The sequence below is a fragment of the Dehalococcoidales bacterium genome (assembly GCA_041652735.1).
Lineage (GTDB): Bacteria > Chloroflexota > Dehalococcoidia > Dehalococcoidales > RBG-16-60-22 > RBG-13-51-18.
The window spans coordinates 1-57189 of the sequence record JBAZGT010000002.1 but is presented as its reverse complement, the minus strand read 5'-3'; the positions used below and the strand labels follow the sequence as shown (position 1 = coordinate 57189).

The window sequence follows — 57189 nt, the reverse complement described above, 5'->3', positions numbered from 1 at the left end:
CCCCGCAGGCCCAGAAAATCCCCACCACCATCGCCGCCGACAGCAGTCCGCCGGTCGCCACCTGCGGCAAAGAGTGCTGTTTCAGCTGTATTCTGGCCCAGGCTACCGGCACCACCAGGACGGACGTCCAGGCCACCGCGGCGCCGTAAACCATGATTATCACCGCCACCGCCGCCGCCGTGAAAGCGGTATGCAGGCTTATCTTCCAGAAATAGTTGATTATCATGAAAACGACTATCGAGTCCAGTCCGGCGGTAAAAGTAACGGAAAGCAAATACGGGCCGTCGAAGTACCAGAGCAAGCCGCAGCCCAGCGCGCCGACGATGCTCGCCATCAGATATATGTTATTCCGCTGCTGTCGCGGATTAGAAAAAAGTCCGTCCAGCTTCTTCCGCTGCAACAGGTAAATGGCCACTACTAAAACCGGCAGTACGCTCAGTAACAGCGTAAATACAGCCCACTTGATGGCGTCACCGGTGGTACTGGTGGCCCTGAAGGAGAGCATTATCAGCACCACCACGCTCACCAGGAAAGGATTCAGGATATTGGATACCAGTCTGGCCAGTCTATCAATCATGATAAATCAAATGTTATACTAATACTAGCGTATTCATCCGGCTTTATGCAAAAAGGATGCAACAGATGTTGATAGCAGATGATAATAATATCCGCATCGAGAAACTGACTTTGGGCCCATATGAGACCAACGCCTACATCGCCGTGTGCCGCCGTACCGGGGAAAGCCTGGTCGTGGACGCGCCGGCCGGCGCCTCGGAAATCATTGCCCGGCTGGAGGGGACAAAGCCGAAGTACATCCTGCTGACCCATGACCACTACGACCATACCGGGGTTATCGTCTCGCTGCGGGCGCGGCTGAAGGTGCCGCTGGCCACCCACGCGGAGAGCGCCTGGCAGCTTAAAACACCGCCGGAAATCCTAGTCAACGACGGCGACAGCCTGCCGCTGGGCAAGCTTAAAGTTGAGGTAATATACACTCCCGGGCATACGCCGGGCAGCACCTGCTTTAAAGTGGGGGAATACATCTTCGCGGGGGATACGATTTTTCCGGGCGGGCCGGGGCATACGGAAACGCCGGACGACTTCAGATTGATAATGAGTTCCATCACGAAAAAGCTATTCCGACTACCGGATGAAGCGCGGCTACTTCCCGGCCACGGGGACGGCACCACGGTGGGTAAAGCCAAAGAAGAGTACGCCGCCTTCACCGCCCGACCCCATAACCCCGACCTCTACGGCGATGTGCTCTGGGCTGCTTCCTAATAAAAAAACTAGGGCCTTAATTCCACGCGGTGGAAAGCCTCGGCGAACTCGTAGTTTTCCCCCTTGGCGTTCAGGCGCGCAAATTCCTTCATGCGCTCCCGCATTTCCGGGGGGACATCGCCCACCTGGCTCTTATGGCATCTGAGAGCGTCCAGTTTGATGTCCACGGTGTCCGTGATGTCCTGTTTGAAGTTGGGGTCGTCCGAGCCCCAGAACCACATCTCCCGGGCTTTGTGCGGCTCCAATCCCTCTTTAATGAGCTCCGGATAAGCCAGAAAGTCGCGGGAATACGGGAAAACGGCGTCCGCGGTAACGATGCCGGCCATGCGGTGGTCGCGGTGCCACATGTACTTGCGGTAGGGGTCGGAGGTAGCCACCGCGTAGGGCTTAAAGCGCCTTATCTGCCGTACCAGGTCGCGCCGGAACTCGTGGCAGTCTTCCAGTCCCTGGTCGGGGTATTTCAGGAAAACGGTCTCCCTGACGCCCAGCACTTTAGCCGCCGCCAGCTGCTCCTTCTCCCGGATGGCCGCCAACTTTTCCGAGGTCAGGCTGCGGTCACTGGTGCCTTTGTCCCCGTTAGTGCAGATGACGTACACCACCTGCTTGCCTTCTTTAGTCAGCCTGGCCACCGTGCCGGCTATGCCGAACTCGCAATCGTCGGGGTGGGGGGATATCACCAGCAAATAGACATCATTACTCATAACCCGCAAAACTCCTCAATTATTTCCGCTAAATCAGGTTACCGGGGCCAGTTTCCGGTCCACCACCGCCCGCATTTCCGCGGCCACCTGCCCGGCGACATTAGCCCAGTCCCAGGCGCGGACCGACTCCCTGACGGCCAGGCGCGACGCCGGGTCAAGGGGCGGAAGGGACAAAACTTTCATAATGCCGGCCGCCAGTTTTACCGGCGTATTGTCCGGCACGATATACCCCGTTTCCCCCGGACGGATAATGTTCCGCAAATCGCCGACATCCGTGGCGACTACCGGCGTGCCGCAGGCCAGCGATTCTAAAGGCACCAGGCCGAAGCTTTCATAGTAAGACGGCGTCACGCAGACATCCGCGGCATTGTAGTATTCCGGGAGCCTGTCATGTTTTATCAGCCCCTGGAAAGTGACCCTTTCGCCGATACCGAGGGCGGCGGCCAGGTCTTTCAGCTTGCCCAGCTCTTCCCGGCTGTTCTCATCCCCGCCGATAACGATTAGCCGCGTTTTTTCCGCATTATCCAGCAGCGGCATGGACTGCAAAAGCCGGCCGATACCTTTCAGGGGGTCGATTCTTCCCACGTACAATATCATTTTTTCATCGTTCAAGCCCAGTTTGCTACGGACGGCGGCCTTATCCAGAGGCCGGAACAAGTCCATGTTAACGCCGCAGGGCACCACGCTTATCTTGCCCGGCCAGGCGCCGTAGCAGCGGATAATATCCTGCTTTTCCTTTTCCGTAGCTACGATAACGCGCCGGCTTTCACCTATGGTGTCCCGCTCTGAAACGATGCGCAGGGCCGGTTCTCCTTCCCCGATACCGATGGCGTTTTTCACCGCGCCGAGGGTATGGTACATGGCCATATAGGGAATTTTATATTTACACTGGAGGTACTTGCCCACCAGGGCGGACATCCAGTAATGGCTGAAAACGATATCATATTTCAGGCCGTTATCCTGCCAGTAGTTTTCCAGATTGAAGGTAAATTCCGGCAGGGAAAAGTAAATAGCCATTTTCTGGATGCCGGCTTCCCGCCCGGCGCGCAGGTGTATCAGACGCACATTCTCGCTCAGGTCTTCAACCCGCGGGTCGACGGGGTCATGGACGCGGGTGTACAGGTCCACGGTATGCCCCTTCTTCCCCAGCTCGCGGGAAAGCTCGCGGATATAGACGCTCATGCCGCCGGTATCTTTAGCCCCCAGGTCCCCCACCGGGCAGCTGTGGGCGCTGAGCATGGCGATTCTTAATTTAACATCGTTCATAGTTTTACTTTTCATTGTATATTTATCCGGCAGTGAAATAAAGGCACTTCCTGACCGCCGAGGCGGTACTTGTATATCTCCGCGCCTTTGAGAAAATCAAACTTCTTCTTGCCCTGCTCGATGCTGTCTTTGATGGCAAATACCTTGCTGAGCAGCCCCGCGCTCAGGGACACATAACCGGGGTCGTAGCCGCTGTTATAGAGATAAATACAGTCGTTATAATCAAAGCACATAATTTCCGCCACCGGCTTGCCGTCCAGCTCCAGCACGCCCAGACGCAGCAGCCCGTTCTCCGCCATTTTGGCTACCAGCAGGTTAAAAAAGGACTTCATTTGCTCCGTCAGGAAGTCCGCCTTGTCCTGCCGGCTCTCCACGAACATCCGGAAAAATGCGTCCACGGCGGGCTTCATCTCATCTCCCCGACTGATAAAGCGGTAGGCTATTGTCCCCTCCTCCGTCAGCCGCCGCATCTTGCGCCGGACCTCGTGGCGCTGCTTGGTATCCAGCTTTTCCAGATAGGCCTCAAAGGTGGACGGCAGCTCCATTTCCAGGGAGACTTCCTCTTTAGCGCTGGTTACGGGATAGCCGCGCCCTTCGGCGATGTTGACCAGGGAGGTCATTACAGCGGAGTCCGGCCGCACGTGTTTCAGGTCGAGCCCGGTGATACCCCCGCTCCGCAAATAATCCAGCAAAGCGCTGAAAAAGTCCTGCTCCCGGCCGGGAGCGGTAATAAAGTCGTTATAGTCGCAGACGTCCGTCCCGCCGATGAAAGCAGCCACCCCGTCCCGGTGCAGCAGCGGCGCTATGCCGATAACGGCATCGCCGTCCCGGACGGTCCGCAGCAGCATTTTCCGCCCCTCCCCGAACACCTGCCACCAGACCTGCATCCATTCCGGCAGTACAAACACGGATGGCCAGTCGAGGTTTTGCCGGGTATCTTTCCGGAAGGCTTCCAAATCAGCCAGACTATTTTCAGTAACGGTGTAGCTCATGGCGTTATATCGTTATATATTGAGATTGTAGCACTTCTCCCCGGCCGTAGCAATGTAACTATTGTCTCAAAAAGCGGGGAATTATTTGAAAAGCCAGGCTGAAAGCGATGCGCCGGGCTATTTTTCCCGGGGCAGGATGTCTTTGAGGTGGGGGAACTTGTCCGCGGCGTGGGGGAAGGCCAGCGCCTGGGTGAAAATGCGGTTGAAGTCCGGCTCCAGCGTCAGCTCTACGTACTCCACGCGCCGCGCCCAGTAGTCCGCTTCCGCCCGTTTGTCCTGGTTCAGCAGCGCGATGCGCGCCCCGTCACCGGCGGCGTTGCCCACCGCGTACACGTACTGTCGGTCACAGTCCGGGAACAGCCCGATAACCGCCGCCGAGGTCTTATCGATAAAGCTCCCGAAGGCGCCGGCCAGTATCACGCGATCGATTTTATCAATGCCCAGGCGATTCATCATGATTCTGGCGCCGGAATACATGGCGCCCTTGGCGAGCTGGATGGCGCGGATATCTTTCTGGCAGATAACGATATCATGCCCGATGGCGGTCTCCGCCGCCCAGGCGATGACGAACTCCGCCCCGGCGCTGCCCTCGCGCAGGCGCGGCGATTTCACACTCATGTCAAAGCGGCCGCTTTTTTCCACGATGCCGGCGAGGAAGAGCTGGGCGGCGGCGTCAAATATGCCGGAGCCGCAGATGCCCCTGGCGCCTATCTGCTTATCTTCCGTATTCCACTTATCGTTGCCGATGACCTTGAACTGCACCTCTTTGGTAGCGGGGTCGATTTTCAGCTTCTCGATAGCGCCGGCGGCCGCCCGCATGCCGTGCCTTATCTCCGCCCCCTCGAAAGCGGGGCCGGTGGCGCAGGAGGAAGAAAGCAGTCGCTTGCGGTTGCCCAATATCAATTCGCCGTTGGTGCCGATATCGATAATCAGCAGCATCTCGTCCCGGTTATAGGGCTCCTCGGCGATGAGCACGCCCACGTTGTCCGCCCCGACGAATCCCGCTTCATTGGGCAGCACGTGCACGTAAGCGCCGTCCGCAACCCTGAGACCGAGGTCGCGCGCCTTGACGTCCACGGAGTGGTGGATGGCGGGGGCAAAAGGCGCTTTACCCAGGTAGCGCGGGTCTATGTTCAGGAAAAGGTGGTGGATGCAGGTATTGCCCACCACCGCCATATCGATGATATCCGCCGGCCTGATGCCGGCCTTTTTGGTCGCCTGGACTATGATGGAGTTAAGCCCCTTGATAATAGCGCCGTTCAGCTTTTTCAGTCCGCCCTTTTCCTTGGTGGCGTAGCCGATGCGGGACATTACGTCCTCGCCGTAAGCCACCTGCGGGTTCATCATGGAATCGGTAGACAGCACCTCGCCGCTGGCAAGGTCGCAGAGATAGCCGGCCACGGTGGTAGTGCCGATGTCCACCGCCAGCCCGTAGCACCGCGCCGCGTCCCCCGGCTGGACATCCACTATTTCCTTGTTTTTCCAGACGGACACGGTGACCTTCCAGTCGCCCTTCCTGACGGCGTCCTGGAGTTTGAGCAGGACGGGATAGTCAAGAACAAGGTCGGCCAGCTTAAAGCGTTTTTCCATTTCCGCCGTTAGCCGCTCGAAGTCGCCGGTGGGGTCGTCCAGGGTAGCGGCCTTAAGCTCCACCAAGTATTTCTTCACCGCCGGGTTCAGCTTAATCTGGCGGTTGGTGGCTTCCTTGCGCACCACCTGCTGGCCTTTGCGGCTTTCCTCCGGGACGAAAACGACCACGTCCCCGTGAATGCGGGTCTGGCAGGCCAGCCGGAAGTTCTGTCTGAGCTGCTGCCGGCTGAGAAATCTGGCGTTGACCTCGTCATTACTGGTGACCGCGGTGACGGCCGACTTTATCTTATATTTAGGGTATTCGCCCTCTTCAATGCGTATTTTGCACTTGCCGCAGGTGCCCTTGCCGCCGCAGAGGCTTTCCAGTCCGGCGCCCAGTTGCCGGGCAGCTTCAAGGACGGTAACGCCCTCCGCCACTTTACCCCGCAACCCGGAAGGCTGAAATACGATATTGTGCTGCTTACTCTTCATTTTCACAATCTTACCATTTACATACAAAATAGTACAAAATAATTCGTAATTTGATGGAGTGGAAAAAGGGGGCGGCGAGTGTAACGCCGGCTATTTATATAGTGCCGCCAGTTTGGCCAGCTGAACGTCATTACCGCCGTAGCTGAACTCGCAGGCCAGCGCACGCTTGGTGTAGTAATGGAGCAGGTGGTCTTCCGTAAAGCCGATGGCGCCGTGGACCTGGTGGGCGGAGGTCATCACCCGCCGGCAGGCCCGGCTGACCCAGGCCTTGGCGGCCGCCGCTTCTTTAGCCGCGTCCAGCCCCTCGTTAAGGCGCCAGGCGGCCTGATAGGTGGCGAACCTGGAACCCTCGACATCAATGAGCATATCCGCGCAGCGGTGCTGGATAGCCTGGAAAGCGCCGATGGGGTGCCCGAAGGCTATCCTCTCCTTGGCGTAGTCCAGCGTCATGTTGAGGGACTGCTGCGCCAGGCCGACCATCTCCGCGCACCGGGCGACGTTGGCCCGCTGCAGCACTTTTTCCACGATACGCCAGCCGTGATTGACCTCTCCGAGCACGTTCCTGGCGGAGGATTTTACGTTTTCAAAGATAACCTCGTACAGCTTTTCGCCGGAGACGGTTTTAAGGGGCCTCATGGTGATGCCCGGCTCGTTCCTATCCACGATTATCAGGGTGGTGCCGTCCCCGCCGCCGTTCGATTCGCCGGTCCGGGCGGCGCAGATAATGAAATCGGCGGCCTGGGCATCGGGCACGAAAAGCTTGGTGCCGTTGATAACGAAATAGCCGCCCCGCGAAATGGTCATGGTCTGCAAGGCGTCCGCCTCATATTCCACTTTGCGCTCGGTCAGCGCCAGGGTAACATTAGCTTTGCCGGAGGCGATGTCAGGTAAATATTTTTCCCGCTGCTCCTTGTTGCCGCCCGCCATGATAGCGGCCGCGCCGACCGCCACCGTGGAGAAATATGGCCCCAGGAAGCATACCCGGCCCATTTCCTCCAGCACTACAATCAAGTCCAGGAAATCACCCACGCCGCCGTACTCTTCCGGCAGAGAAAGCCCCATCAGGTTCATCTCCGCCATCTTCTCCCAGAGCTCCGGCGCGCAGCCTTTTTCGTCCTTGACCATAGCCTTGAGGACTTTATTGGGGTACTCTCCGGCCAGAAAGTCCCGGGCCAGGGTCTGCATCATTTCCTGTTGTTCATTGAGACCGAAATCCACTAAAGGGCCTCCGTAATCCTTATGTCAAACTAACGCAGGCGCGGCAAACCGAGCCCGCGCTGGGCGATAACATCGCGGTCGATTTCCGAGGTGCCCTGCTCCAGGCTGTAGCCGAAGGAGCGCAGGTAGCAGGACGGTATCCGGCCGAACATGGGCACGCGCGGCGAGCCTTCCACCAGCTGGCTGTACTGCCCCGCCAGATCCATGCCGAACTCGGAAACGCGCTGGTGCAGCTCAAAGCTGTACAGCTTGCTCATGGCGGACTCGTAGTTGGGCACCATGCCCTTGCTCTGCATCCAGGCGACGCGGTAATGCAGCAAGCGGGACACCTCGCAGTCCGCCCGCAGCTGCGCCAGCTTGTTTTCCAGCACCGGGGTAAACAGGTTGTTCTGGCGGGCGTATTCCGCCAGGTCGTTAATATAGGTTCCGGCGATGGCGTAAACGGTATCCGTGGTGCGTTCGTAATCCAGCAGGGACATCACCACGTAAAAGCCTTTATTCAGCCCGCCGACGATATTTTCTTTAGGAATGCGGACATCCTCGAAGAAGACTTCGTTAAACTCATGGTGCCCGGCCATGTTGACGATGGGGTTGACGGTGATGCCGGGCGTCTTCATATCCAGCAGGAAAAAGGTAAGGCCGCGGTAGTTGGGGTTGGCGGCGCGGTCCGTGCGCGCTATCAGGGCGTTCCAATCGGCGAAGTGCCCGTTGGTAGTCCAGATTTTCTGGCCGTTGACCACAAAGCAGTCCGTTTCCTCTTTGGCGAAGACCTCCGCCGCCGCCAGGTCCGAACCGTGGTTGGGCTCGCTGAGGGTCTCGCACCACATGACCTTGCCGGCGGCGATGCCCGGCAGGTACTGATTTTTCTGCTCCTCGCTGCCTTTCAGGAGAATAGCCGGCGCCACGATGCCGCAGCCGATGGAGTCGTACCCCGGGGAATGATAGCGGGCCAGCTCTTCCCGCAGGATAAGACGATAGAAGGGAGAAAGCCCCCTGCCGCCGTATTCCTCCGGCCAGTGCAGGGAAAGCCACCCCTTTTCCCCCAGCCGCTCCGCTATGTAGCGGTGCACCTGAATCCAGTCGTGCTGGGCGGACATGTCAAAGAAGGTCATGCGCTTGCGGCGGTATTCCGCGGGTACTTCCCTTTCCAGCAGCGCGGCTACCTCTTGACGGAAGGCTTCTTCTTCAGGAGAAAACCGGAAATCCAATATAGGCTCCTATTATTCTTTTGTCGTTGCGAGGCTCCAGCTAAACTAAGCCGCGACAATCCTTACTATTTTCCCGCCCCCGGATTCCAGCCGGATTTTATTCTGTACTCTGGTACGGGGCTGGATGCCAGGTCGTTTACACTCCCTGCAATTACATTTAGTTTCTTATTTGCCGCTGAACTTGGGAGAGCGGCGGTAGTTCATGGCGGTCAGTCCCTCGTTAAGGTCTTTGGTCAGGGCGAGGTCACCGGATATAGCCGCCTCCAGGTACAGAGCGGAGCGCTGGTCAGCCTGGGCTCCATAGTACAGCAGCCCTTTAGCGAACCGCTGGGCCACCGGCGCGCCACCGGCCAGTTTCACGGCGGTATCATTGACGAGTTTCTCAAACTCTTTAGGTTCCGCCACATAGTTCACGATGCCCCAGGTTAAAGCCTTATCCGCGCTAACGGGGTCGGCCAGCAAAATCATTTCTTTGGCCCGCGCCCAACCGATGAGCCGTCCCAGCCGCTGCGTGGCGCCGGCGCCGGGCAGCAACCCGAGGGTTATCTCCGGCAAACGCACCATGGCCGTCTTGCTCATGATTCTGATATCACAGGCCAAGGCCAGCTCCAGCCCGCCGCCCATGGCGGCGCCGTTGATAGCCGCGATGACCGGCTTGGCATAGGTCTCGATACGGGTGAAGACATCGTGGGGGGCCTCGGAGAAGTTGAAAGCCTCTTCCACCTGGCCGCTGGCAAAGGCCGATACATCGGCCCCGCCGCAGAAGTTGGCGCCCGCGCCGGTAATGACGATGCACTGGACCGCCGCGTTCTTCTCCAACTCGCTCAAGGCTTTGTTCAGCTCCGCCATCATGTCCGCGTGGAAAGCGTTGGCCTTGCTGGGCCGGTTCAGCACTATTTTGGCAACTTTGGTATCTTTATTGATTTCCACGATAACGGCTTCATACTCGCCGGGGCCGTAGGAGTAAAAGCCCTCCCCGGTCTTTCTGCCCAGCTTGCCCTGCTTGACCAGCTTGGTCAGGACGGAAGAAGGCTTGTAGCGGTCTTCCTTGTTGTATTTTTCATAGAGCCGGTTCAGCTCGTTAACGATGACGTCCAGCCCCCAGCTGTCCGCCATGCGCAGGATGCCGCGCGGGTAGTTAAGCCCCAGCAGCACCGCTTTATCTATTTCATCACGGGTGGTGGCGTCCATCTCTATCAGCTTGGCGGCCTCATTGACCGACCCGGCCAGCACGCGGATGGGGTCGAAGGCGGCTCCGGCGTTCATGGGGAGTTCATTGGTCTGGCCGTTAGACCAGTCGTAATAGCCTTTGCCGGTTTTCTTGCCGTAGTTCTTCTCTTTAAATAGTTTGGCCAGGATGGGGGCGGGGCCATAGCTCTTGCCCATCATTTCCGCGAAGTATTCCATGACGTGGAACTGGGTGTCTATAGAGCCGCCGCCCAGGGTGTCCTGGAGCTCCAGCATGCCCATGGGCAGTCCCAGCTTGTACTTGATGGCGGAATCCACCTCAAAGGGAGTTTTAGCTTCGCCGTTGGCCAGCGCCCAGTCCGCCTCATTAGACATGTTGCAGAAAATGCGGTTGGCCACGAAGCCGGGCACGTCAGCCACGTTTACGACATCCCGTCCCATGGTGATGGCGACCTCATTGGCGATTTTGATGGCCTCTTTGCTGGTCTTCTTGCCCTTAACGATTTCCAGCAGGGACATACGGCTGGGCGGATTGAAATAATGCGTACCCACCACCAACTCCGGGTGTTTGGCGGCTTCTGACATCTCCGCGATGCTCAGCGACGAGGTGTTGGTAGCGAAAACAGTATCATCCGGGCAGAGCGCGGTAACCTCTTTGAGGACGCTCTTTTTCAGGTCCATGATTTCCGGAACGGCCTCGATGATAAAGTCCGCGTCCGCCACCGCTTCTTTGAGGCCGACGACGAAGGTCAGCTTGCCCATATACTGCTTCTTCGCGTCTTCGGTCAGACGGCCGCGGCTGATGCGCTTGTCATACATGTCAAGGATGGTCTTGCGGCCTCTTTCCAGGAAACGCTCCTCGATGTCCCGGATTTTGACGTTGAACCCGGCCTCAGCGGCCAGGGCGCCGATTTGCGCCCCCATGGCGCCGGCGCCGATTACCGCCACGTTTTTTATCTTTTTCATGGCTTGCAGCCCCTTTCCATTATTGATGTTCCGTCAGTAATACGCTATTTCTTTACGGGCTCGAAAGCGTAGTAAACGCGGTCACAAATCTTGGTTTCTTTCTTGACGTCAATAGGATGGGAGGGCACCTCAAAGGTAACTAATTTGACCTCATCCCCGTTTTTCACATCCGCGAGCTTACAGTTGATGAGGCGGACCAGGAGGTGCTTCAGGGGATGGGACTTATCAAAACCCAGCCAGGCCATGACCAATGGAGATTCAAACCCGGTGGGAGGGCCGGCCATCTCGGTCACGGCAGCAATCCTGGCGGTTTTGGGTAAATCCACCCACTCCAGGTCATCAGACCAGCATTTGGTGCAGGCTACGCCCGGCGGATAATCAATATTGCCGCATTTCTTGCATTTGGTGGTCGTCCAGCGTCCCTGCTTCAAATTATCATAAAACGGGTAAATGCGGTTGCATTCCGGTGCTTCCAGCGGCCACATATCCAGGATGGCGGCATATTTACCATCGATATAGGGAGTCCCCACGATTTGACTTGTTTTTAGTTCAGCCATTGTAATAATCTCCTCGTTTTTCCTTCAATCCCGGTACCCCTGATTTTACCTGGGTTCGGTGCCGTAGATGACGACAGTATGCTGGGCGCAAACACCGCTCAAGTTATGGGTCAGACCGAACTTGGCGTCCTTGACCTGGTTGAGGGCCCTTCCCTGGAGCTGTTTGCAGATTTCCACGGCCTGGCGGGCGCCGGTAGCGCCGTAAGGATGGCCTATGGCCAGCAGGCCGCCATCAGTGTTAACCGGAGTCTGGCCGTCTACCTTGATGCCGCCGGAGGCGCAAAATTCCCCGCCCTCGCCCTTCTTGCAAAAGCCTAACTCTTCTACCTCGATGATTTCAGAGATGGTAAAACAGTCGTGGGTCTGGGCCACGTCGATATCTTTTGGCGTCAGCCCAGCGGCTTTGTAGGCGATTTCGCCGGCGTGTTTCAGATGCGGCCAATCTGCCAGGGTATCCGCGGGCCAATGGGCGGACATGCCGTGAGTGGAGGTTTGACCCGTACCGCGGATATATACCAGCGGACGGTCGGTCATGGCCTTGGCTCTCTCTTCAGAGGCAACGATGACGGCTGACGCGCCGTCGGTCACCGGGCAGCAATCATTGAGGCCGAATGGTTCGCAGACGGTGCGGGCGACCAGGTATTCATCCAGATTGAGACTTTTACCGCCGAATTGCGCGTTGGGGTTATTGAAACCGTATGCATAGTTGGTTACGGATACCGCGCCCATTTGTTCTTTGGTCGTCCCGTATTTCTTCATATGGTGCTGGGCGATCATCGTGAAGAAAGGAGGCGGTACCGCCAGCCCCATGGCAGAGTCCCAGTCATGGTCATTGGTAATAAGGTTCATGTAAACGCTTTCCCAGCGCTGGGGCATGTTAAGTTTTTCCGTCCCGCAGACCAGGATGCAATCAGAGATGCCGCTCTCGATGAGGCCGGTGGCCAGAATAATCGCGGTATTAGACCCCGAACACAGGGTATCGACCCTGACACAGATAGAGGTGGGATAAATCCCCAACCGGTGGGCGACGATGGGCGCCGTATTCAAAGAGTTGGAATTGCGCCCGGCTGTGGTAGAGGCAAAAATCAGGCCGTCAACATCCTTCGGCTTCAGTCCCGGGATGTCCTTGGACAAAGCATTGGCGGCTTCCTGCAGCATATCAAATATAGTTGCCGCCCTCACCCCGAATTTGCTCGTTCCGCCGCCAACGATAACCGCATTCTTTTTTTGAGCCATTGAAAATCTCCTTTTATACCGCTACTTAATTAGTTGCTAAATTGACTTTCAGGGATAAATTCCGGGACAACCCGCCACCGCCTCCATTCTACTAACGTACCTGTCCACTAAATAATAACAGAAAATACGGATTATCGTAAAGTATCCAAAGTACTATAAAAGGTTTAAAATATTCCGTGCGTTTTTTCAATCGGTACGAATTTGACACACGAGTGAGAGAATCGTTAAGATTAGAGGTGGATTACAAGCTTTAAGGAAGGAGATTGCCATGGCAAAAGGCAAAGAAAATCCGGTTATTTCTACCCTTTGGTCCGCGGGCTGCGGCTCGCACGGCGGCTGCGGATGCGAAATATACGTCAAAGACGGTAAGGTCACCAGAATCGAGGGGGACAAGAACCACCCCTTCAACCAGGGACGGCTGTGCGCCAAGGGCCTGGCGGTATCCCAGTACATGTACCACCCGGACCGCGTCCTTTATCCCCTTAAAAGGGTGGGGGAGCGGGGCGAAGGCAAGTGGCAGCAGATAAGCTGGGACGAAGCCTACGATACCATCGAGAAAAAGTTCAAGGACATCCGCGCCAAGCACGGCGCCGAATCCGTGATATTCTGCCAGGGAACGGGGCGGGACATCGGCGGGCCGATAACCTTCCTGATGTACGCCTACGGCAGCCCCAACTGGGTGCAGGTAGGCCTGGCCGGCCATGCTTGCTATACCCCACGTCTGGGCGCCATGTTCGCCACCCACGGCAATTATTGCGTGGCGGACTGCTCCCAGTTCCTGGAAAAGCGCTATGATTCCCCGGAATGGACCCCTCCCAAGTACATCATCATCTGGGCGCAAAACCCGGCGGCCGGCTGCCATGACGGCTTTTACGGCCACTGGATTATCGACTGCATGAAGCGCGGCTCCAAGCTAATCACCATCGACCCCCGCGCCACCTGGTTCTCCACCCGTTCGGAGTTGCACCTCCAGAACCGCCCCGGGACGGACGGCATTATCGCCCTGGCCATGCTCAACGTCATCATCAATGAAGGCATTTATGACAAAGCCTTCGTGGAGAAGTGGTGCTACGGCTTCGACGAGCTGAAAGAGCGTGTCCAGGAGTACACCCCGGAAAAAGCCGAGGAAATATCCTGGGTCCCCGCCGACCTCATCCGCCAAGCCGCCCGGCTTTACGCCAACAACAAACCCTCCGCCATCCAGTGGGGCGAGCCGGTGGACGCCATGCCGGCGGGCAGCGTGGTGGCTCAGGCCATCACCCAACTATGGTCCATCACCGGCAATATCGATAACCCCGGCGGCAACGTTATCGCCATCAACTCACACGGCGTCACCACCTACCCGTTCTCTTCCGCCGAGCTTACCGATTTATACGGGGCCGACCTGGTGAAAAAACTGAACGAAAAGCGTATCGGCGCCAACGATTACCCCATGATCAAGAACTTCCGCGGCTGGGTTCAGCCGGACGTCCTCATGGAGCAAATGGAGACCGGCAAGCCCTACCCCGTGAAAGGTGCCTGGATACAGACCTCCAACATCATCGGCGGGCAGGCCGCCGACCCCAGACGGCACTATGAAGCCATGAAAAAGCTCGACTTCATCGTCTGCGTGGATATCTTCCAGACCCCGACCACGATGGCGCTGGCGGACATTTTCCTGCCGGTTTGCAGCATCTGTGAAAAAGAAAGTTTCCGCTCCTGGTGGCAGCCCCTCGGCGTTTCCGTCAAAGCCATTCCCAACATCGGCGAGTCCAAGTCCGACTGGGAAATCAACCTGGAAATGGCCAAGAGGCTGGCCACAACACCCGTAAAGTTCAATACCGTCCGTGAGCTTATCGACGACCGGCTTTCCGCCGGCAATACCAACTTCGATAAACTCAAGGCCAAGGGCGGCTGGGAATATCCCCCGGTAGGCCACCGGACGCGCCCGTATTACCGCTATGAAAAGGGACTGCTGCGCAAAGACGGCAAACCCGGCTTCGAAACGCCCACCGGCAAGGTGGAGCTTTATTCCAAGAAGTATGAAGAATGGGGACTCGACCCGCTCCCGTATTACGAGGAACCTAAAGAAAGCCCCACCGCCACCCCGGAAATGGCCGAGAAATATCCCCTCATCCTCACCACCGGCCGCCGCTCACCGGTATTCTTCCACTCCGAGCACCGCATGATACCCTGGCTCCGCGAGCTCGACCCGTTCCCGGTAGCGGAAATCAACGATAAGACCGCCGCTTCGCTCGGCATCGGCGATGGCGACTGGGTTTACGTGGAAAACACTCACGGTAAAATCAAGATGAAGGCTAAGGTTACCCCCTCATCCCATCCTAAAGTAGTCTCCGTGCCCCACGGCTGGTGGCTGCCGGAAACGGATGGCCGGGCGCCCAACTTTTTCAGCACCTGGGACCATAATGTCAACAACCTGACCAGCATGGGCAACCAGGGCAAGTCCGGCTTCGGCGGGACGAACTACCGCTCCGGCCTCTGCCGCGTTCAGAAAATATCAGGTGAAAAGGAGTAGCTATGGCTCGTAACGGCTTATTGATACAATACGATTGGTGTACCGGCTGCCACGCCTGCGAAGTGGCCTGCAAGCAGGAACATAACTACTCTGAAGGCATGTGCGGCATCAAGGTCTATGAACTGGTCAGCTCCAGCCCTGAGAAGGTCTACGTGGACTTCGTGCCCGCGCTCACCCGCTTTTGCGACCTTTGCGCGGAGAGAACCAAGACCGCCGGCGAAGAGCCGGCCTGCGTAAAGCACTGCCAGGCTACCTGCATTGCTTACGGGAATTTGACCGAACTGGGCAAAGCGATGGAGAAACAGCCGCGCTCCTCCCTCTTCGCCCCCAAGTAATATAAACGTACCCTGGCGTGACGCCAGGTAATTCCGGCACGGGCCGGAAGCAATTCACCTCACCCCCTCTCCTTAAAAGGGAGAGGGGGAAACGGGGCTAACGTCCCTCTTTACACCCCCCTTAATTACCCCTCGTTGAAAAAGGGCCTGCCCGCCGCGGTTTTGACGCGGGCAGCATATTGGTTAAAAAGGATTCTCATTAACCATTCGCCCTTCTCAAACGGCTTTCATTCTACCGTCAGCATGATTCCTTTTTGCCCCGCTCTTACTATTATTTTGCATGGTATACACACTCAAATAGAATAATGGTTGACCTGCAATAAAAGTGGTGGTTATCTATATTGTGTCAAGCAACAAATTGTCCTAATATTTATCACAATATTGATAAGGGAAGTCAATATGTCAGATAACTTAACCGCTGATGAAGAAAAAACCCTCGAACAGGTTACTACTTATATAGCCAGAGAGCTATCCGAGGGCAAGAGCAAAGAACAAATAGTCAAAGACCTTATAACCAAAGGCTGGCCCCGGGACGATGCTCTAAAATTTGTCGAACCGACCGAACTGTTACTAAAAGAATACAAAAAATCCCCGGAGGGACGTCAGACTTTGGTAACAGCCGCCAAACGCCATATCATATACGGCCTCCTGTGGCTGGCAGGAGGCATGACTGTCACCTATTTAACCTACGCCACTGCCGGTACCGATATCACATACGTATTAGCTATCGGCGCCTATTTGTGGGGCCTGATCGAATTTATCCGGGGACTGGCTGATTGGCTGAAATACAAAAACTGATTATTCCAGCCAATCGCCGTAACTAAACCCTCAGATCCTTACCCGAACGGGTTTTCCGCCGGATTGCGATAGCCGGTCAGCAGCCCCCGCGGCACCTGCTGCATCAGCTCATCCATCGTCCAGGGTTTGTTGTCAAACTTGGTCAGGTTGTTGCCCTGTACCGGCTCTGAATACAGGCTGATGGTATTGCCGCCCAGGGAAAAGACCGACCCGCTGATATTGGCGCCGGCGTCCGAGGCCAGGTAACAAACGAAGGGCGCCACGTATTCCGGCGTCGGGGTCATTTTCATCATGTCCCCGCCGAACCCGGGATTATCGAAGACGAAGGGGATATCTTCCTTGTCCACCGTGGACGGATAGGCGTCCAGTTCGTAAGCCGCCCGGGTCTTGGCAAACGGCGAGAAGCAGTTGCAGGTGATATTGTACTTGCGCATCTCGATGGCCGCGGCCTTGGTCAGGCCTACCACCCCGGCGTTGGCGGCGCAGTACTCGGCGTGCTTGATGACATCTCCCAGCCAGGCGCGGGAGGTGGCGTTGATAACGCGCCCCCATTTTTGCGCTATCATGTACGGCAGGGCATGCCGCATGGTGTTGAAATAGCCCTTGGGCTTGACCAGCGTCACCTTGTCCCAGAGCGCTTCCGTCATTTTCTCAATAGGGCTGAACCCGAAAGCCCCGGCCACGTTCACCAGGATATCTATCCGGCCGTAAGTGTCTATGGCTGTTTGAATCAGCTTCCCGGCCGCGTTAAAATCCGCTATATCCGCGAAGCAGGGAACCGCCTCGCCGCCGGCTTTTTTAATGGCCTGGGCCGTGGTTTCCGCGTCGCCGTTGACCTCGGCCATGCCCTGTTCGAACCACTCCTTTTTCTTCTTGTCCAGCTTCTTGAGCTGGCTTTCGGTTATAATCGCTTTGCCCGTGGAGCCCGGCTTGCGGTTATTGGTCACCACCTTGGCGCCTTCCGCCGCCAGACCCATGGCTATCCCCCGGCCGATGCCCTGGCCGGAACCGGTTACTACCGCTACTTTGTCTTTCAATGCTTTTGCCATGTTATCAAATCACCTTTCTATGAAGTTTTTAATTGCATGTTTCCCATATTTAGTTTACCCATCCCCCCACCCCTGTCAATTATTTTCCGTTTACTCCAAAAATTACCTTTTATTTCTTCGACTCAAAGTCGGCGATTTTTGTTTCCAGGGCCTTCTGCCGGATGGCCAGGGTAAGGTCGCTGCGGGTCTTTTCCAGCACCCCCCGCACCATATCCGTGGTGCGGCGCAGGCCGCCGGTCAGCGCGTCCGGGAAGTCCATGGTCACCAGCATACTGTAGATATCGTCCATGACCGCCAGCAGGTCCTCCCCGCGGGAAAGGTCGCCGTGGCGCATGCCGTCCAGCAGATAGCGCCTTATTTCCCCCACCGCCTCCCCCATGCCGTTTAGGTAAGCCGCGGCGTCGATATTCAAATCTTCCAGCCCCGGCAGCGGCTGGCCCGTCACCAGCGCCAGGGTGATATTGGCCTCCGCGAACTCTTTTTGCGCGTCCCGCACCGCCCCAGTGTTGGCCAGCTCGCCGTGTTTTTTGACGGCTTTTTCCGCTTCGGTCAGGACATCTTTGGCGGACTGAATCAGCCCGGCCGCCTCCGTGAACTCCTGCCGATGCACCGCCCGGATAGCGGTGCTGCAATACCGGATGGCATCGCGGCAGAGCGGGAGCATCTTCTCCCTGGCCTCGTCTTTCTCCGATAGCACCTGCCTGATTTTTTCCGCCAGCGCGTCCAGATTATCCACGGCTACACTCCCTGAAAATATTTACCAGTTGCGCGGCCGCCCGCGCCACATCTTCCGCCCCCAGGACAGCGCTGATAACGGCGGCGCTGTCAGCCCCGGCCTCGATCACTTCTTTTAGGTTATCCTTGTTAATGCCGCCGATGGCCACCAGCGGCAGGTCGATGGACTGCTTTATCTCTCTTAGCCCGTCCAGCCCGATTTCTTTAGCCGACTCCTTGGTGGCGGTGGCGTAAACCGCCCCCACCCCCAGGTAGTCAGCGCCGTCCGCCAGGGCCTGTGCGGCTTCTGCTTTAGTCCGCACGGAAACGCCTAGTATCATGTCTATAGGTATAAGTTTCCGGGTGATGCCCGCCGGCAGGTCTTCCTGCCCGATATGCAGCCCGTCCGCCCCTACCGCCAGCGCCACCCCCAGGCTGTCATTGATAATGAAAAGGGCATCTTTATCCCGGCATATTTTCTTTAAATCTTTAGCGATAGCTAAAAACTCCCTGACGACCCGCTCTTTACAGCGCAGCTGGACGGTTTTTGCCCCACCCCGGATTACCTCCTCCGTCAGCCGCCCGGGGTCTCTCCCCCTGAGCCACTCCGTATCGATGACGGCATAAAGCCCGGTAATCTTCCTGGTTTTTTCACGGCGCAGCATACCGGAAAGCAGGGTCTTTTCTATGGTGTACAGCTCGAAGCGGGATTTTCTATAAGCCTCGGAGTCCAGGCCGAGGCCGGGCATCTTGGCTATTTCTTCCATGACCCGTAAAGATTCCTGGGCGCGGCGGGCATTGGCGATAATGATGGCGGCGGCGTCCCGGCTTTTGTCCTCCCCGGCGGAGTCCATTTTACTGCCCACGTCCGCATCCGCGGCGCGTGATTGTAGTAATTGCTTTTGTAAATCGCCGCCGATGTTGACCAGCCTGTGACGCAGGTCTTTCAGCTGCTGGGTCAAAACGGTATTATTCAGGGTGAGGCGGGCAAACTCCTCAAGGACACGCAGCCCTTCACCCAGGCGGTTGATATTAGCGTCAATGATACGCAGTCGGTCGGCGGGAATATCCATCATGATTATTGCTCCGGTGGGTTTATTCTAGCACAGGCGGGGCGGCGGGTAAAAGCTTTTAGCCGGCGCCGTCAACGGCGTTTTCAATAAGCTCGATGCGGGACACCCGGCCGCTGCTGTCCAACTGGATGGCTACCACGTCTATGCGCCAGGCGGCGGGGAGGTTAGCGCGTTCCTGGCCGTAGCGTTCAGCGAGTACCTGGAGCCGCTTCTTTTTTACGCTGGTTATGGATTCTTCCGGGCTGCCGAAGGTACGGCTGCGCTTCGTTCTCACTTCCACGAATACCAGAGTGCCCGCCTGCTTTGCTATTATGTCAATCTCGCCCTCGTGACAGCGGTAGTTGGTCTCCAGGATTTCATAGCCGTTCTTCCCGAGGAATTCACCGGCAATCCTTTCCCCTAAAGCGCCCGTTTCCTTCTTTTTCATAATCGCCAGCCCAAGGCCGCCACGGCCACCGGGGAAAAAGAGCGGCGGTGCAAAGGGCAGGGGCCTTTCTCCCGCAGGCGTTTGAGGTGCTCTTCCGTGCCATAGCCCTTATGCCCGGCGAAGCCGTAGCCGGGAAAGCTTTTATCCATCTCCTGCATCAGGCGGTCGCGGGTAACTTTAGCTATAATAGAGGCGCAGGCGATGGAAAAGCACAGGCTGTCCCCGTGGACGATGCCCTTCTGCGGCAGCGCGGATTCTTTAAGTTTAACGTAGTCAATCAGGAGATATTGCGGCTGCGGCGTGAGATTCCTGACGGCGGACAGCATGGCCAGCCGGGTGGCCTTGGCGATGCCCACCGTATCGATGACCTCACTGGATGCTTCCCCCACCCCCACCGCCACGGCGGCGTCCCGGATAAAATCGAAGAGGTATTCCCTGGCTTCCGGAGTAAGCTGTTTGCTGTCCCGCACACGACTTTTCCAGCGGGCCCTGACGTTAGCCGGGAGAATCACGGCGGCGGCCATGACCGGCCCCACTAAAGCGCCCCGCCCTACCTCGTCCACACCGGCGATAAATTGGAACCCGGCATTACGCAGAGCTTTTTCTTCAGCAAACGACGGCTTTTGACGATTCACGAAAATCCGCCTTCACTTTGGGAGTAATTTACTCACTCTTTGCCAGATGATGCTAGCAATTTCCTCAATGCTTTTCGTTGCATCGATAACTAACCAGCGTTCTGGTTCATCTTTAGCCAGGTCCAAATAGCCTTTCCGGACACGGCGGTGGAAGGCCAGCTTTTCCGTTTGAAAGCGGTCGGCTTTTTCATCCTGTTTGCGCGCCAGCCCGGTTGCAACGGGCAAATCCAGCAATATGGTAAGGTCGGGCAGCAAGCCCTGCGTGCCGGTCCGGTTTACAGCCTTTACCGTGTCTAAATCCAGTCCCCGCCCATAGCCCTGGTAAGCGGTAGTGGAATCCGCAAAGCGGTCGCAGATAACAATAATTCCTTTGGCCAGCGCCGGACTGACGACCTCTTCCAGTAACTGGGCGCGGGAGGCGTTAAATAAGAGCAGTTCCGCCAGCGGCGAAATTTTAATGTCCCGCGACCATTTGAGCAGGCGCGTTATTTTTTGGCCGAGGGCGGTGACACCCGGCTCATGGGTCAAGAGAGCCGGAATAGCCAGCTTTTTCAGTCGGTTATACAGCAGCCTGGACTGGCTGCTCTTGCCGCACCCCTCGCCGCCCTCAAAGGTAATAAAAAGAGACATGATTTCCTACCAATGCTAACACAAGAGTTTTTTCCGTTATGTTATTTATCATTAATTATTGTATCTAACTTCAAAGACTTTATTCCAGAGTCTTTTTTCCCCCATATTTCAACTTTATCAATCAGTCCCCTTATATTATATCCACTATCAAATTGATGTGTGGATATAGTTTTAACCGTTAATTCACCTTCTTTGCTGATAGAATATTGCTTTTGTAATAACAATTCATCAAATGAAGGATATTTATCTATTAACTTATCAAGTTCTTCAGGCAAATTTTCATAATGCCCCTGAATAATCGACTGAATATTACCAGGGTTTTTAACAGTTTTATTAAATAAATTGAGGATGAAATCCTTTTCTAAACTCAAAATATCTCCTATACAAAATACTAAAGTCTTCTTTGCAGGTTCCACATAATATTTGATTTTTTCCATGAATTCGTTATCCAATTGCTTATAACCATGCAGTAATCCATTCCTGATTTCTTGTTTCATTTTGGAGAAATGGCCCATCTTCAATTCTTTTTCAAATATTACTTGTATTTTTTCCCATTCTTTGTTTGGCACATTATTTTCTTTTGATAATATGTGTTTGATTACTTCTAATCCATTCCAATAAGAAATAAATTCATATACACAATCTTCTTCACCCATGCCCTTCCTTAACCAAGATAAGGCTCGTTGAATTCTTGATTTATTATCGCTCTTTTCGTAAGATTCGAATACTATTTCAAATTCAGATTTATCAATCTTAACCAAAGCATATAATAAATCTTGTTCTTGAAATTGTTGGGGATAATACGTAAATGGAGAACTATCATTACTAATATTTATAATACTTACTAATATAGCTGAATTACAGGAAGCCAATGTAGAAAAGTTAAATAGATTGATAATCTGCTCAACATTTTCTTTTGATATTTCTCTTGCTTTGCTTTCTGAGTCGGTTTTTATATCGGTAATGATCCTTAACCCAGTATGTAAAAATATATTGTCTCGTTTTACTAGTTTGTCTTTTACTATTATTGTTAAATTACAATCTTGACGGTATGGATAGTTAAAAATCCATTGATTGTTTATTAAGGTTTGTTGTTCTTTCCGGTCGTTGAGTGAGATTCTTGTTTTTGAATAATACTCAATTAGGTATCTTTTCATTGGCAATACTTCATCTGGCGCGCTCTTTGAATATCCGCACCCTCCGGTTGGGGTCGCGGCCGGTGCTGTGGGAATTAAGGTCGCTCCGCTGGGCTATCAGGTGCTGCAAGCGCCGGATATAAGCCCCCTGCGGGCTCAGCTCCACCTCTTCCCCTTCCTCCTCCACCTGTTTCACCGCTTCCTCCGCTTCCACGATGGCGGACTGGAACCCGCCGGGCATTTCCCCTTCCGAGGCAGAGTAAAGCGTACTCAGGAACTGCCTTATCTGGGGCGGGGTATTGCCCCGGAGAACGTAAACGGGAATATGGGCGCTTTCCGCGTCCCTGACCTTCTGCGGGCGGCGCCGGTAGTAATTTTTAGAGGTCACCAGCATGGTGGCGTCGTGGAGGTTTTCCACTACATCCACGTTGAGATGGAGCTCGCGCCCTATCTGCAAAACACGGGAACGGTTGACCCCGTAGAGGTGCAGCTTGATAGTTTTCGTCTCCTTGGGCGCTTTCTTGCTCTTTGTCTTGACGTCTTTTTCCGCTTTAAGCTTTTCTATCCGCACCTCGCCGTTTTCATCCACCCAGCGTAATTCCGTATCGGCCGGCGCGTCCCGCAGCAAAGCGTCCACGGCGTCACCGACCTCCGGGTGGATAGCCACTCTATCGCGCTCCTGGATTTCCACCACGATATCGAAAGTAGGCGGCGACTTTCTTTCCAGGATGGACTTCTGGGTGCCGCGGCGGCGGGCTTCCTCGTCGCCTAAAGTTACCGACTGTATCCCGCCGATGAGGTCGGACAAAGTGGGGTTCATCATCAGGTTTTCCAGGGTGTTGCCATGCGCCGTGCCCACCAGCTGGACGCCGCGCTCGGCGATAGTGCGGGCGGCCATGGCTTCCAGTTCCGTGCCTATTTCGTCGATAACGATAACCTCCGGCATGTGGTTTTCCACGGCCTCTATCATGACGGCGTGCTGGAGGCTGGGGGTGGCTACCTGCATACGCCGGGCGTGCCCGATGGCGGGGTGGGGAATATCGCCGTCGCCAGCGATTTCATTGGAGGTATCCACGATGATTACCCTTTTATCTATGTCATCCGCCAGCACGCGGGCCACTTCCCGCAGCATGGTGGTCTTGCCCACGCCGGGGCGGCCTAAAAGCAGGACGCTCCTGCCGGACTGAATCAGGTCTTCAATAATTTTAATGGTGCCGAATACCGCCCTTCCCACGCGGCAGGTCAGCCCCACGACATGGCCGCGGCGGTTGCGGATGGCGGAAATACGGTGGAGGGTGCGCTCGATGCCGGCGCGGTTATCGTCCCCGAAGCTGCTGATGCGCGCCACCACATAGTCTATATCCGCTTCCCGGATTTCCTGGTCGTTGAGCTCTATCTCTCGTTTGAGGAAACGCGCTTCCGGGGTACGTCCCAGGTCCAGAATCACTTCCAGGAGGTCTCTGATATCCGGCTGCTGCAAGAGGGGTGTCTTGATATTCGGCGGGAATATTTCCAGCAGGGCATCCATGTCATCGGTAATTACCTGTTGCACCGGTGCCTCCCCGCTTTAGTAATTGTGCTTATCTTTAACTATATCCAGGAAATACCTGTGAAAACGCAGGTCGTCCGTCAGCTCCGGGTGAAAAGCCGATACCAGCATCTTAGCCTGCCGGGCGGCCACGATAGTATTATCTTCCAGCCTGGCCAGAATGTCCACACCGCCGCCGCAGCTTTCAATCAGCGGGGCGCGGATAAAGACCGCCGGAAAAGGCTCCTTACCGAGGGCGGGTATGACCACGTTAGTCTCAAAGCTGTCCACCTGCCGCCCGAAGGCGTTGCGCTTCACGCTGATGTCCATCAGCCCCAGGGTGGCTTTGCCGTTATTGGATATTTTCCGGGCCATGAGAATCATGCCGGCGCAGGTGCCGAAAAGCGGCAGCCCGTCCTTTCCCAGCGAGGCTATTTCCCGCATCAGGTCATAGGCGTTCATCAGCAGGCTGATGGTGGTGCTTTCACCGCCGGGAATAATCAGCCCGTCTAATCCCTTGAGTTCCCCGGGCAGGCGGACGGGCACAGCCTCCGTATCCAGTTTGTTCAGCGTCGTGATATGTTCGGCAAAGGCTCCCTGCGAGGCAAGGACACCGATTTTCATATATTTACCAACCTCTTTTGGCCAGCAGCTCGTTATCCGGGATTTGCTTGATTTCCAGTCCGGGCATGGCTTCCCCGAGACCCTTGGACACCTCGGCGATAATGGCGGGGTCGTTATAGTGGGTAACGGCCTTGACGATAGCCCGCGCCCGCACATCGGGGTCGGACGACTTGAAGACGCCGGAGCCGACGAACACCCCTTCCGCGCCGAGCTGCATCATTAAAGCGGCATCGGCCGGGGTGGCCACCCCGCCGGCGGCGAAGTTGACCACCGGCAGTTTGCCGGTCTTGTGGACTTCTTCCACCAGGTCTAAAGGCGCGCCCAGCTCTTTGGCTTCTTTCATCAGCTCTTCCTGCGGCATGTTCACCAGCTTGCGTATTTCGTCCATGACGGTCCTCATGTGCCGCACCGCCTCCACGATATTACCGGTGCCGGCCTCGCCCTTGGTGCGTATCATCGCCGCCCCTTCGCCAATGCGCCGCAGGGCTTCACCCAGGTCGCGGCAGCCGCAGACAAAGGGGACTTTGAAATCATGCTTCCAGACATGGTGGCTTTCATCGGCCGGGGTCAGCACTTCAGATTCGTCGATATAGTCGACGCCCATAGACTGCAATACCTGGGCTTCCACAAAATGCCCGATGCGGCATTTAGCCATCACCGGGATGGTAACCGCCTTCATAATCGCCTCGATAACGGCGGGGTCGGACATGCGGGCCACGCCGCCGTGAGCGCGGATATCCGCGGGGACCCGCTCCAGAGCCATCACAGCACACGCCCCGGCGTCTTCCGCTATCTTGGCGTGTTCCGGGGTAACCACGTCCATGATAACGCCGCCCTTGAGCATCTGGGCCAGCCCGGTTTTTACTTTCCACGTCCCTTTTTCCATATCCGCCTCCTCAAGACCAGGAATTTGATATTATAATTCTACTACGGTTGCTACGGCTTGGCAACAAAAGCAATCCGGCCACTTTTTTGACCGCAACACGATAATGTGCTATTAATTATCCAGGAATTATTTTTTATTCAGGACTTTTTTTATGGATGCCTGGGACTATATATCTTTTTTGGCCATGGTGCTGGCCCTCGGCGCTATCATCTACCTGCTGCGGCGGAGCGAGAAGAAGACCAAAATCAGACACAAGCTGAATGCTTACCGTCTCCTGGACGACCCCTCCCCCACCCGCAAGGAAATCGTGAACGCTATCAGGTTTTTACGGCTTTACGGCGGGACCTGGCGCAAGGATAAGGAGTTCGTGGAGCTGTCGGACCGCCTCAAGAGCAGGCTGAATAGTATATCCGGCTAGATAATCGGGCGTTTTTCCGGCATGCCGGGGCGGCGGGGATAAGGGGCGGGCGTGGCGGAAACTTTATCGATGATGACCAGGCAACGGCCGTCATCCAGTTCCTCCAGCGTCACCGGCTTTACCTCCCGCCAGTGGCCGCCCAGCATAATGACGGCTTTTTGAGATTTTTCCATCTCCAGAGCGATATCGCCCTTCTTCTGGGCCACGGCACAGCCGCCGACCGCGCATAAGGGCAGGGTAAGCTCTACCAGAGTAGGCAGCGGCGCCACGGCGCGCGACAGCACTACGTCGAATTTCTCCCGGTACTGAGGCTGATGGGCGACTTCCTCGGCCCGGCCGTTCAGGATGGTTACATCCTGCAACCCCAGCGTTTCAACCAGGTACCGCAGGAACCGTATTTTTTTGGCGGTGGCTTCCAGCAGCGTAAGGTTTATCCCGGGAAAAGCTATTTTCAGCGGCAGGCCGGGCAGTCCCGCCCCCGTGCCTACATCGATGATGTTCAAGGGCTTAACAGTATTAACAGGCGGTAAGGCCGCGGCTACGGTAAGGGAGTCCAGGAAATGCTTTAGCTGCACTTCAGCGCAGTCGGTAACGGCGGTAAGATTTACCCGTTCATTCCAGGCGGCCAGTTCCCGGTAATAGGTCTCAAACTGCTGAAGCTGGCTGGCGTCCAGTTCTATGCCGAGCCTGGCCGCACCGGATTTCAGCTTATCCAACGTTTTAAACTACCACCAGGAAATAGTAAAGATATACCGCCGCCCCGGCAAACAGCACGCTATCCAGCCGGTCTAGGATGCCGCCGTGCCCCGGCATGATACTGCCGGAGTCCTTGACGCCGAAGCTGCGTTTTAACAGGGATTCCACCAGGTCGCCAATCTGCCCGGAAACGCTGATGAACAGGCCGAGTATAACCGCCTGCCAGCAGGCAAGGTGCAGGTGTATCGAAGCATCCAGGGTGAACAGGAGAACCACAATCACCGCGCCCATCAGTCCGGCGATAGCGCCCTCCCAGGTCTTGCCCGGGCTGATAGCCGGGGCCATTTTATGACGGCCGATGGCCTTGCCGACAAAGTAAGCCAGCGTGTCCGAGCCGAAGGTGGCGAACAGTGCCAGGAACAGCCAATCGCGCCCGGCGTCCAGCCGCAGGATTACCAGCAGATACAGCAGAAAACCGATGTACAGCACGCCGCCCAGCATCAACGCCCAGTCCATAAAAACGTTTTCCCGGCGGCGTACAAACAAGAGCAGTGCCAGGGAACAGACCGCCGCGGTAACGAGGATAAATGACTGGTAGTCCGTATAATGGGCGGAAACCAGGATATACAGTATGGCGGCCAGCCCGAACACGGCCAGCGGCGGGTTTTTCATGACGCCGGTGATGCGGTAGAACTCCATGCCCGCCAGCACCCCGGCCGCCACCGCCAGCAGGGTGAACCAGGAGATAGGCCCGTCAAACCAGACGGCGGCGATAACCAGCGGAATGCCCCAGAGCGCGGTGATAAGTCTTTTCTTTAACATGGCTTAAGGGGATTATATACCCTGGGAACGAATAAACCAAGAGCCGGCAGCCGACTATTGACGGTTCAAGCCACCGAAGCGCCGCTGCCGCTGGCTGTACGCCTGTAAAGCCTTCTCCAGCTCCGCTTCATTCAAGTCCGGCCAGAGCACCGGGGTAAAGTACAGCTCGCTGTAAGTGGTCTGCCAGAGCAGCAGATTGCTGATGCGGAACTCGCCGCCGGTGCGGATTACCAGGTCCACATCCGGGAAATCAGCGGCGTAAAGGTGCCGGCGGAACGATTCTTCATTGATTTCTTCCGGCTTCAGGCCATCAGCGATAACCCCCCGCACCGCGTCCAGTATTTCTGCCCGACCCCCGTAGTTCAAAGCCACCCCAAGCGTCATGACGGTGTTATTGGCGGTAAGTTCGACCGCTTCCCTGATAGACTGCCGGAGCTTGGATGATAATTTTTCCAGGCTGCCCACGTGGCGGATTTTTATGCCGTTTTTATGCAGCTCGGCGGACTCTTTACCGATGATATCCTCTAAAATGTGAAAGATGCCGCTGACCTCTTTTTCCGGCCGGCGCCAGTTCTCGGTGGAAAAGGCATACAGCGTCACGTAAGGGATGTGTTTAGCGGCGAGAAACCGGACGATGGCGCCGATATTGTTAACGCCGGCACGGTGTCCTTCCAGGCGCGTCAGCCCGCGCTGTTCCGCCCAGCGGCCGTTACCATCCATGATAAAAGCGATATGACGCGGCAAAGTGGTCATGTTTTCCATACGCACGAAGATAATCCCCTGAGGGGTGCGGGTATTACGGGTGAAGCCGGGACCAACGGGGCTAAATCTCCAGGAGTTCCCGTTCTTTGTCCTTGCTCAGTTTTTCGGCTTCCAGGATATAATAGTCGGTAAGCTTCTGAAGCTGGTCCTGGGCGCGTTTTATTTCGTCCTGGGATATGGTCTTTTCCTTTTCCATCTTCTTCAGATCATTCAACGCTTCATGCCGCAGATTACGCATGGTGACGCGGCGCTCCTCGGTGCGGCGGTGCACTATCTTGATCAGCTCCTGCCTTCTCTCCTCGCTCAGCGGCGGGATGGCGATGCGGATGATATTACCGTCGTTAGAGGGATTCAAACCAAGCTCGGACTTGGAGATAGCTTTCTCGATGTCATGCAGGGTGCCCTTGTCCCAGGGCTGGATAACCAGCAGCCCGGCTTCCGGCGCGGAGATACCGGCCAGTTGATTCAGCGCCATGGGCACGCCGGCGTATTCCACCCGGACATGTTCCACCAGCGCCGGAGAGGCATGCCCGGTGCGGATGGTCGAAAGGTCCGCCCGGAACACCTTTAATGAGGTTTTCATTTTTTCTTCAATGGTTTTTAATGCTTCTGTTACCATAGCTAAACCTCACTTGTCACCAGAGTGCCGATGTCTTCTCCTAAAATCGCCCTTTGCATGCCGTCTTGCAGACCGGGGTCGAAGACGATGATGGGCAGTTTATTATCCAGGCAGAGGGAGAGAGCGGTGGTATCCATCACCTTGAGGCGCATACTCAGCGCTTTCAGGTGGGTTATCTTGTCTATCTTTTTGGCGTCGGGGTCTTTGCGCGGGTCGGAGGTATAAATGCCGTCCACGCCGTTCTTGGTCATGAGCAGGACTTCCGCGTTGATTTCTATGGCGCGCAGGGCGGCGGCGGTGTCCGCCGTCATGTATGGGTTGCCGATGCCCCCGGCGAAAATCACCACCCGTCCCTTTTCCAGGTGGCGGATAGCACGCCGGCGGATAAAAGGCTCGGCGACCTGGCGGATATCCAGGGCCGATTGCGTCCTGGTGTCCACGCCCTTTCTTTCCAGCACGTCCTGCAGGGCGAGAGCGTTAATGACCGTGGCCAGCATCCCGGCGTAGTCCGCGGTGACGCGGTCCATGCCGTCGGCTTCTGCCTGGGCGCCGCGCCAGATATTTCCCCCGCCCACCACAATGCCGATACCCACGCCCATCCCCACGGCCTTCTTTATCTGGAGCGCAATTTTTTCTAGCGTGGGGTTGTCAATGCCGTAGCTGTGGCCACCGCGCAAGGCCTCGCCGCTGATTTTGAGCAATACCCTTTTATATTTGGCTCCAGGCATATTCCTAATCCTAGCCGCCTAATTCAAACCGGGAAAAACGGCGCACCCTGACATTTTCTCCTATTTTAGCGATAGTCTCGGTAATGATGTCATTAATCGTCTTGGTGGGGTCTTTGATATAGGGCTGAAGCAGCAGGCAGGCCTCGTCGGCCACCGGCTCGCCGCCTTCCGGCGTGTTTTCTTTAGCCACGCACACCGGCGCCATGGCCGCCACCTGCATCGCCAAGGCATGGGCTAATTCCTTGAATTCATCGGTGCGGGCGACAAAGTCCGTCTCGCAGTTGACTTCCACCATTGCCCCGATGCGTCCCGCCGTATGGATATAGCATTCCACCAGCCCGGAGCCGGTGGCGCGTTCCGCTTTTTTCTGGGCCTTGAGCAGCCCTTTCTCTTTCAGGATTTCCAGCGCTTTTTCCATATCGCCGCCGCAGGTTTTCAGCGCGTTGCGGCAGTCCATAACGCCAGCCCCGCATTGCTCGCGGAGCGTCTTGACCATTTCCGCAGTGATTTCCAATTACTCCTCCTTATCCCTCATCCGGCGTGAAAACCAGAGTTTCCGTACCAGGAGCGGCCCCTATTTCAGCCTCGGCGGCTGCCTTGCCTTCGACTACCTCCGTGGGTACACTGGTAGCCATGCCGGCTTTGCCTTCCAGCACCGCATCGGCCATTTTGCTGCAAATAAGCTTGACGGCGCGGATGGCATCATCGTTGGCAGGAATGGGATGGTCGATTTCATCCGGGTTACAGTTGGTATCCACGATGCCGACCACGGGGATGCTCATGCGCTTGGCTTCCGCCAAGGCTATTTTTTCCTTGATGGGGTCGATGATGAAGAGAGCGCCGGGCAGACGCGTCATTTCCTTGAAGCCGCCCATCTGCCGATTAAGGTGGGATATTTTCTCCGTAATCTTGCCCATTTCTTTTTTAGAGAGCCGCGTCAGCTCACCGCGGGCCTGCTGGTCTTCCAGCCTTACCAGCTGGTCGACGCGCGCCTGGATAGTGGCGAAGTTGGTGAGCATGCCGCCCAGCCAGCGCTGGTTGACGAAGTACATGCCGCAGCGTTTGGCTTCCTCTTCCACGGATTCCTGCGCCTGCTTCTTGGTGCCCACAAAGAGGATGGTCTCCCCCTGTGACACGATATCCCGTACGAACTTGCAGGCTTTGTCCAGCATGACGGCGGTCTTTTCCAGGTCGATAATATGGATGCCGTTACGCTTGGTAAAGATGTAGTTTTTCATCCGCGGGTGCCAACGCCCCGTCTGATGACCGAAGTGCGCTCCCGCTTCCAGGAGCTGCTTGATTGTGGTTGTGTCTGGCAATTTACTTAACCTCCCATGGTATATTAATCGTGAGTATCAGGAGATTCATACCTTGTGACAGTATATCATAATCTGACCGGATACGGCAATAGCTTATGTTAACAAGCCGGATAGGAGAAACGGGGGATTTATTTTCTCTTTAAATTATGAGATGATGACGTTAAACCTGTGTCTCTGAAAAATTTTTCAGGGGGGGGCTAAAATGAAAAAGATTTTTACGGTTGCGGGGATAGTACTGATAGCCATGGTGGTGGCGGTGCTGGGGGTAATGCTGGGACAGGCTAACGCCAAGGTGGCGGCGATACAGGCCGACTTAAACGAGAAATCCGCCGAGGTGAACGTTGTACAGAGTGAACTGTCCCAGACGAACAGCCAACTGACACTGGCTAATAACGTATTGCTGGATACCAGGAATGACCTGGACAAGACCAATACCGAACTTTCGGAGATAACCATAAATTTGACTTCAGTCAACGCCGCGAACTCCAATCTCGAAACGCGGCTGACTCAAGCGATTTCCGATCGGGATGAGGCCATCCGGGCCGCGGACAATATGACCGGCGAGCTTAATGCGGCCATCGCCGCCAAGGAAGAGGCAATCAGCCAGGCTGAAGAAGCGCTGGCGAGTATCGCCCTGTACCGGGAGACATTCGGGGAGGTGTTCGCCGGGGTGGAGCCCATGGCGATAATTAACGATTCTATGCCGGTGACCTTTAATATGCCCATCCCCCAGACGCCCGCCCCCGTCAGGGGATTCAACCTGATAAACAACCCGGACGCGGTCGACCCCACCTACGCGGAGCTGCTGTCTTTTTTAATATCCGATATTACCGATTCCTACCGTTACGTGACGGACTATTATATGTGCGGCAACTTCGCGGAGACGGTACATAACAACGCGGAGGCGGCGGGTATCAGGGCGGCGCTGGTGCTTATAACGTTTGACGTCCCGCCGGGACACGCCATCAACGCCTTCCTGACCACCGATAGAGGCCTGGTTTACATCGACTGCACCGGCACGGACAGGCCCGGCCCTTCCAGCATGGACGGCATAGTGTACAACTTAAAAATATATTCCACCTATAACCGGGAATTTCTCTTTGAGACCGCCTACTATTTTGAAACGGATGCCAAGAGAGTAATAGATTTAAAGATTTACTGGTAGGGATATTGAAGGAATATTGGGGGAGTAACTAATGCGGAGTTTTTACAGAGTCCCGGATTACCTTGTGCTCTAACTGCATCTTTTCCTGAATATCTATTTTCCTGGCGAACGGCAACGCCGTGGTCTTTTTGGTTCTCCTAGCTCTGGATTCTTTAAACCGCATTAAGTAGCTTTTATAATTTTCTTTGCAATTGGTCTTTTGCATTATCGCGATTTTTTATTATACTAATATCCGCATTCGTAATAAATCCCACTATATATTATCTTGTTAAAAAAGTGTGATTATCCACTTAACTAGATAAACTATACCAGTAATCACGCCACCGAATAGCAAAATTATTCCAACTGTGAAGGCAACGTTAAAGCAACCACTTTCTTTTCGTTTAACAACGGGAGCTTCCAGTATCCTTCTATACCTCTTTTCCCTCTCTTCTTCCTCTACCGTCCTATGAACAAAGGGACATCGTTTGCAGTCATTGATTGACTCGCAATTTCTCCATGCTACAATATCGCGGAAATGTCGTCCGCTAATAGCGCAAATATAGTCATTATAAGGCATGTTGCTCGTGTACTATAGTAACGTCCTCGATAAACATGAATTACCCTAAATATTATGTCATATGTTTTAATAAGTCAATAAACAATAATACTTCACCCCCCTCTTCTCTTGACAAATTTTCCGTATCATGATAACCTGTGAAATATCTTAATAGTTAAAGGCTGTGAACAGGATTAGTAAGCTCTAAAGCGGGGCTACAGAGAGTCGGGGAAGGTGCGAGCCCGACGCCAGCGCCGGGGCTGAATGGACCTGGGAGCCGCAAGTCGAAAGCCAAAAGCGAGTAGACCGTGCCGCAGGGGAAGCGTTAAAGAATCCCGGGGTATCGTCCTGGTAAAGTCGGGGCTGTACCCGCAGAGATGTCCTCCGGTATATCAGGGAAAAATCACTCGAATACCGCGGGATAAAAAGGGTGGCACCGCGGAAGCATTAGCCCCCGCCCCTTTCAGGGTGGGGGTTTTTTATTTTCCCCGCCCCGGGGCACGGCCAGGGGAAGAAAATGTACTATCCGTCTCTTGAAGAAGTAAAAAAACTGAAACCGCAGGGCAACCTGGTGCCGGTTTACCGTGAAATCAATGCGGACCTGGAGACGCCGGTATCCGCTTACCTCAAGATAGCGCAGGGGGACTATTCCTTCCTGCTGGAGAGCGTGGAGGGGGGCGAAAGGCTGGCGCGCTACAGCTTTTTAGGGACGGAACCGGCTAAAATTATCACCACCGGCGCTATGGTTCAACAATCTCACCCCGAGCCGGAAAATATCGACCCCCTGCTGCTGGTGGAAAAAGAGTTCCGGCAATACCGGGCAATTCCCGTAGCCGAGCTGCCGCGCTTTCACGGGGGGATGGTGGGGTATTTGAGCTATGAGGTAGCGCGGTACTTCGAGCGGCTGCCCGCGCCGGAAAAGGACGCCCTGGGTCTGCCGGAAAGCCAGCTGATGCTGGTACACACCCTGCTTATCTTCGACCACCTTGCCCATAAAATAAAAGTTGTCTCCCACGTGCGGCTGGACGGCGATATCGAGCAAAGCTACCAAGAAGCCACGGCGAAAATAGACGAGCTGGTGGCCCGTCTCAAAGAGCCGCTGCCGGCGGAGACACCGGTAAAAGCCAATACCAACCATGCCGGGACTACCGCCAATGTGACCGCGGCGGAGTATGAGGGCATGGTCGTCAAGATGCAAAAACACATCTTTGACGGGGATATCATCCAGGGGGTGCCCTCGGTGCGGGTGGGGCGGGAAACGTCAGCCAGCCCGTTCGCCATTTACCGCGCCTTACGCTCGATAAACCCCTCCCCCTACATGTACTTCCTCCACCTTAACGACGTTCACATCGTGGGGGCGTCACCGGAGCTGCTGGTGCGCGTGGAGGACGGCACCGTTTCCAATCACCCTATCGCCGGCACGCGTCCGCGCGGCCGGGACAGCGAAAAGGACAAGGCGCTGGAAAAAGAGCTCAGGACCGACGAAAAGGAGTGCGCCGAGCATGTCATGCTGGTGGACCTAGCCCGCAACGACGTGGGCAGAATCAGCGAGCCGGGCACGGTACAGGTTACCCAATTCATGGACATCGAGCGGTACTCCCACGTCATGCACCTGGTATCGCACGTGCAGGGCAAGCTCAGGCAAGGGCTGACGCAGTTCGACGCGCTGCGCGCCTGCTTCCCGGCGGGCACGGTCTCCGGCGCACCCAAGATACGCGCCATGGAAATCATCGCCGATTTAGAGCCGGATAAACGCGGCCCTTACGCCGGGGCGGTCGGCTATTTCGATTTCAGCGGCAATATAGATACCGCCATCGCCATCCGCACCATCGTCATCAAGGACGGGACGGCTTACGTGCAGGCGGGGGCGGGCATCGTGATGGACAGCGTGCCGGCCAACGAATACCAGGAGTGCCTTAACAAAATGCAGGCCCTGCTGGCGGCGATAAGCCAGGCGGAGGGGAACTGATGCTTTTACTTATTGATAATTACGATAGCTTCACCTACAACCTCTACCAGTACTTCTCCGAGTTGGGGGAAGAGGTGAAAGTGGTCAGGAATAATGAAATCACCATCGACGAAATAGAAAAGTTGGCGCCGGAGCGCATCGTTATCTCTCCGGGGCCGGGTACGCCGCAGGAAGGGGGCGTCTCCAATGACGCTATCCGGCGCTTCGGGGAAAGAACGCCGATACTCGGGGTGTGCCTGGGGCACCAGTGCATCGGGTACGCTTACGGGGGGACGGTGACCCACGCCGGGGAGATAAAGCACGGCAAGACCTCCCTCATCCACCATGACAGCAAAGGCGTTTTCAAAGGGATAAAAAGCCCCTTCCCGGCGGTGCGCTACCATTCGCTGGCGGTGCTGGACAAGGGGCTGCCGGACTGCCTGGAGGTAACCGCCCGCACGGACAACCGCATTATCATGGGCCTGCGCCATAAAAAGTTCCCGGTGGAGGGGGTACAGTTCCACCCGGAGTCCATCATGACCAAGGCAGGCAAAGACTTACTGAGGAACTTTTTGAAGATGGGGAGGGAGTAAGTAACAAGTAACAAATGGCAAGTGGCAAGGAATAATTAATATCAAATCTTCCCGATTCACTTCGTTCATCGGGATGCCGGATGAGGTAAGGAATCGGCACAAAAACACAGCTAAAAGATGAAAAAAGGATAATCGACCTCACCCCATTTATCCCCCCTCTCTCCAAGCGGAGAGGGGGCTAGGGGGAAAGGTGAAAAACAAATGATGTTGGGGATTTTTAGCCATGATTAAAGAAGCTATCGCCGCGCTGGTGGAAAATAAAGACCTTACCTATGAAGAAGCCTACTTCGTCATGGGGGAAATCATGAGCGGGGAGGCCACGCCCGTCCAGATAGCGGCTTTCCTCACCGCCCTGCGCATCAAGGGCGAGACCCCGGATGAGATTGCCGGTCTGGCCAGCGTAATGCGCTCCCGCGCCACCCCCGTTAAAACCAACGGCCCGGCGCTAGACATCGTGGGGACGGGGGGAGACGGCTCCGGCAGCTTCAATATCTCCACGGCGGCGGCCTTCGTGGCGGCCGGGGCGGGGCTGAAAGTGGCCAAGCACGGCAACCGGGCCATGTCCAGCCACTGCGGCAGCGCCGATATCCTGGAGGCGCTGGGGGTAAAGATTGATTTGAACGCGGACGGCGTGGAGGAATGCCTGAACAAAGTAGGCATGGGCTTCATGTTCGCCCAGGTCTTTCACCCGGCCATGAAACACGCCGCCCCGGTACGCCGGGAAATGGGCATCCGGACGGTCTTTAATATCCTCGGCCCGCTGACCAATCCGGCCGGGGTAGAGCATTTACTGCTCGGCGTCGCCAGCGAGGAGGTCGGCCACAAAATAGCCGCCGTGCTGCACCGCCTCGGCGTTAAACACGCGCTGGTGGTTTACGGCAAAGACGGGCTGGACGAGGTATCGCTCGGCGGCAAGACAATAGTCTGGGAGGTAACGGCGGATAAGTCCCCGGCGGTACGGGAAATAGCGCCGGAAAACTTCGGGATAAAGTCGGTAAAAAACGCGGACATCAAGGGCGGCACGCCGCAGGAAAACGCGGAAAAACTGGAGAAAATCCTCGACGGCGAAAAGAGCGACCTGCGCAGCGCGGTGGTCATCAATGCCGCGGCGGCGCTTATCGCCGGCAACGTGACGGCGGATATGAAAGAGGCGGCGCGTATCGCCGGGGAAACGATAGACACCGGCCTGGCCAAGGACATACTGGAAAGACTGGTAGTACTCAGCCAGGGCATAGGACGGCGCGATGAACAGCATCCTGGATAAAATAGTAGCGGAAAAGAAACGGGAGATAGAAAACTCCAGTCGCATCGTGCCGCTTGCGGCTCTAAAAGAGCGCGCCGGGGGATATAATCGGCTGGACTTCGCCGGAGCGCTGAAAGGAAAGACCGTCAAGCTCATCGCCGAGGTCAAGAAAGCGTCCCCTTCCAAGGGACTGCTTTGCCCGGACTTTCAGCCGGTGGCGCTGGCGCAGACCTACGCCCAAAACGGTGCCGCGGCCATCTCCGTGCTGACGGAAGCCAAATATTTCCAGGGCAGCCTGAAATACCTGACCGCCATCAGGAAAGCGGTATCCCTGCCTCTCCTGAGGAAGGACTTTATCCTGGATGAATACCAGATTTACGAGTCCGCCGCCTTCAGCGCCGACGCCATTCTGCTGATAACGGCTATTTTAAGCGAGGAAAAGCTGGGGGGATTTATCGAGCTGGGGAGCAAACTCGGTCTGGCCTGCATGGTGGAGGTGCATAACGAGCAGGAGCTGATGAACGCGCTGCTGGCCGGCGCGGAGATAATCGGCATCAATAACCGGGACCTGAACACCTTTAAAGTGGACACCAGTGTTACCCGGCGTTTACGCCTGCTGGTGCCGGAGGGGGTAATCGTGGTGAGTGAAAGCGGCATCGGCAGCCGGGAAGACATGAAGAAAATGAGGGAATGTAAAGTTAACGCGGTGCTGGTGGGCGAAGCCCTGGTCACCGCCCCGGACATACCCGCCAGGATAAAAGAGCTGATGTCATGACAGCGATTAAAATCTGCGGCATAAAAACGGAAGAACAGGCACTGGCGGCCGCGGCCGCCGGGGCGGACTATATCGGGCTGGTGTTCGCCACCAGTCCCCGGCAGATTACGCCCGTCGCGGCAAAAAAAATAATGAGCGCTTTAAAGCATAACCGGGCGCGGGCGGAGGCGGTGGGGGTTTTCGTGAATACGCCCGTGCCGACCATGCGGAAAATCGCCGACGACTGCCGGCTGGACTGGGTGCAGTTGAGCGGTGACGAGCCCTGGGTCTCCTGCGTGGAGGTCGGACTTCCGGTGGTAAAGGTAATCCGGGTGAGCCGCACCCAAAGGCCGGAGGCCGTCATCGCCAACCTGGAATACGGCCAGCAAGTCCTGGCGGGGCAAAAGCACATGTTTTTGCTGGATGCCAACGCCCGGGAAAAGTACGGCGGCGCCGGCTTGACCTTCGACTGGAAGCTGGCGGTGCCGGTAGCGGAGAAATTCCCGGTAATCATCGCCGGGGGTCTCAAGCCGGAAAACGTAGGAAAAGCGATAAAGCTTATCAAGCCCTGGGGCGTGGACGTCTCCACGGGCGTGGAAACGAAGGGCGTGAAGGATATGAAAAAGATAACCGGATTTATCGAAGCAGTGAGGCAAGCCGATGCCAGCCGGACCTGATGCCAGCGGCTATTACGGGGAGTACGGCGGCAAGTTCGTGCCGGAAACGCTGATGCCCGCGCTCGGCGAGCTGGAGAGCGCTTACGCGGCGGCGATGGCGGACGCTGATTTTCAGCAGCAGTTCCGGCAGCTTTGCCGCGACTACATCGGGCGACCGACGCCGCTATATTACGCGGTCCAGCTTTCCGCCAAGGCGGGCGGGGCGAAAATATTACTAAAGCGCGAAGACCTGGCCCATACCGGCGCACACAAGATTAACAACGCCCTGGGGCAGGGGCTGCTGGCTAAACGCATGGGTAAAAAACGCATTATCGCCGAGACGGGGGCGGGACAGCACGGGGTAGCGGTGGCAGCGGTCTGCGCCATGCTGGGGCTGGAGTGCATCGTCTATATGGGCGAAGAGGACATTCACCGGCAGTCGCCCAACGTCAACCGCATGAAGCTTACCGGCGCCGAGGTACGCCCAGTCACCTCCGGCAGCCGTACCCTCAAGGACGCCATTAACGAGGCGATACGCGACTGGGTCAGCAACGTGGACAATACCCACTATCTGCTCGGTTCGGTGGTGGGACCGCACCCCTACCCGATGATAGTGCGTGATTTTCAGTCGATAATCGGCCGGGAGACGAGGGAGCAGGTACTGGCAGCTTACCAGCGCCTGCCGGACTACCTGGTGGCCTGCGTGGGCGGAGGCAGCAACAGCATCGGCATGTTCCACCCGTTTTATGACGATAAGGAAGTTAAATTCATCGGGGTGGAGGCGGCGGGTAAAGGACTCAACACCGGCCAGCATTCGGCCACGCTGGCGGCGGGGAAAATCGGGGTATTGCACGGCACCAAGTCCTATATCCTGGAAGACGCCCACGGGCAGATAACCGAGACGCACAGCATCGCGCCAGGGCTGGACTATCCGGGGGTGGGGCCGGAGCACAGCTTCTATAAAGACAGCGGCCGCGCCGCTTACGTGGCGGTGACGGACGAGCAGGCGCTGCAAGGGTTCAAGCTGCTCTGCTCCGCGGAGGGCATTATCCCAGCGCTGGAGTCCTCCCACGCCATTTACTACGCCTCCCGGCTGGCCGCCGGGCTGCCCAAAGAAAAGCTGATTATCGTGAATCTTTCAGGGCGGGGGGATAAAGATATGGAAATAGTGGACGGGGCATTGGGAACGCAAAAATGAGCAAAATAGCGGATGTATTCAAACCGGGCCGCAAGGCCTTGATTGCCTATATTACCGTCGGCTATCCGGACATGCAAGCTACCGTAAACGCCGCGCTGCTGCTGGCCAAAAGCGGCTGTGATATCATCGAGCTGGGCATACCGTTTTCCGACCCGCTGGCGGACGGGGCCACCATCCAGAAAGCCAGCCACCACGCGCTGATGCGGGGCATCACCCCGCAGCTATGCCTGGAGACGGCCGCCGCCATCAGGAAGAAGACCGCCGTCCCGCTGGTTTTCATGACCTATTTCAACCCGGTGCTCAATTACGGCCCGGAAGCTTTCTGCCGCAGCTGCGCCCAGACCGGCATTAACGGATTAATCGTGCCGGACCTGCCGCCGGAAGAAGGACTGCTGTTGGAGAAAACCGCCCGGAATGATAATATTGATATGATATATTTGCTGGCTCCTGCCAGCACGGACGCCAGAATCACCATGGTAACGGCGCGGTCGCGCGGCTTCGTTTACCTGGTATCGCTTACCGGGGTTACCGGCGCCCGGAAAACCCTATCGCCGGAGTTGCAGGACTTCGTAAAAAGGGTCAGGCGGAAGACCGCCCAGCCGCTTTGTATCGGCTTCGGGATATCCACCCCGGAACAGGCGGCGCACGCCGGCTCCCTCGCCGACGGCGTTATCATCGGCAGCCGCCTTATCGAACTGATGGAAGAAGATAGTACGTTAAATTCACTAAAGTCGTTTATCGTCGCTACCCGTAAAGCCCTGGACTCATTGAAAAATACCGGGAGGTAAAATATGTAATGCCCCGTTAAAATATATACGTTTACAATATTATTATGTAAAGGAGATAAAGGTGGAAAGAATCAAATATATATTAGATGAAAAGCAGATGCCTACCCGCTGGTATAATATCCAGGCGGACCTCCCGGAACCGCTTCCCCCCTATTTGCACCCCGGTACCAAGGAAGTGACCCGCCTGCCACCGCCCCTTTTCTGCGAGGAAATCAACCGGCAGGAGTTCAGCAAAGAGCGGTATATAGATATACCGGAGGAAGTGCAGTCCATTTACCGGACCTGGCGCCCCACTGTTTTATACCACGCCGTCGGTCTGGAAAAAGCGCTGGGTACGCCGGCCAAAATCTATTACAAATTTGAGGGCAGCAGCCCGCCCGGCAGCCATAAACCCAACACCGCCGTCGCCCAGGCTTACTACAACAAGAAAGAGGGCGTCAAGCGGCTGTCCACGGAAACCGGGGCCGGTCAGTGGGGCAGCTCGCTGGCTTTTGCCTGCCAGCTTTTCGGTCTGGAATGCAAGGTCTATATGGTCAGGGTCAGCTACAATCAGAAACCCTACCGCCGCATCATGATGGAGACCTGGGGCGCCAAGTGCGTGCCCAGCCCCTCCCCGGATACCAAGGTAGGCCGCGATGTGCTGGCCAAAGACCCCAACGCCAACGGCAGCCTGGGACTGGCCATCAGCGAAGCCTGTGAAGACGCTTTCAGCCGGGAAGACACCAAGTACTCGCTGGGCAGCGTGCTCAATCATGTCCTGATGCACCAGACGGTCATCGGGCAGGAATCCCTGATGCAGATGGAAATGGTGGGGAACTACCCGGATATCATCGTCGGGTGCGTGGGCGGCGGCTCCAACTTCGCCGGCATGTTCCTGCCTTTCGTCAAGGAAAAGATAAACGGCCAGAAGAAGAACCTGCGCATCATCTGCGCCGAGCCTACCAGCTGTCCTTCACTGACCAAGGGGCCTTATGCCTGGGACCTCGGCGACGTGGCCGGCATGGCACCCATCGCCAAGATGTTCACCCTGGGGCATGACTTCATGCCGCCGCCGGTACATGCCGGTGGCCTGCGCTATCACGGCATGGCGCCGATAGTGAGCTTCCTGCACAAGTTGGGATTCATCGAGGCCAAAGCGGTGCCCCAGATAGCCACCTTCGAGGCGGGCATCACCTTCGCGCGGTCGGAAGGCTTCATCAGCGCCCCGGAAACGAACCACGCCATACGGGTGGTTATCGACGAAGCGTTGAAGTGCAAGCAGTCCGGTGAGGCCAAGACGATACTGATGTGCCACAGCGGCCACGGCCACTTCGACATGGCGGCTTACGATTCCTACCTCTCCGGCAAACTGACGGACTACGATTATCCGGAAGACCTGGTAAAAGAATCCCTCAAGACGCTGCCGGAAGTCCCCGCCGAGTTTAAATAGTACCTTTCACAGAAACCGTACCCCCGCCCCCTCTCCCTGAAAAGAGAGGGGGCATTTTTTCATATTCTCTTAACAATATTTTTCTATGCTATAATCATCTGGATAAATACAAATTTTAGAAATATAGCCCCCAACTATACCAGGAGATTGCCTATTTTCTGATTTAGCTTTTATCTAACTCTTCTATAACGGGGATGAGTAATAGTGAGTGACAATTATAAAGGTTGGATTTTACGCGGCCATTTACTGGAGCGCGTCAACAGCATACAGGATGCTGATGCTTATAATCCCAATTGGGTTTTATGGCACGCCGGAAACAAGGATTTCAGTGTTAAAGCCAAACACCTTCGGCGTATAATATCAAAACTTCCCGTACGTACGATAATCGATGTTGGCTGTGCCAGCGGAGTCCTGGTCGATATGCTAAACAGAACGGGAAAATACGAAGCCACCGGCGTTGATAAATCTGAAAGCTCTATTAGTTATGCCAATTCCCACGCCAGGGGCACGTTCTACCGCGCTGATATTGAGGACTTTAAGAGTGACCGTACCTATTCCCTCGTTATATTGATGCATTTACTGGAGCATTGTTATCAACCGCAAAAGGTGTTACGTAATGTCAGAGAATACGTGCCCGTGGGTGGCTATATTTACGTTTCCGTGCCTAATCTGCTTTCCTGGGATGAACATTCTTTCTGGAGACGAAGTCTGGCCAGTACCATATTTGCCGATGAACACCTCGTAGCTTTTTCGCCTTCGGCACTGGTCAGCACATTAAACGACAGCGGATGGGAAGTAGCTAAAGTACTCACGAAGACCCATTTTCACGTATTTCTCGAAAATTTTATCAAGGGATTATATAGACAAAACAAGAAGGTGCATGAATACGTAGGGCCCTTGGTGAACAATAGTCCGGGCCGTTTATTGGAAAATATCGTTCATTCGCCGTTACGATACCTGGTGTGTCTAAATGCATATTTGAGTCAGAGACACAATCGAGGTGCCGAATTGATTGTGTTGGCCAAGAGAATCGAGTGAGGTTTAATATGAAAAGATTACCGCTAAAATCCCTGTTGGTCATCCTCGTTGTGGTCCTGCTGTTTGGCGCGCTGGCCGGCGCCAGCTGCATTACTTTTTCCAACTCCGATACCACCACCCCGGCTGCCTCCACCACAGCCACTACGGCACCGCCTGCCACCACCCCCTCGCCCAGTACCACCTGGACACCGCCGTCATCTAATGGCAGCAGCTTCGGGCAGCTAGCCAACATCGCGGATGTGGTAGCGGCGGTAAAACCATCGGTAGTGGCTATCAACACCGAGGTAGTTTCCTACGACTTTTTTAACCGGCCTTACACCCAGCAAGGCGCCGGCTCCGGCTGGATTATCGACGCCGACGGCATAATCGTGACCAATAATCACGTGGTGGAAGACGCCAAGACGATTACCGTAACCCTGGACGACGGCACCACCTATACCGCGGCTACCAATGCCGTCTTTACCGACCCTCTGAACGACCTGGCGATAATCAAGCTGGATGCTCATAACCTGCCGGCGCTGCGTATAGGCAGTTCCGGCGCCATGCGCATCGGCGACTGGGTAATAGCCATCGGCAACGCGCTGGGACAGGGTATCAGGGCCACCGAGGGCATTATTAGTCAGAAAGGTGTGGCGCTCCAGGTGGACCTGGACCAGACGCTTTATAACCTGATAGAGACCAGCGCCGCCATCAACCCGGGCAACAGCGGCGGGCCATTAGTTAACCTGTCCGGGGAAGTGGTGGGCATTACCAGCGCCAAGATAGCCAGCGTGGGCGTGGAAAGCATGGGCTACGCCATCAGCATCGATACCGCCCTTCCCATTATCCAGGAACTGGTAAACAAGGGATATATTACCCGGCCCTGGCTGGGCGTGCGCCTCTATACCGTGGACCAGCTGGCCATCATCCAGCTCGATTTATCCGTGGACAAGGGCGCGGTTATCATCCAGGTGGTGGCTAACGGGCCTATCGACAATGCCGGCCTGAGAGAAGGCGATGTTATCGTGGAGATGGACGGACAGGAAGTTAATAACGTCGAGGACTATACGCTGATATTGAACTCCTCTAAAATCGGCGAACCGCTGGAAATCAAGTACCGGCGCGGCAACGCCGAGCATACCGTCACGGTAATACCGGAAGAAAGCCCCCAGACGACGACTAGCTAGAGTTAACAGTTTACAGTTATCAGTAAACAGTAAACAGTATCGTAAAAAGGCAGTAATCCCACTTACGGATTCTTCACTTCGCTCAGCATGACAGCCGGTGGCTACTGCACCCTCTTGATGCCCAGCCGCAGGCCCAGCCCGTTTATCTTGTGCTCTTCCTTGAGGTCGGCGCTTTCCGGGATGCCCTCCTCCATATCGTCCGCCAGCGTTTCCTGCCGGATATAGTCGGCGAAAGCGGAAAGCGTCTGCACGAAGGAAGCGCTGCCATCATAATACACGATAACGTGATCGGCGATTTCATAGCCGGCGTTACGGCGCATGGTCTGCAAGCGGTGCACCACTTCCCGGGCGATGCCCTCCGCCTCCAGCTCCAGGGTGATATTGGTGGAAATAGCCACGTTGTTGCCCGTTTCGCTGATTACGGAAAAGCCCGATGAGGCCAGGCCGCCTACGTTCTCCACGGACTCGTACAGCAACTGCTTAACGTTTAGCTCATCCAGCACCAGCAGCGCGATGCGCTCCAGCGCCCGTCCTTCCGCCTCCGTGGTTACGCCCACGTACACGGTCTCCAGCGGCTGGCGCACCTTGAGCTGCGCTTTAGCCCGCGCCGCCCTTCCCATGCTGCACACTTTCATGGCCAGGCGGTTATCGTCCGCCAGTTCCTTGTTTATCCGGCTTTCATCCGCCGCCGGGAAATCGGCCAGATGCACGCTTTCCGGCGCGTCCGGGAAAGCGGAAAGCACCAGGTTGCGGTAAAGCTCTTCGGCGATGAAGGGGGTGAAGGGGGCCATGATTTTGGCCAGCGTCACCAGGCAGTAGTATAGGGTATTGTAGGCGGAGAGCTTGTCCGTATCGTTCTCGCTCTTCCAGAAACGCCGCCGACTCCGCCGCACGTACCAGTTGGACAGGCCGTCCACGAATTCCTCCAGCTTGCGCCCGGCGCCGGTGGGATTATAGTCCGCCAGAGACGCGTCCACGTCGGCGACAAGCTGGTTAAGCTCGGATAGTATCCATTTATCCAGCTCGGCCTCGGGGGGCGGGAAAGCGCCCGCCGCGGGTTTATAGTTATCGATATTAGCGTACATGATGAAGAAGGAATAGACGTTCCACAGCGTGGACAGGAAGCGGCGGGAGACCTCTTCCACCTGCCGGACGTCGAACTGGCGGGGGTTGCCCGGCGCCGAGGCGATATACAGGTACCAGCGCAGCGCGTCCGCCCCGTATTTTTTAATGACCTCTTCCGGCCAAACGATATTGCCCTTGCTCTTGCTCATCTTCTCGCCCTTGGCGTCATTAATATGGCCCAGGCAGATAACGTTCTTGTAGCACGGCTTATCGAAAAGCATGGTGGAAATGGCGTGGAGACTGTAAAACCAGCCGCGGGTCTGGTCGATGGCTTCGCAGATGAAGTCGGCGGGGAAGCGGCCGTCTTCCAGAAGCGTCCCGTTCTCAAAGGGATAGTGGCTCTGGGCGATGGGCATGGCGCCGGAATCGAACCAGCAGTCCATCACCTCCGGCGTGCGTTTCATTTTGCCGCCGCACTTGGAGCAGTTGAAAGTAACGTCATCCATATAGGGGCGGTGGAGGTCAAGGGGCTCTTTCAGGCCGTCGCAGCCGGGCTTATCTTTAAGCTCGGCCACGCTGCCCGCGCACTCGTAAGCGCCGCATTTTTCACAGCGCCAGAACGGCAGCGGCGAGCCCCAATAGCGTTCCCGGGCGAAAGCCCAGTCCACGTTATTTTCCAGCCAGTTGCCGAAGCGCCCGTTCTTGATATGCTCCGGGTACCAGTTAATCTCTTCGTTGCCGGAGAGCAGGCGTTCTTTAACCGCGGTGGTCTTGATATACCAGGTCTGCTTGGCATAATACAGCAGCGGCGATTCACAGCGCCAGCAGAATGGATAGGTGTGCCGGATAGTCTCGCGGCGGTAGAGCAGCCCGCGCTCTTTAAGGTCGGCCAGTATCAGAGGGTCGGCGTCTTTAACGAACTTGCCGGTAAAAGCATAGTTGCCGGTAATCCTGCCCTGCAGATCGACCTGCTGGACGAAGTCCAGTCCCCATTTTTTACCGGCCTCGTGGTCTATTTCCCCGAAAGCCGGCGCCACGTGGACGATGCCGGTGCCATCTTCCATGGTAACAAAGTCCCCGCTGATGACGCGGTAAGTGAGGTCTTTGACCGGTTCCTGTGCCGCCAGTGCGCCGTCTTCCTGGAACCGCATCCTGGTAATACCGAATTCATGGGGGTTAAAGAGGGGGCGATATGCCGTCCCCACCAGCTCTTCCCCCCTTATATTCTTCACTTTTTCATAGCCGTCCAGCTTGATGACCCCGGCCAGCCGCGCCGCCAGGATAAGGTAGTCGCTTTCTCCCTTGAGCAAAACGTATTCTGCGTCCGGCGCCACGGCCAGGGCGGTATTGCCCGGCAGCGTCCAGGGAGTGGTCGTCCAGGCGAGCAGATGGACCGGCTTGTCCGCCGGTAAATCCACTTTAGCCTTGCCGGCAACCGGAAACTTTATGTAAATGGATGGGTCTTCCGTATTTTCCTTATAGCCCTGGGAGACCTCGTGCGAGCTCAGGGACGTGCCACAGCGCGGACAGTGCGGCGTGACGCGGTAGCCCTGGTAAATCAGCCCTTTGTCCCACATCTGCTTGAGCGCCCACCAGACCGTCTCGATATAGGAATTGTCCATGGTTTTGTAGGCATGCTCCAGGTCCACCCAGTAACCAATGCGCTCCGTCAGGGTGTTCCACTCTTTCAGGTACTTGAACACGCTTTCCCGGCAGCGCTTGTTGAACTCTTCCACGCCGTATTTTTCAATCTGGTCCTTGCCGGAAAAGCCAAGCTGCTTCTCTATTTCCAGCTCCACCGGCAGTCCGTGAGTATCCCAGCCGGCGATACGCGGCACGTAATAACCTTTCATCACCCGATAGCGCACGATAACGTCTTTGAAAGCCCGGGCCAGCACGTGGTGGATGCCGGGGTTGCCGTTGGCGAAGGGCGGCCCTTCATAAAAGACGAAACGCGGCTTGCCCTGCCTGGAGTTCACGCTCTTTTCAAAGATTTTGCTGTCTTTCCAGAAAACGAGCGCGCTTTCTTCCATTTGCGGAAAGTTCACTCTGCTGCTAACGGGTTTAAACATGTTGCCCCCCTGTATTAATACCAAAAAACCATCATTTTTTCATCCGTCATTTCCGCGCAGGCGGGAACGCATCCTCTTTTCCCCTGCCCTGGATTCCGTATCGAGTACGGAATGACATCTCACGAATAACAAAAAAGCCCCGTCACAGGGACGAGGCTCTAAAGCTCCCGCGGTACCACCCATTTTCCCCCCCGGTATTACCGGGGAGACGCTTAACAGGGCACGGATTATGCCCTCGTCAGGATAACGGCTGACGGGACCGGCCCGGCTTACTCTTTCCCGATTACCATCGGGATTTTTCAGTTGGCAGCTCTGGAGTGATTTTCAGAACGCGGCGTATATCTGCTCGCACCTTATCAGACTCGCTGGCTACGCTAAAGCGCCCCTACTCTTCTCCGTCTACGCTTTTATCACCCTTATGTTAACACACTATTGCGTGCTAATCAATTCTTGGGCAGGGTCTTGGGGGTGATGACCACTTTGCGTGACTCACCTACGCCGGTGCTTTCCGTCGTAACATCCGGGTGCTCGGACAGCGCCAGGTGGACCACCCGTCGCTCGAAAGCCGACATCGGTTCCATGGTGAAAGGAACTTTCCGCGTCTTCACCTGCTCCGCCAGCCGGTTGGCCAGCAGGCGCAGTCCCTCACAGCGGCGCTGCTTGTAGCCTTCTACGTCCAGAACGATAGGTATTTGCACCTGCATCTTGTGGGCCATAATCAGCCGGACTATATATTGCAGGGATACCATCGTCTGGCCGCGCCGCCCTATCAAAATGCCCAGGTCATCGCCTTCAATGTTGAGCCCGATGGAGGCAAGATTGCCTTCATCATCGCTGGAGGTAAATTCATCGGAAGGCCTGACGACACCGGGCAAGTCCATCAAATCAAGAATATCTTCAAGCACTTTCTTGGCTTCTTCATAAATATCAATTTGATTTCCGGGTGCATCCATATCTTCCGACCTCACATCACTAGCTTAGTTATTTTTTGGTAGTTCCCTGGTCCTTGTCCTTGCGGAACTTGAACTTGGCGGGTTTATAAGGATTCAGGTTATCCTTGGACGGGCCGCTGTCCTTGATGATAACCTCGGAGTCGGCTTTTTCTGTGAATTTCCTGTCCTGGCCATCGTCGAACTTGACGTATTTTTTCCCGCTATCCACCGGCTGCTGCGGCTGCTTGCGCAAGCCGCCCCACCCCGTTACCCGGTACTGCGCCACGATTCTGAAAAGACTGGAGGTTATCCAGTAAATGGACAGCCCGGCGGGGAAGTTTAGCGCCATGAAAGCGAAGAGCAGCGGCATCATCCAGAGCATCATGGTGGCCTGCTGGGCCTGCTGGGGGTTGGAGGAAGGCGGAGTGGACATCTTCTGCTGAATCCACATGCCGGTGCCCACCAGGATAGCTAATATGGGGTTGGGCGCGTTGAGGCTCATACCCAGGAAGGAGTTGCTCAGCGGGAGGGCTGAGTAGACCACATGCCAGGGATAGAGATACCTGGAAAGATTAAGGAGCCCTTCCGGGGCGACCGCCAGCGCCAGCATGATGGACTGATAGACGGCCACCCACACCGGCATCTGGATAATCATGGTTATGGCGCACCCGGCCGGCTTGATACCGGACTCCTTATAGAGCTTCATCTGTTCCTGAGCGAGCTTCTGGCGGTCTTTGCCGTACTTCTTTTGCAGCTCGGTCAGCTTGGGCTGGAGGTCCTGCATCGCCCGGGATGATTTAAGCTGGTTCATGGTGAGGGGATATAAGGCAAGGTTGACGATTAAAGTCAACACGATGATGGCCAGGCCGTAGCTGCCGCCCAGGAAGTGGGATATTACTATTAGAATATTGATTAGCGGCTGCTGAATTATTAAATCCCAAACATTCAATTCAAATAACTCCGATTTTAACTTACCAGTGAAATATCCGGCAGGACAGCCCCGGTTTCAACATCGATGCATTTAATCTCGCTGGACTGGGGATGAATATAGATGATGCCGTTATAAGCGGTGAGCGGGCCATCGACATTCATTTTAATGTCAGCGATTTGCCGGATATCCTGAGTGGCGGTATCTATTTTATAGATTAGGCCTTTCTGGGAGGCGAAGACGACGTAATTGCCGGAGATAACCGGCGCTCCGGCCGCCGGGCTGCCCAGCGTGAAACTCTTTATCTCTGCGCCATTGGCCGCATTAATCAAATAAACGTAACCGTCAAGACAGCCGGCGTAAATAACGCCGTCAACAATTTGCGGCTGCGTCCAGAACCATTTCCCGCCGGTAAACGTCCATTTTACGGTGCCATCGGCGGCATTTACGGCGTAAAGTTTCTTATCAAAAGACCCGAAGTAAACGGTGCCGTTGTCCACCAGCGGCGTGGAGATGATGGAGCCTTCCGTGTTGCATACCCATTTCAGGGTGAGGTCGGTGATATTGAAGGCATACAGCTTTTTATCGAAAGAGCCGATGTACAGACTATCGCCGTCAACCGCCGCGGTGCCCCAGATTTTATCGCCGGTCTCATACTCGGCCAGCATATCGCCGGTCAACGCGTCCAAGGCATAGATATAACCATTGGCGCAGCCGACGAACAGTATGCCCTGGGAGATTACCGGCCCGCCGACGAAGGGCTGGAGATAACCCTCACGGGGATAAACCCAGCGCGTGGCCAGGTTGCTGGTATTATAAGCGCAAATCTTGCCGTTGTATCCGGCCACATAAACGAGGTTGTCAGAAACCACCGGCGTTCCGTAAATAGGCACGGAAGATGAGCCGCCTCCGCAGCCGATACTGGACGCCGAGCAGCCGAACAGCCCGGACTGGGTCTTGGCTTTTAGCGCTTCCGCCCACTGGCGGCTGCTGTCGTCGATATTGATGGCGGTCAACCGGCCTTCGTTCGAGCCGACATACAGAACACCGTCGGCCACCGTGCCGCCGGACCACCCTATGGGCGCGATGCCGCTGACACAGCTTAATCCCAGCAAACCTATGCTGAGAATTATCACCACCAGCAGCGCTATCACGCCTATTTTCATTTTATTCAATTTCACCATATTCTCCACAAAAAGGTCAGTTGAATTTATTACATCCGGGACTATGTTGTCAAATAGTCAAAGGCTTAAGGCACGGGGTCGTACCCGCCCGGGTTTAAGGGATGGCAGCGGGCAATCCGCTTCATACCCAAAAATACCCCTCTAAAGAAACCGAATTTGTCTATCGCCTCCGAGGTGTATTCGGAGCAGGTAGGCGTGAAGCGACAGGCTGGCGGCATTACCCGCGACCATGTTACCTGGTACAACTTTATCAGTTTCCTAGCTACAGCCTTCATTTTCTTCTGCGAGTATTCCCGCCCGGACTAACAACTTCCTGAGCGTATTGTCTAAATCCCAAAAACCCGCGGCCTCCGCTGGAACACGGGCGATGATGACGATGTCCCAACCCGGCGCCGCCGGTATTTTCCTGGCTATTTCCCGCAGCCGCCGCTTGACCAGGTTCCTGGTGACTGCATTACCCACACGCCGGCTGACGACGAATCCGAACTGCGATGTGCCGAGCCCGTTGGGTAAAGCCCTGACGATGATTTCCCTGCCCGCCCATGATTTCCCTTTTTCATAGACAATGCTGAACGGCATCTTCCTGGCGGGTGATTTATCTTCCTTCACGGCTGCCCCATCCGGTCCGGCGGCAATGGAGGCTAGACCACGGTTAATCTCTTCCGTCCTTTGGCTCTTCTGGCTTTAAGCACATCCCGGCCGCCGCGCGTGCTCATCCTCTTCAAGAAACCGTGTTCCCTTTTTCTGGGAATACTTTTAGGTTGATAGGTTCTCTTCGGCACTTTAACTCCCTGTTATTACTGAACGTTATGTGAGGAAATGATGGAAGGTAAAAACGGTTCAGCGCTAAAATAAATTAACTGGTGACCCCCGTTTTACGGACATGCGCCGCCACAAAGGGCAATAAAGCCAGGTGCCTGGCCCGCTTAATGGCAATAGCCAGTGCGCGCTGGTGCTTGGCGCAGGCGCCGCTCTTGCGGCGGGGTGATATTTTACCCCTATCGGAAATATAAGGCCGCAGCTTGGCGGGGTCTTTATAATCGATGTACTGGACTTTATCCCGGCAGAAGAAGCATACTTTGCGCTTGGGTATATACTTGCCCCGGTTAGGTCTCCTGGCCCTGTTATCTCTTCCCTGTGTCATTATTTCCCCTATTTACATTAAGATTTTTCTGATTAATTAAAACGGGAGGTCTTCCGGCTCCATGTCACCCCCGCCGGCATCCTCTGTCTTTTCATCCGTCCCGCCGGTGACGCCTTTTTTATCCAAAAAGATTACCCGGTTGGCAATAACTTCCATCCGGGAATGCTGCTGGCCGTCCTGCCCCTCCCAGCTCCGGGTATGTATCCTGCCTTCGGCGTAGACCAGCTTGCCTTTAGCCAGGAACTGGTTGCACTGTTCGGCCAGCCTGTTCCAGGCTACCACATTAAACCATTCCGTTTCCTGGCGTCGTTCACCTTCGGGCGAAGTGAACACCCAGTTGGTGGCTACGGAAAAAGATGTGACCGGCTTTCCGTTGGGCGTAAAACGCATTTCCGGCTCATTCCCGACATTCCCGATTATCGTTACTTTGTTCAAACTCGGCATCGCCGCTTCACCTCCCCGGTAAAACTCGGGAGCTCATTACGCCTTAAGCTAACCGCCCACTTTTATCAGCAGATGCCTGATAATTTCTTCTGACATCCGCAGGCTGGCATCGAGTTCTTTACACCGCGCCGGGCCCATCTTGAATTTGGTCAGTACATAATTGCCATCCAGGAAGCGTTTGATGGGATAAGCCAATCTTTTCTTGCCCCACTTATCCACCCCGTCAATTACGCCTTCTTTACCGGTAATGAACTGGCTGATGCTATCAATCCTAGCTTCCAGAGCATCTTCCGCAACCTCGGGACTGACGATGTAAACCAGCTCATACTCTTGTAACTTGCTGTCCGTTTTTTTCTGTATTACTCTCTTCTTCGCCACTATCCGATCCCTTAACGAATTTTACGTCATTATACCATAAACTTGATAGTGAGACAACAACGGTGCAGTTGCGACACAACGCGCCGCCCCCGGGCCGCAGTTTGTCTTGACACGGCCTCCCGCCTTTGCTAGACTCTAAAAGAATGGAAATTCGCGCTAGGCAAAAAGCGCGCTTTTTATTTAACGGCCCCGTGGTGTAGCGGTCTAACATGCCACCCTGTCACGGTGGAGATCGGGGGTTCAAATCCCCCCGGGGTCGCCAAATAGCTTCAAAAACCCCAGTTTCTCCGGTTGAAAGTCCCCCCTATAACGGTCTAAAGTCCGTGGTTTTAAAGTCCCTTGCGTCATTTTATGATGAAAAAGGGATGGCCGTTTTGGGACCGGACTTCCGCCGGAAATGCCTGTTAAAAGTCCCCCTCACTTATTCCGGTTTTGCGTCCTCGGTAATGGTGCTAACCTCTAAAAAGTTGTCCTGGAGGTTTAGCCATGAGGACCGAACAAGCCATTCGTGAATTCCTTGCCAGCCGGACTGCCCAAAATCTTAGTAAAGAGACCATCGCCTGGTACAAGGGAAGGCTATACCCTTTTGAGAGGGCTTGCCCTATGTTGCCCAGGCGCCCAGAACCCATAGAAATGTTCTTCTCCACCATGACATGGAGCCATGAAACTCAATGGGATGTTTACCGGGCGCTGAAGACATTTTATAAATTTTTAGCCGCCCGCCGTCATGTACCAAACCCCATGTTAGAAATAAAAGCGCCGCGGCGTCCCAAAATCGTGATGCCTACCCTGGAAGCCAACGAAATTATCAAACTACTTCATACAGCCGATAATCTCCAGGACAGGACGATCCTTACTTTAATGATAGACACCGGCGTGCGTTCCGGTGAGGTTTGCTCTCTCCTTAAACACAATATCCGACAGGAAACAATCATCGTCCAAGGTAAAATCGGCTGGCGCGAGGTACCAATCAGTGAAGAAACAAGAGAGCTTCTTTTACAGGTCGCGGCTACCAGCCCGATTGACTACGTCTTTCATAACTCAACAGGCCAGATAGGCCGGCACTCAATGTATGACTTAGTCCGTAGTTATATGAAGAAAGCCGGCATCAAAGGGCCTAAGCTGGGCCCGCATCGCCTGCGGCATGCCTTCGGCAAAAATTTCCTCGTCCAGGGCGGAGACTTGCGCTCTTTACAGGAAATCATGGGGCATGCCGATATCGAGACAACCCAGAAATATGCGTCGCTGAATTTGAACGATATCGTCAAGAAGCACCGTCAGTTCAGCCCACTGCGAGCTGTCCGTGCCGCGGAACTGGCTGAACTGCTTAACCCTGATGAGGCGATAAAAGAAGCCGAAGCCATCTTGCTCAAAGGCAACAATGATAAAGGCGACAGTCAAAGCATCCAAAATCCATGATGTTTAGGTTAAGGGGGCACTATGCGCCGAGCGATAGCCAGGGGGAGAGTTTTCCCGCAGAGCTATTCAACCGACCGTCGTTACGGCCGGTTATCGCTTAAAGCATGTGCCCTCTTTCCGTTGATGTGGGCTAACGCCGACGACCAGGGCCGGTTATGCGGTGATCCGGAAGAAATAAAGTACGCCATCTGCCCTAACATCGATCACATTTCTAAGGTTGATGTCCCAAGTATTATCCAGGAACTATCAAAAAACAACCTCATTAAAGTCTACGACACTCCTAAGTCACCGGCTGTTCAGATAATAGATTGGTGGGATGTCCAGCGTCTCCAGTGGGCCTGGCCGTCAGAATTTCCACCGCCGGACGACTGGCTGGATAAACTCCGTTATAAAAAGGGAGCTTCAACAGTCATCACCCAGAACTGGCCGGGTTCAGGCGAACATACAGGTGATAGTTCAGGTGAAATCCAAGACAGTCGTCAGGTGAATCAAAACAATCGCCCAGGTGGAGATTCAGCCGAACAAACGGAAAAACCCTCTTCTTTCCCCCGGACCCCCTTTCATCATCCCGAAGAAACAGGAAAATCAAGCCGAAGAGGAAGCGGAAAACAAAGAAGAAATTCACCTGAGCGCTCTGGCGAACTCTCAGGTGAGAAAAATTCCTCGCCCACGGCTGCTCGATATCCGGATACGGAAATACTGGAGAGGTTAACGGTATGTTTCAGGAAAGAATGGGGCCGTGTGCCATCCGGAAATATTAACGAAATCATTCCGCGCGAACCGGATGTCCGGGAGTCGGTGCAGCTCCGCGACCTGGCCAAAGAATTATCGGCCGCTAGTTGCCCAATAGATTATGTCAATCGAGCTTTCCGGGACGCGGCAGGCCGGCCTGACAAAATGCATATCAGTTATGTCCGGGCTATTCTCCTGGACTGGCTTGGTGTTGAGAGAACAAGGTCGCCTTAACTAATCGCGAATATTTCTGGGCGAAAAGGAGGAGTAAAATGTCACGAAGTTTATACGAATGCTGCCATGCCAAGGTAAACGAAAAATGCATCCATTGTGAAAAAGGGCACCGGCTGCCCATCAGCTCGATAGAGCCACTAAAGCGCGGCGCTCCGCTGGTCTACCAAGTGTGTCAAAAATGCCCTGACTTCTCCCGGATGGGCCGGCCGCTGATGCCGAATCTCCGCGGATGGAGCTAGGTCATGGCTGATCAAACGAGAGAGATGTTCGCTAAAATACTCGTGATCATGTTGAAGGAACTACAGTGCTGGATGAATGAATACCTCGCAACCCTATTGAAATCCTTTGGCATAGAGACTATGAAATTACAGGGAATGGTAAACGGACAATCAGCAACGGATCCTTATCTTGTCATGGGGCTGGAAAAGTCCGCCAGTAATGACGAAGTAAAGGTACGCTACCGTGAATTGGTAAGAAAGCTACATCCCGATACTGCCGGAGTAAAAGGAACTGCATACTTCTTCAACCTGGTAATGGTGGCCTATCAAATGATCAAGGCGGAAAGAGGATGGAAATGATAAAAGAAGCAGACCTTGGATTACTAACGGAAATAGCCAAGTTCGAAAAAACCCATGATATGGAAAAGGAGTACAAGATTGGCTGGGGCTGGCGCCATGTCCGGATTTGGCCGGCAACCCTTAGCCGTCTTTTCAAAGATGGTTACCTGGAGAATGTTTTTAGGTCCAACTCTCATACCGGTTATCGTCTTAGTGAATTGGGAAAAGCGGTGATTGTGAAAGCTGCCAACGAATCACTCCAGACGCCACAAAATCAAAAACTAAGCCTGCCTGATGACTTATTCGAGGATATCATCGGTCATGACGAGGTTAAGGAACTGTTGAGAGCTTGTTTAATGGCAGAAAAACCGGTGCATGTCCTGCTGGCCGGTCCGCCGGCGCTGGCTAAAACATTATTCCTTTGGGATATCGAAAGAGTAACCGGCGAGAAAGCAATATGGCTGGCCGTCTCTGCGTCTTGCCATAGCTAGCTCCAGAATAATACTGTGTCTTATGTCCGCTCTATCCGGTGACGGTACTTTACGCTCAAAGCGGTGGGCAACTTGATACCAAACAAGCCACTCGCCATCTAGCCTGTCATAGGATAAAGGGTTATCATCTTGAGGACACGCTGTTGTAACCACGCTTAACCCCCTTTCGGTGAGGCAAGCGTTCAGTGCCTGCCCCGTACCGCGATACGGGGTCAAGGCTCTGCTGATATTCAGTTTTTAAGGTGCTGAAAAATACATTTCTAGATTCATTATTTAACAAAAAGTCAAATTGAGATACATCAAGAAATAGCATGTTTCTGGGTAATCCTCGGGGAAGAACGAAGGAAGAAAAAACAAAAAGCCTCCCAGTTCAGGAGGCTTTAGTAATAATTATTAGAAACTAATCTATTGCGAATTAAAGAGGGGCTTTATCTTCTGGCTTCAAGTTGGATTTTTAGTTAAAACCTATGGAATGTAGAGAATAAACATATTTACGTTGCCATATAGAATGTCTGTCGGCTACCACCTATATTCGCCACATGTCGATAAAATCATCGATATAGTTCACTACTACTATTCTTTTCACATTGGTATTTCCTTACCCGTGGCGATTCGAGACTATTCTACTCGCCCGGATTCATCACACGTCCAATAAACAGTACCGCGCCTGTTTGAATATCACGAATCAGGAAAACGAAGGGGCGGTCAAGAGTAACTGCCACCGGCTCCGCCGGCATAGATGTTGTTCCCACGATCACGGCGCTCGCGGCTGCTGCTTCGGTTCCGGCTTCATCTACGGAAACAAACGCCTTATGCACAACATCGTCAATATGCAGGTCACTCTGGCTGGACATACCGGAAAAATCGGCGCTATCCAAAAACGGATCTACCATGCCCATACCCATAAGTGTCTCTTTAAGCCCGAATTCTGATTTAAATTCAAACCTGGGCATAGTGAGGGCAACCTGCCGGTTATTAATCTTTTGCGCCGAAATATCGCTGGCCAGTTGAGAAGTCATCGCTTCTTCAAAGGCCTGGAACTGTCCCAGCGCGGGCAGGAAGATGACCATAGATAGTTCTTGTCCGTCATAAGGCAATTCGATAGCCTGATAATTATCACCCTCGACGTATTTAAAGGAGCCGGTTTGCTTCATCATCGCCACAGTTACGTCGGTGCCGCTTATCAAATGGAACGGACCATTTTGGGTAGCTTCCGGCTGGAAAGGGAGAGCCCATGCCGCATTGAAGTAGATGGCGTTGGTCAATACCAGACGAGTCAGTGAATCAATACTACCTTCCGGAATCAGGTCTTTGATGCGGCCTTCCGTCTGGTCACTCACCCATTGATTAATCACTTCCCGGGATTGATCCGTGTTTTTAATGAAATCAAGAACCCTTAATCCGGCTCCGTAGTTCTCGGCCAGCAGATCAAGATAGGCCGAGAGGAATTTATAATCCTTCTGTCCCCAGATTGCATTGACTATGTTAAGCCGGAAACCTTGCTCGTCTTTGCCCTGGGCTCCCTCACCGCGCTTGTCTAACTCGATGCCAAGACTGTTAAACGCCGGATGCAGAGCACTCTGAGGTAGCAGGTAATGAAGGGTATCTGCCATTTGCTGCGCAGTTTCACCACGGGCGCCGGCGTAGGTCATCGCCAGAGCCAGCGAGATGCTGTAGGGCGAATAGAAGATATTACCGCCTTCTTTCTTTAAAGCCTGGTAAAGGTCGAAGGCGAATTCACCATCGCCATTTACCAGCATTGTCATGTCGGATTGATTTACCATCGGTGAGGTGATGCGGTCTTTATCCGACTTCAGCAGCCCTGCCGCAGCCGGCTGAGAACAGCCGAAAAGGCCGCTTATCATCACAATCGCCAGCATTAAAAATAATAGCCGTTTCATGATAATCCCTCCCTGTAAAACATGTTCTTCACTAGTATTAACGTCAAGGCAGAGGATTAGTTATATTTCTATTTCCTCTACGTTTCTCTATCACTGTACCGTATTGCCCTTTCCGGATTTCATTAATTCGGCGGTTCCCACGTGTAAGCAAATACTGCGCCGCTTTGCAGGGTTCCATTTATAGTCACAGCATATGGAAGACTATCGCCAAATCCTCCACTGATTAGAATGTTTTTAGCTCTGATGCTTTTACCAGGCAACAAAGGATTCGAAGAAGTAACATTGAAGTTGTAGTTCCAAGATCTCTTTAGAAAAGAATCGGCAGGTATAGAAAGTAGTTCGAGAGCGGCCTCTAAAGAAACTACAGGCTCAACAGACACGTTCTTTAAGGTTATTTCAATTTCCGGCCCGCCGGGGTTAACCGTTTGGCCGGTTTTATAGGTATCTAAAACAGATAAGACTTCAACCGGCTGCTGATTCTGCTGTGATTGAGTCGGTGTCGGTGTCGCAGATGACGTGCACCCCGCCATTACGGCAAGCGCAGCCATGGAAACAATTAGAAGCATTAAAATATGCTTAGTTATTTGGTTCTTCATCCCTTTCCTCTATTGTTACCCATAATCTCGTACGTGGTAGTGCCAGTATAAAGCCCGATTGGTGAGCCGGCCCGCATCAACCCGGCTCACCAGAGTATTCCAATTTTTGGTCTAGCTGTTTGACCAATTGACGTTAAACTGTCTTGTCTTCTATCACAGCCGCAAGCGCGTTCTGTTTGACAGATTCAATGCCAGTCATCGCACTTTC

General features: G+C 54.9%; 60 protein-coding genes, 1 tRNA gene and 1 other annotated feature (1 of these 62 only partly in view). Of the genes, 22 read left to right on the top strand and 39 right to left on the bottom strand.

Annotated features, from left to right (window positions below; genetic code table 11):
• Positions 1-577, bottom strand: partial view of a hypothetical protein gene (locus tag WC370_01050; GenBank protein MFA5308058.1) — the 5' portion only. Its footprint begins 8 nt before the window's first position; only the first 577 of its 585 coding nucleotides appear in the window; its start codon is at positions 575-577; the stop codon falls past the left edge of the window.
• Positions 578-642: 65 nt separating this feature from the next.
• Here WC370_01050 and WC370_01045 point away from each other — a divergent pair, with 65 nt between their 5' ends.
• Positions 643-1281: an MBL fold metallo-hydrolase gene (locus WC370_01045; GenBank protein ID MFA5308057.1), complete on the top strand. Its 639-nt coding sequence runs from the start codon at positions 643-645 to the stop codon at positions 1279-1281.
• An 8-nt stretch (positions 1282-1289) separates the two neighbouring features.
• On the opposite strand, the gene WC370_01040 is transcribed toward WC370_01045, so the two are convergent.
• The 9 genes from WC370_01040 to WC370_01000 form a co-directional block, all read right to left on the bottom strand.
• Positions 1290-1982 (bottom strand): PIG-L deacetylase family protein, encoded by a 693-nt coding sequence (locus tag WC370_01040; GenBank protein ID MFA5308056.1) that lies wholly within the window; start codon positions 1980-1982, stop codon positions 1290-1292.
• Positions 1983-2015: 33 nt separating this feature from the next.
• Positions 2016-3263 (bottom strand): glycosyltransferase, encoded by a 1248-nt coding sequence (locus WC370_01035; GenBank protein MFA5308055.1) that lies wholly within the window; start codon positions 3261-3263, stop codon positions 2016-2018.
• On the bottom strand, positions 3260-4240 hold the full coding sequence (locus WC370_01030) for a GNAT family N-acetyltransferase (GenBank protein MFA5308054.1): 981 nt from the start codon (positions 4238-4240) through the stop codon (positions 3260-3262). Before WC370_01030 ends, WC370_01035 begins: the two co-directional genes overlap by 4 nt.
• 117 nt (positions 4241-4357) lie before the next feature.
• The gene (locus tag WC370_01025; protein MFA5308053.1) at positions 4358-6301 is read right to left on the bottom strand and encodes an ASKHA domain-containing protein; all 1944 of its coding nucleotides are present in this window, start codon (positions 6299-6301) and stop codon (positions 4358-4360) included.
• A gap of 90 nt (positions 6302-6391) precedes the next feature.
• Entirely contained in the window at positions 6392-7519 is a 1128-nt protein-coding gene (locus tag WC370_01020; GenBank protein ID MFA5308052.1) for an acyl-CoA dehydrogenase family protein, read from the bottom strand.
• A 29-nt stretch (positions 7520-7548) separates the two neighbouring features.
• On the bottom strand, positions 7549-8727 hold the full coding sequence (locus WC370_01015; protein MFA5308051.1) for an acyl-CoA dehydrogenase family protein: 1179 nt from the start codon (positions 8725-8727) through the stop codon (positions 7549-7551).
• Positions 8728-8892: 165 nt separating this feature from the next.
• Positions 8893-10881 (bottom strand): 3-hydroxyacyl-CoA dehydrogenase/enoyl-CoA hydratase family protein, encoded by a 1989-nt coding sequence (locus tag WC370_01010; GenBank protein ID MFA5308050.1) that lies wholly within the window; start codon positions 10879-10881, stop codon positions 8893-8895.
• 44 nt (positions 10882-10925) lie between these two features.
• On the bottom strand, positions 10926-11438 hold the full coding sequence (locus WC370_01005) for a zinc ribbon domain-containing protein (GenBank protein MFA5308049.1): 513 nt from the start codon (positions 11436-11438) through the stop codon (positions 10926-10928).
• Positions 11439-11483: 45 nt separating this feature from the next.
• Positions 11484-12674, bottom strand: a complete 1191-nt coding sequence (locus WC370_01000; protein ID MFA5308048.1) for a thiolase family protein — start codon at positions 12672-12674, stop codon at positions 11484-11486.
• Between the two features lie 268 nt (positions 12675-12942).
• Between WC370_01000 and WC370_00995 the strand changes: the two genes are divergently transcribed.
• From WC370_00995 to WC370_00985, 3 genes are all read left to right on the top strand, one after another.
• Positions 12943-15189 (top strand): molybdopterin-dependent oxidoreductase, encoded by a 2247-nt coding sequence (locus tag WC370_00995; protein ID MFA5308047.1) that lies wholly within the window; start codon positions 12943-12945, stop codon positions 15187-15189.
• 2 nt (positions 15190-15191) lie between these two features.
• The gene (locus tag WC370_00990) at positions 15192-15524 is read left to right on the top strand and encodes a hypothetical protein (protein ID MFA5308046.1); all 333 of its coding nucleotides are present in this window, start codon (positions 15192-15194) and stop codon (positions 15522-15524) included.
• Between the two features lie 399 nt (positions 15525-15923).
• Positions 15924-16322, top strand: coding sequence for a hypothetical protein (locus WC370_00985; GenBank protein ID MFA5308045.1), 399 nt, complete (start codon positions 15924-15926; stop codon positions 16320-16322).
• Between the two features lie 38 nt (positions 16323-16360).
• On the opposite strand, the gene WC370_00980 is transcribed toward WC370_00985, so the two are convergent.
• The 10 genes from WC370_00980 to pdxS form a co-directional block, all read right to left on the bottom strand.
• A complete protein-coding gene (locus WC370_00980) occupies positions 16361-17371 on the bottom strand; it encodes an SDR family NAD(P)-dependent oxidoreductase (protein ID MFA5308044.1) in 1011 nt (336 codons plus the stop codon).
• 109 nt (positions 17372-17480) lie between these two features.
• Positions 17481-18107, bottom strand: a complete 627-nt coding sequence (locus WC370_00975) for a haloacid dehalogenase (GenBank protein MFA5308043.1) — start codon at positions 18105-18107, stop codon at positions 17481-17483.
• On the bottom strand, positions 18100-19161 hold the full coding sequence (locus WC370_00970) for a thiamine phosphate synthase (GenBank protein ID MFA5308042.1): 1062 nt from the start codon (positions 19159-19161) through the stop codon (positions 18100-18102). Before WC370_00970 ends, WC370_00975 begins: the two co-directional genes overlap by 8 nt.
• A gap of 55 nt (positions 19162-19216) precedes the next feature.
• Complete coding sequence (locus WC370_00965) at positions 19217-19585, bottom strand: YraN family protein (protein ID MFA5308041.1); 369 nt, start codon at positions 19583-19585, stop codon at positions 19217-19219.
• Positions 19582-20220, bottom strand: a complete 639-nt coding sequence (locus WC370_00960; GenBank protein MFA5308040.1) for a ribonuclease HII — start codon at positions 20218-20220, stop codon at positions 19582-19584. The genes WC370_00965 and WC370_00960 overlap by 4 nt, the downstream gene beginning before the upstream one ends.
• Positions 20221-20232: 12 nt before the next feature.
• Positions 20233-20850, bottom strand: coding sequence for a dTMP kinase (gene tmk, locus WC370_00955; GenBank protein ID MFA5308039.1), 618 nt, complete (start codon positions 20848-20850; stop codon positions 20233-20235).
• Positions 20851-20891: 41 nt separating this feature from the next.
• Complete coding sequence (locus tag WC370_00950) at positions 20892-22007, bottom strand: hypothetical protein (GenBank protein ID MFA5308038.1); 1116 nt, start codon at positions 22005-22007, stop codon at positions 20892-20894.
• A gap of 10 nt (positions 22008-22017) precedes the next feature.
• On the bottom strand, positions 22018-23538 hold the full coding sequence (locus tag WC370_00945) for a R3H domain-containing nucleic acid-binding protein (protein MFA5308037.1): 1521 nt from the start codon (positions 23536-23538) through the stop codon (positions 22018-22020).
• 15 nt (positions 23539-23553) lie between these two features.
• The gene (gene pdxT, locus WC370_00940) at positions 23554-24138 is read right to left on the bottom strand and encodes a pyridoxal 5'-phosphate synthase glutaminase subunit PdxT (protein ID MFA5308036.1); all 585 of its coding nucleotides are present in this window, start codon (positions 24136-24138) and stop codon (positions 23554-23556) included.
• A gap of 4 nt (positions 24139-24142) precedes the next feature.
• Entirely contained in the window at positions 24143-25024 is an 882-nt protein-coding gene (pdxS, locus tag WC370_00935) for a pyridoxal 5'-phosphate synthase lyase subunit PdxS (protein ID MFA5308035.1), read from the bottom strand.
• 151 nt (positions 25025-25175) lie between these two features.
• Between pdxS and WC370_00930 the strand changes: the two genes are divergently transcribed.
• Positions 25176-25442 (top strand): hypothetical protein, encoded by a 267-nt coding sequence (locus WC370_00930; GenBank protein ID MFA5308034.1) that lies wholly within the window; start codon positions 25176-25178, stop codon positions 25440-25442.
• Here the strand turns inward: WC370_00930 and rsmG are convergent.
• The 7 genes from rsmG to rpsB form a co-directional block, all read right to left on the bottom strand.
• Complete coding sequence (gene rsmG, locus WC370_00925) at positions 25439-26158, bottom strand: 16S rRNA (guanine(527)-N(7))-methyltransferase RsmG (protein MFA5308033.1); 720 nt, start codon at positions 26156-26158, stop codon at positions 25439-25441. The two genes, WC370_00930 and rsmG, sit on opposite strands and share 4 nt — an antisense overlap.
• 4 nt (positions 26159-26162) lie before the next feature.
• Positions 26163-26960, bottom strand: coding sequence for a phosphatidate cytidylyltransferase (locus tag WC370_00920; GenBank protein MFA5308032.1), 798 nt, complete (start codon positions 26958-26960; stop codon positions 26163-26165).
• A 54-nt stretch (positions 26961-27014) separates the two neighbouring features.
• Positions 27015-27722, bottom strand: a complete 708-nt coding sequence (gene uppS / locus WC370_00915) for a polyprenyl diphosphate synthase (GenBank protein MFA5308031.1) — start codon at positions 27720-27722, stop codon at positions 27015-27017.
• A 61-nt stretch (positions 27723-27783) separates the two neighbouring features.
• Positions 27784-28341, bottom strand: a complete 558-nt coding sequence (gene frr / locus WC370_00910; protein MFA5308030.1) for a ribosome recycling factor — start codon at positions 28339-28341, stop codon at positions 27784-27786.
• 2 nt (positions 28342-28343) lie between these two features.
• On the bottom strand, positions 28344-29069 hold the full coding sequence (gene pyrH / locus WC370_00905) for a UMP kinase (protein MFA5308029.1): 726 nt from the start codon (positions 29067-29069) through the stop codon (positions 28344-28346).
• A 10-nt stretch (positions 29070-29079) separates the two neighbouring features.
• Positions 29080-29583, bottom strand: coding sequence for a translation elongation factor Ts (tsf, locus tag WC370_00900; protein ID MFA5308028.1), 504 nt, complete (start codon positions 29581-29583; stop codon positions 29080-29082).
• 10 nt (positions 29584-29593) lie between these two features.
• Positions 29594-30388 carry a 30S ribosomal protein S2 gene (gene rpsB, locus WC370_00895; GenBank protein ID MFA5308027.1) on the bottom strand — a complete coding sequence of 265 codons (795 nt, stop codon included), beginning with the start codon at positions 30386-30388 and terminating at the stop codon, positions 29594-29596.
• Between the two features lie 202 nt (positions 30389-30590).
• On the opposite strand from rpsB, the gene WC370_00890 reads away from it, so the two are divergent.
• From WC370_00890 to WC370_00840, 11 genes are all read left to right on the top strand, one after another.
• Positions 30591-31553, top strand: a complete 963-nt coding sequence (locus tag WC370_00890; protein MFA5308026.1) for a hypothetical protein — start codon at positions 30591-30593, stop codon at positions 31551-31553.
• A gap of 713 nt (positions 31554-32266) precedes the next feature.
• Positions 32267-32556 (top strand) — a binding site (T-box leader).
• A 52-nt stretch (positions 32557-32608) separates the two neighbouring features.
• A complete protein-coding gene (trpE, locus tag WC370_00885) occupies positions 32609-34060 on the top strand; it encodes an anthranilate synthase component I (GenBank protein ID MFA5308025.1) in 1452 nt (483 codons plus the stop codon).
• Positions 34060-34632 carry an aminodeoxychorismate/anthranilate synthase component II gene (locus WC370_00880; GenBank protein MFA5308024.1) on the top strand — a complete coding sequence of 191 codons (573 nt, stop codon included), beginning with the start codon at positions 34060-34062 and terminating at the stop codon, positions 34630-34632. The genes trpE and WC370_00880 overlap by 1 nt, the downstream gene beginning before the upstream one ends.
• Positions 34633-34855: 223 nt before the next feature.
• Complete coding sequence (gene trpD, locus WC370_00875) at positions 34856-35896, top strand: anthranilate phosphoribosyltransferase (protein MFA5308023.1); 1041 nt, start codon at positions 34856-34858, stop codon at positions 35894-35896.
• A complete protein-coding gene (gene trpC / locus WC370_00870) occupies positions 35877-36650 on the top strand; it encodes an indole-3-glycerol phosphate synthase TrpC (protein MFA5308022.1) in 774 nt (257 codons plus the stop codon). Before trpD ends, trpC begins: the two co-directional genes overlap by 20 nt.
• Positions 36647-37306 carry a phosphoribosylanthranilate isomerase gene (locus WC370_00865; protein MFA5308021.1) on the top strand — a complete coding sequence of 220 codons (660 nt, stop codon included), beginning with the start codon at positions 36647-36649 and terminating at the stop codon, positions 37304-37306. The genes trpC and WC370_00865 overlap by 4 nt, the downstream gene beginning before the upstream one ends.
• Complete coding sequence (gene trpB / locus WC370_00860) at positions 37290-38483, top strand: tryptophan synthase subunit beta (protein MFA5308020.1); 1194 nt, start codon at positions 37290-37292, stop codon at positions 38481-38483. The genes WC370_00865 and trpB overlap by 17 nt, the downstream gene beginning before the upstream one ends.
• Complete coding sequence (gene trpA / locus WC370_00855) at positions 38480-39271, top strand: tryptophan synthase subunit alpha (GenBank protein MFA5308019.1); 792 nt, start codon at positions 38480-38482, stop codon at positions 39269-39271. Before trpB ends, trpA begins: the two co-directional genes overlap by 4 nt.
• Before the next feature lie 61 nt (positions 39272-39332).
• Positions 39333-40700 (top strand): TrpB-like pyridoxal phosphate-dependent enzyme, encoded by a 1368-nt coding sequence (locus WC370_00850; GenBank protein MFA5308018.1) that lies wholly within the window; start codon positions 39333-39335, stop codon positions 40698-40700.
• Positions 40701-40904: 204 nt separating this feature from the next.
• Positions 40905-41738, top strand: a complete 834-nt coding sequence (locus tag WC370_00845) for a methyltransferase domain-containing protein (GenBank protein ID MFA5308017.1) — start codon at positions 40905-40907, stop codon at positions 41736-41738.
• 8 nt (positions 41739-41746) lie between these two features.
• Positions 41747-42904 (top strand): trypsin-like peptidase domain-containing protein, encoded by a 1158-nt coding sequence (locus tag WC370_00840; GenBank protein ID MFA5308016.1) that lies wholly within the window; start codon positions 41747-41749, stop codon positions 42902-42904.
• A gap of 101 nt (positions 42905-43005) precedes the next feature.
• Here WC370_00840 and ileS read toward each other — a convergent pair whose 3' ends face one another.
• From ileS to rpsF, 10 genes are all read right to left on the bottom strand, one after another.
• Positions 43006-46041 (bottom strand): isoleucine--tRNA ligase, encoded by a 3036-nt coding sequence (ileS, locus tag WC370_00835; protein ID MFA5308015.1) that lies wholly within the window; start codon positions 46039-46041, stop codon positions 43006-43008.
• A 443-nt stretch (positions 46042-46484) separates the two neighbouring features.
• Entirely contained in the window at positions 46485-46994 is a 510-nt protein-coding gene (locus tag WC370_00830) for a R3H domain-containing nucleic acid-binding protein (GenBank protein MFA5308014.1), read from the bottom strand.
• 28 nt (positions 46995-47022) lie between these two features.
• Positions 47023-47922, bottom strand: a complete 900-nt coding sequence (locus tag WC370_00825) for a YidC/Oxa1 family membrane protein insertase (protein MFA5308013.1) — start codon at positions 47920-47922, stop codon at positions 47023-47025.
• Positions 47923-47939: 17 nt separating this feature from the next.
• Positions 47940-49085, bottom strand: a complete 1146-nt coding sequence (locus WC370_00820; GenBank protein MFA5308012.1) for a PQQ-binding-like beta-propeller repeat protein — start codon at positions 49083-49085, stop codon at positions 47940-47942.
• A 65-nt stretch (positions 49086-49150) separates the two neighbouring features.
• Positions 49151-49360 (bottom strand): membrane protein insertion efficiency factor YidD, encoded by a 210-nt coding sequence (gene yidD, locus WC370_00815; protein MFA5308011.1) that lies wholly within the window; start codon positions 49358-49360, stop codon positions 49151-49153.
• Positions 49344-49694 carry a ribonuclease P protein component gene (rnpA, locus tag WC370_00810; protein ID MFA5308010.1) on the bottom strand — a complete coding sequence of 117 codons (351 nt, stop codon included), beginning with the start codon at positions 49692-49694 and terminating at the stop codon, positions 49344-49346. Before rnpA ends, yidD begins: the two co-directional genes overlap by 17 nt.
• A gap of 32 nt (positions 49695-49726) precedes the next feature.
• On the bottom strand, positions 49727-49867 hold the full coding sequence (gene rpmH / locus WC370_00805; GenBank protein ID MFA5308009.1) for a 50S ribosomal protein L34: 141 nt from the start codon (positions 49865-49867) through the stop codon (positions 49727-49729).
• Between the two features lie 74 nt (positions 49868-49941).
• Entirely contained in the window at positions 49942-50229 is a 288-nt protein-coding gene (gene rpsR, locus WC370_00800; GenBank protein MFA5308008.1) for a 30S ribosomal protein S18, read from the bottom strand.
• A gap of 36 nt (positions 50230-50265) precedes the next feature.
• The gene (gene ssb, locus WC370_00795; protein ID MFA5308007.1) at positions 50266-50673 is read right to left on the bottom strand and encodes a single-stranded DNA-binding protein; all 408 of its coding nucleotides are present in this window, start codon (positions 50671-50673) and stop codon (positions 50266-50268) included.
• Between the two features lie 48 nt (positions 50674-50721).
• The gene (gene rpsF / locus WC370_00790) at positions 50722-51051 is read right to left on the bottom strand and encodes a 30S ribosomal protein S6 (GenBank protein MFA5308006.1); all 330 of its coding nucleotides are present in this window, start codon (positions 51049-51051) and stop codon (positions 50722-50724) included.
• A 185-nt stretch (positions 51052-51236) separates the two neighbouring features.
• On the opposite strand from rpsF, the gene WC370_00785 reads away from it, so the two are divergent.
• From WC370_00785 to WC370_00760, 6 genes are all read left to right on the top strand, one after another.
• A tRNA-Asp gene (locus tag WC370_00785) sits at positions 51237-51313 on the top strand.
• Between the two features lie 224 nt (positions 51314-51537).
• Positions 51538-52470: a tyrosine-type recombinase/integrase gene (locus WC370_00780; protein ID MFA5308005.1), complete on the top strand. Its 933-nt coding sequence runs from the start codon at positions 51538-51540 to the stop codon at positions 52468-52470.
• Between the two features lie 21 nt (positions 52471-52491).
• Positions 52492-53436: a hypothetical protein gene (locus WC370_00775; GenBank protein ID MFA5308004.1), complete on the top strand. Its 945-nt coding sequence runs from the start codon at positions 52492-52494 to the stop codon at positions 53434-53436.
• Positions 53437-53474: 38 nt separating this feature from the next.
• Positions 53475-53675, top strand: coding sequence for a hypothetical protein (locus tag WC370_00770; protein MFA5308003.1), 201 nt, complete (start codon positions 53475-53477; stop codon positions 53673-53675).
• A 3-nt stretch (positions 53676-53678) separates the two neighbouring features.
• Positions 53679-54014 carry a J domain-containing protein gene (locus tag WC370_00765; protein MFA5308002.1) on the top strand — a complete coding sequence of 112 codons (336 nt, stop codon included), beginning with the start codon at positions 53679-53681 and terminating at the stop codon, positions 54012-54014.
• Positions 54011-54484 (top strand): hypothetical protein, encoded by a 474-nt coding sequence (locus WC370_00760; protein MFA5308001.1) that lies wholly within the window; start codon positions 54011-54013, stop codon positions 54482-54484. The genes WC370_00765 and WC370_00760 overlap by 4 nt, the downstream gene beginning before the upstream one ends.
• Positions 54485-55107: 623 nt before the next feature.
• Here WC370_00760 and WC370_00755 read toward each other — a convergent pair.
• Both WC370_00755 and WC370_00750 read right to left on the bottom strand, forming a co-directional pair.
• The gene (locus WC370_00755) at positions 55108-56385 is read right to left on the bottom strand and encodes a serpin family protein (GenBank protein MFA5308000.1); all 1278 of its coding nucleotides are present in this window, start codon (positions 56383-56385) and stop codon (positions 55108-55110) included.
• A 122-nt stretch (positions 56386-56507) separates the two neighbouring features.
• The gene (locus WC370_00750; protein MFA5307999.1) at positions 56508-56981 is read right to left on the bottom strand and encodes a hypothetical protein; all 474 of its coding nucleotides are present in this window, start codon (positions 56979-56981) and stop codon (positions 56508-56510) included.
• Between the last annotated feature and the right edge of the window lie 208 nt (positions 56982-57189).

Bases quoted from the DNA above. Each gene is read 5' to 3' on its own strand.
- WC370_01045 (MFA5308057.1), top strand. From the start codon at position 643: ATGTTGATAGCAGATGATAATAATATCCGCATCGAGAAACTGACTTTG.
- WC370_01040 (MFA5308056.1), bottom strand. From the start codon at position 1,982: ATGAGTAATGATGTCTATTTGCTGGTGATATCCCCCCACCCCGACGAT.
- WC370_01035 (MFA5308055.1), bottom strand. From the start codon at position 3,263: ATGAAAAGTAAAACTATGAACGATGTTAAATTAAGAATCGCCATGCTC.
- WC370_01030 (MFA5308054.1), bottom strand. From the start codon at position 4,240: ATGAGCTACACCGTTACTGAAAATAGTCTGGCTGATTTGGAAGCCTTC.
- WC370_01025 (MFA5308053.1), bottom strand. From the start codon at position 6,301: ATGAAGAGTAAGCAGCACAATATCGTATTTCAGCCTTCCGGGTTGCGG.
- WC370_01010 (MFA5308050.1), bottom strand. From the start codon at position 10,881: ATGAAAAAGATAAAAAACGTGGCGGTAATCGGCGCCGGCGCCATGGGG.
- WC370_01005 (MFA5308049.1), bottom strand. From the start codon at position 11,438: ATGGCTGAACTAAAAACAAGTCAAATCGTGGGGACTCCCTATATCGAT.
- WC370_01000 (MFA5308048.1), bottom strand. From the start codon at position 12,674: ATGGCTCAAAAAAAGAATGCGGTTATCGTTGGCGGCGGAACGAGCAAA.
- WC370_00995 (MFA5308047.1), top strand. From the start codon at position 12,943: ATGGCAAAAGGCAAAGAAAATCCGGTTATTTCTACCCTTTGGTCCGCG.
- WC370_00990 (MFA5308046.1), top strand. From the start codon at position 15,192: ATGGCTCGTAACGGCTTATTGATACAATACGATTGGTGTACCGGCTGC.
- WC370_00985 (MFA5308045.1), top strand. From the start codon at position 15,924: ATGTCAGATAACTTAACCGCTGATGAAGAAAAAACCCTCGAACAGGTT.
- WC370_00980 (MFA5308044.1), bottom strand. From the start codon at position 17,371: ATGGCAAAAGCATTGAAAGACAAAGTAGCGGTAGTAACCGGTTCCGGC.
- WC370_00970 (MFA5308042.1), bottom strand. From the start codon at position 19,161: ATGATGGATATTCCCGCCGACCGACTGCGTATCATTGACGCTAATATC.
- WC370_00965 (MFA5308041.1), bottom strand. From the start codon at position 19,585: ATGAAAAAGAAGGAAACGGGCGCTTTAGGGGAAAGGATTGCCGGTGAA.
- tmk (MFA5308039.1), bottom strand. From the start codon at position 20,850: ATGTCTCTTTTTATTACCTTTGAGGGCGGCGAGGGGTGCGGCAAGAGC.
- WC370_00950 (MFA5308038.1), bottom strand. From the start codon at position 22,007: ATGAAAAGATACCTAATTGAGTATTATTCAAAAACAAGAATCTCACTC.
- pdxT (MFA5308036.1), bottom strand. From the start codon at position 24,138: ATGAAAATCGGTGTCCTTGCCTCGCAGGGAGCCTTTGCCGAACATATC.
- pdxS (MFA5308035.1), bottom strand. From the start codon at position 25,024: ATGGAAAAAGGGACGTGGAAAGTAAAAACCGGGCTGGCCCAGATGCTC.
- WC370_00930 (MFA5308034.1), top strand. From the start codon at position 25,176: ATGGATGCCTGGGACTATATATCTTTTTTGGCCATGGTGCTGGCCCTC.
- WC370_00920 (MFA5308032.1), bottom strand. From the start codon at position 26,960: ATGTTAAAGAAAAGACTTATCACCGCGCTCTGGGGCATTCCGCTGGTT.
- uppS (MFA5308031.1), bottom strand. From the start codon at position 27,722: ATGGAAAACATGACCACTTTGCCGCGTCATATCGCTTTTATCATGGAT.
- frr (MFA5308030.1), bottom strand. From the start codon at position 28,341: ATGGTAACAGAAGCATTAAAAACCATTGAAGAAAAAATGAAAACCTCA.
- pyrH (MFA5308029.1), bottom strand. From the start codon at position 29,069: ATGCCTGGAGCCAAATATAAAAGGGTATTGCTCAAAATCAGCGGCGAG.
- WC370_00890 (MFA5308026.1), top strand. From the start codon at position 30,591: ATGAAAAAGATTTTTACGGTTGCGGGGATAGTACTGATAGCCATGGTG.
- trpE (MFA5308025.1), top strand. From the start codon at position 32,609: ATGTACTATCCGTCTCTTGAAGAAGTAAAAAAACTGAAACCGCAGGGC.
- WC370_00880 (MFA5308024.1), top strand. From the start codon at position 34,060: ATGCTTTTACTTATTGATAATTACGATAGCTTCACCTACAACCTCTAC.
- trpD (MFA5308023.1), top strand. From the start codon at position 34,856: ATGATTAAAGAAGCTATCGCCGCGCTGGTGGAAAATAAAGACCTTACC.
- trpC (MFA5308022.1), top strand. From the start codon at position 35,877: ATGAACAGCATCCTGGATAAAATAGTAGCGGAAAAGAAACGGGAGATA.
- WC370_00865 (MFA5308021.1), top strand. From the start codon at position 36,647: ATGACAGCGATTAAAATCTGCGGCATAAAAACGGAAGAACAGGCACTG.
- trpB (MFA5308020.1), top strand. From the start codon at position 37,290: ATGCCAGCCGGACCTGATGCCAGCGGCTATTACGGGGAGTACGGCGGC.
- trpA (MFA5308019.1), top strand. From the start codon at position 38,480: ATGAGCAAAATAGCGGATGTATTCAAACCGGGCCGCAAGGCCTTGATT.
- WC370_00840 (MFA5308016.1), top strand. From the start codon at position 41,747: ATGAAAAGATTACCGCTAAAATCCCTGTTGGTCATCCTCGTTGTGGTC.
- ileS (MFA5308015.1), bottom strand. From the start codon at position 46,041: ATGTTTAAACCCGTTAGCAGCAGAGTGAACTTTCCGCAAATGGAAGAA.
- WC370_00830 (MFA5308014.1), bottom strand. From the start codon at position 46,994: ATGGATGCACCCGGAAATCAAATTGATATTTATGAAGAAGCCAAGAAA.
- WC370_00820 (MFA5308012.1), bottom strand. From the start codon at position 49,085: ATGGTGAAATTGAATAAAATGAAAATAGGCGTGATAGCGCTGCTGGTG.
- yidD (MFA5308011.1), bottom strand. From the start codon at position 49,360: ATGAAGGCTGTAGCTAGGAAACTGATAAAGTTGTACCAGGTAACATGG.
- rpsR (MFA5308008.1), bottom strand. From the start codon at position 50,229: ATGACACAGGGAAGAGATAACAGGGCCAGGAGACCTAACCGGGGCAAG.
- ssb (MFA5308007.1), bottom strand. From the start codon at position 50,673: ATGCCGAGTTTGAACAAAGTAACGATAATCGGGAATGTCGGGAATGAG.
- WC370_00780 (MFA5308005.1), top strand. From the start codon at position 51,538: ATGAGGACCGAACAAGCCATTCGTGAATTCCTTGCCAGCCGGACTGCC.
- WC370_00775 (MFA5308004.1), top strand. From the start codon at position 52,492: ATGCGCCGAGCGATAGCCAGGGGGAGAGTTTTCCCGCAGAGCTATTCA.
- WC370_00770 (MFA5308003.1), top strand. From the start codon at position 53,475: ATGTCACGAAGTTTATACGAATGCTGCCATGCCAAGGTAAACGAAAAA.
- WC370_00765 (MFA5308002.1), top strand. From the start codon at position 53,679: ATGGCTGATCAAACGAGAGAGATGTTCGCTAAAATACTCGTGATCATG.
- WC370_00760 (MFA5308001.1), top strand. From the start codon at position 54,011: ATGATAAAAGAAGCAGACCTTGGATTACTAACGGAAATAGCCAAGTTC.
- WC370_00755 (MFA5308000.1), bottom strand. From the start codon at position 56,385: ATGAAACGGCTATTATTTTTAATGCTGGCGATTGTGATGATAAGCGGC.
- WC370_00750 (MFA5307999.1), bottom strand. From the start codon at position 56,981: ATGAAGAACCAAATAACTAAGCATATTTTAATGCTTCTAATTGTTTCC.